This window comes from Streptomyces sp. 378 (genome assembly GCF_030124145.1).
In the GTDB taxonomy this organism is placed as follows: Bacteria; Actinomycetota; Actinomycetes; order Streptomycetales; family Streptomycetaceae; genus Streptomyces.
The window spans coordinates 111844-168024 of the sequence record NZ_JASKMS010000002.1 but is presented as its reverse complement, the minus strand read 5'-3'; the positions used below and the strand labels follow the sequence as shown (position 1 = coordinate 168024).

Annotated in this window: 54 protein-coding genes and 1 pseudogene (2 of these 55 cut by a window edge); 28 read left to right on the top strand and 27 right to left on the bottom strand. The window is 72.0% G+C overall.

Going from position 1 to position 56181, the window contains the following annotated elements; all coding sequences use genetic code 11:
* Positions 1-60 carry the beginning of a hypothetical protein gene (locus QNO09_RS03655; protein ID WP_283968555.1) on the bottom strand. It extends 1128 nt beyond the left edge of the window, so 60 of the gene's 1188 nt are visible here — the first part of the coding sequence; its start codon is at positions 58-60; its stop codon lies off the left edge, out of view.
* Positions 61-543: 483 nt separating this feature from the next.
* On the opposite strand from QNO09_RS03655, the gene QNO09_RS03650 reads away from it, so the two are divergent.
* Positions 544-972, top strand: a complete 429-nt coding sequence (locus tag QNO09_RS03650; protein WP_283968554.1) for a VOC family protein — start codon at positions 544-546, stop codon at positions 970-972.
* A gap of 16 nt (positions 973-988) precedes the next feature.
* On the opposite strand, the gene QNO09_RS03645 is transcribed toward QNO09_RS03650, so the two are convergent.
* Both QNO09_RS03645 and QNO09_RS03640 read right to left on the bottom strand, forming a co-directional pair.
* Entirely contained in the window at positions 989-2248 is a 1260-nt protein-coding gene (locus tag QNO09_RS03645) for an MFS transporter (RefSeq protein ID WP_283968553.1), read from the bottom strand.
* 140 nt (positions 2249-2388) lie between these two features.
* The gene (locus QNO09_RS03640; protein ID WP_283968552.1) at positions 2389-2841 is read right to left on the bottom strand and encodes a YbhB/YbcL family Raf kinase inhibitor-like protein; all 453 of its coding nucleotides are present in this window, start codon (positions 2839-2841) and stop codon (positions 2389-2391) included.
* A gap of 107 nt (positions 2842-2948) precedes the next feature.
* On the opposite strand from QNO09_RS03640, the gene QNO09_RS03635 reads away from it, so the two are divergent.
* Positions 2949-3968 (top strand): sigma-70 family RNA polymerase sigma factor, encoded by a 1020-nt coding sequence (locus tag QNO09_RS03635; RefSeq protein ID WP_283968551.1) that lies wholly within the window; start codon positions 2949-2951, stop codon positions 3966-3968.
* A gap of 182 nt (positions 3969-4150) precedes the next feature.
* Here the strand turns inward: QNO09_RS03635 and QNO09_RS03630 are convergent, their stop codons facing one another.
* Genes QNO09_RS03630 through QNO09_RS03620 form a run of 3 tightly spaced genes read right to left on the bottom strand, consistent with a single transcriptional unit; the run spans position 4151 to position 6251 of the window.
* The gene (locus QNO09_RS03630) at positions 4151-4606 is read right to left on the bottom strand and encodes an archease (RefSeq protein ID WP_283968550.1); all 456 of its coding nucleotides are present in this window, start codon (positions 4604-4606) and stop codon (positions 4151-4153) included.
* 56 nt (positions 4607-4662) lie between these two features.
* A complete protein-coding gene (locus tag QNO09_RS03625; protein ID WP_283968549.1) occupies positions 4663-5265 on the bottom strand; it encodes a DJ-1/PfpI family protein in 603 nt (200 codons plus the stop codon).
* Entirely contained in the window at positions 5262-6251 is a 990-nt protein-coding gene (locus QNO09_RS03620) for a GlxA family transcriptional regulator (RefSeq protein ID WP_283968548.1), read from the bottom strand. The genes QNO09_RS03625 and QNO09_RS03620 overlap by 4 nt, the downstream gene beginning before the upstream one ends.
* Positions 6252-6369: 118 nt before the next feature.
* On the opposite strand from QNO09_RS03620, the gene QNO09_RS03615 reads away from it, so the two are divergent.
* The 3 genes from QNO09_RS03615 to QNO09_RS03605 all read left to right on the top strand — a co-directional run bounded on the left by QNO09_RS03615 (position 6370) and on the right by QNO09_RS03605 (position 8826).
* Positions 6370-7029: a dienelactone hydrolase family protein gene (locus tag QNO09_RS03615; RefSeq protein WP_283968547.1), complete on the top strand. Its 660-nt coding sequence runs from the start codon at positions 6370-6372 to the stop codon at positions 7027-7029.
* 87 nt (positions 7030-7116) lie between these two features.
* Positions 7117-7761, top strand: coding sequence for a phosphoribosyltransferase (locus QNO09_RS03610; protein WP_283968546.1), 645 nt, complete (start codon positions 7117-7119; stop codon positions 7759-7761).
* A gap of 84 nt (positions 7762-7845) precedes the next feature.
* Positions 7846-8826, top strand: a complete 981-nt coding sequence (locus QNO09_RS03605) for a TerC family protein (protein ID WP_283968545.1) — start codon at positions 7846-7848, stop codon at positions 8824-8826.
* Between the two features lie 23 nt (positions 8827-8849).
* Here QNO09_RS03605 and QNO09_RS03600 read toward each other — a convergent pair whose 3' ends face one another.
* Entirely contained in the window at positions 8850-10040 is a 1191-nt protein-coding gene (locus QNO09_RS03600) for a CaiB/BaiF CoA transferase family protein (RefSeq protein WP_283968544.1), read from the bottom strand.
* 329 nt (positions 10041-10369) lie between these two features.
* On the bottom strand, positions 10370-11320 hold the full coding sequence (locus tag QNO09_RS03595; RefSeq protein ID WP_283968836.1) for a helix-turn-helix domain-containing protein: 951 nt from the start codon (positions 11318-11320) through the stop codon (positions 10370-10372).
* A gap of 18 nt (positions 11321-11338) precedes the next feature.
* Here QNO09_RS03595 and QNO09_RS03590 point away from each other — a divergent pair, with 18 nt between their 5' ends.
* Entirely contained in the window at positions 11339-11809 is a 471-nt protein-coding gene (locus QNO09_RS03590) for a hypothetical protein (protein ID WP_283968849.1), read from the top strand.
* 27 nt (positions 11810-11836) lie between these two features.
* On the opposite strand, the pseudogene QNO09_RS03585 reads toward QNO09_RS03590, so the two are convergent.
* The 3 genes and pseudogenes from QNO09_RS03585 to QNO09_RS03575 form a co-directional block, all read right to left on the bottom strand.
* Positions 11837-12133, bottom strand: a pseudogene (locus tag QNO09_RS03585) (helix-turn-helix domain-containing protein); the annotation flags it as partial.
* Between the two features lie 88 nt (positions 12134-12221).
* On the bottom strand, positions 12222-13196 hold the full coding sequence (locus tag QNO09_RS03580) for an alpha/beta hydrolase (RefSeq protein WP_283968543.1): 975 nt from the start codon (positions 13194-13196) through the stop codon (positions 12222-12224).
* Between the two features lie 343 nt (positions 13197-13539).
* Positions 13540-13779, bottom strand: coding sequence for a hypothetical protein (locus tag QNO09_RS03575; RefSeq protein ID WP_283968542.1), 240 nt, complete (start codon positions 13777-13779; stop codon positions 13540-13542).
* A gap of 114 nt (positions 13780-13893) precedes the next feature.
* On the opposite strand from QNO09_RS03575, the gene QNO09_RS03570 reads away from it, so the two are divergent.
* Positions 13894-14799 (top strand): LysR family transcriptional regulator, encoded by a 906-nt coding sequence (locus QNO09_RS03570; protein WP_283968541.1) that lies wholly within the window; start codon positions 13894-13896, stop codon positions 14797-14799.
* A 186-nt stretch (positions 14800-14985) separates the two neighbouring features.
* Here QNO09_RS03570 and QNO09_RS03565 read toward each other — a convergent pair whose 3' ends face one another.
* Positions 14986-15564, bottom strand: a complete 579-nt coding sequence (locus tag QNO09_RS03565; protein ID WP_283968540.1) for a TetR/AcrR family transcriptional regulator — start codon at positions 15562-15564, stop codon at positions 14986-14988.
* A 240-nt stretch (positions 15565-15804) separates the two neighbouring features.
* Here QNO09_RS03565 and QNO09_RS03560 point away from each other — a divergent pair, with 240 nt between their 5' ends.
* From QNO09_RS03560 to QNO09_RS03545, 4 genes are read left to right on the top strand one after another with little or no spacing between them, the layout of a single operon-like run.
* A complete protein-coding gene (locus QNO09_RS03560) occupies positions 15805-16350 on the top strand; it encodes a (2Fe-2S)-binding protein (RefSeq protein ID WP_283968539.1) in 546 nt (181 codons plus the stop codon).
* Positions 16347-17339: an FAD binding domain-containing protein gene (locus tag QNO09_RS03555; protein ID WP_283968538.1), complete on the top strand. Its 993-nt coding sequence runs from the start codon at positions 16347-16349 to the stop codon at positions 17337-17339. The genes QNO09_RS03560 and QNO09_RS03555 overlap by 4 nt, the downstream gene beginning before the upstream one ends.
* Entirely contained in the window at positions 17336-19450 is a 2115-nt protein-coding gene (locus QNO09_RS03550) for a xanthine dehydrogenase family protein molybdopterin-binding subunit (protein WP_283968537.1), read from the top strand. The genes QNO09_RS03555 and QNO09_RS03550 overlap by 4 nt, the downstream gene beginning before the upstream one ends.
* Positions 19443-20567 carry an XdhC family protein gene (locus tag QNO09_RS03545; RefSeq protein WP_283968536.1) on the top strand — a complete coding sequence of 375 codons (1125 nt, stop codon included), beginning with the start codon at positions 19443-19445 and terminating at the stop codon, positions 20565-20567. The genes QNO09_RS03550 and QNO09_RS03545 overlap by 8 nt, the downstream gene beginning before the upstream one ends.
* A 316-nt stretch (positions 20568-20883) precedes the next feature.
* Here QNO09_RS03545 and QNO09_RS03540 read toward each other — a convergent pair whose 3' ends face one another.
* Complete coding sequence (locus tag QNO09_RS03540) at positions 20884-21447, bottom strand: NAD(P)H-dependent oxidoreductase (RefSeq protein WP_283968535.1); 564 nt, start codon at positions 21445-21447, stop codon at positions 20884-20886.
* Positions 21448-21576: 129 nt separating this feature from the next.
* Between QNO09_RS03540 and QNO09_RS03535 the strand changes: the two genes are divergently transcribed.
* The 3 genes from QNO09_RS03535 (at position 21577) to QNO09_RS03525 (ending at position 25039) form a co-directional block, all read left to right on the top strand.
* Entirely contained in the window at positions 21577-22245 is a 669-nt protein-coding gene (locus tag QNO09_RS03535; RefSeq protein ID WP_283968534.1) for a TetR/AcrR family transcriptional regulator, read from the top strand.
* 81 nt (positions 22246-22326) lie between these two features.
* On the top strand, positions 22327-23376 hold the full coding sequence (locus tag QNO09_RS03530; protein WP_502962237.1) for a LacI family DNA-binding transcriptional regulator: 1050 nt from the start codon (positions 22327-22329) through the stop codon (positions 23374-23376).
* Between the two features lie 226 nt (positions 23377-23602).
* Entirely contained in the window at positions 23603-25039 is a 1437-nt protein-coding gene (locus tag QNO09_RS03525) for a benzaldehyde dehydrogenase (protein WP_283968532.1), read from the top strand.
* 9 nt (positions 25040-25048) lie between these two features.
* Here QNO09_RS03525 and trxA read toward each other — a convergent pair whose 3' ends face one another.
* Positions 25049-25435, bottom strand: a complete 387-nt coding sequence (gene trxA, locus QNO09_RS03520) for a thioredoxin (RefSeq protein ID WP_283968531.1) — start codon at positions 25433-25435, stop codon at positions 25049-25051.
* A gap of 120 nt (positions 25436-25555) precedes the next feature.
* Here trxA and QNO09_RS03515 point away from each other — a divergent pair, with 120 nt between their 5' ends.
* Positions 25556-26986, top strand: coding sequence for a dihydrolipoyl dehydrogenase family protein (locus QNO09_RS03515; RefSeq protein ID WP_283968530.1), 1431 nt, complete (start codon positions 25556-25558; stop codon positions 26984-26986).
* 157 nt (positions 26987-27143) lie between these two features.
* Here the strand turns inward: QNO09_RS03515 and QNO09_RS03510 are convergent, their stop codons facing one another.
* Entirely contained in the window at positions 27144-27788 is a 645-nt protein-coding gene (locus QNO09_RS03510) for a peptide deformylase (protein ID WP_283968529.1), read from the bottom strand.
* 154 nt (positions 27789-27942) lie between these two features.
* Between QNO09_RS03510 and QNO09_RS03505 the strand changes: the two genes are divergently transcribed.
* Positions 27943-29346 carry a PepSY-associated TM helix domain-containing protein gene (locus QNO09_RS03505; protein WP_283968528.1) on the top strand — a complete coding sequence of 468 codons (1404 nt, stop codon included), beginning with the start codon at positions 27943-27945 and terminating at the stop codon, positions 29344-29346.
* A gap of 67 nt (positions 29347-29413) precedes the next feature.
* Here QNO09_RS03505 and QNO09_RS03500 read toward each other — a convergent pair whose 3' ends face one another.
* The 7 genes from QNO09_RS03500 to QNO09_RS03470 all read right to left on the bottom strand — a co-directional run bounded on the left by QNO09_RS03500 (position 29414) and on the right by QNO09_RS03470 (position 36324).
* On the bottom strand, positions 29414-29773 hold the full coding sequence (locus QNO09_RS03500) for a tetratricopeptide repeat protein (RefSeq protein ID WP_283968527.1): 360 nt from the start codon (positions 29771-29773) through the stop codon (positions 29414-29416).
* Positions 29774-29839: 66 nt separating this feature from the next.
* Positions 29840-30286 carry a winged helix DNA-binding protein gene (locus tag QNO09_RS03495; RefSeq protein ID WP_283968526.1) on the bottom strand — a complete coding sequence of 149 codons (447 nt, stop codon included), beginning with the start codon at positions 30284-30286 and terminating at the stop codon, positions 29840-29842.
* The gene (locus QNO09_RS03490; RefSeq protein ID WP_283968525.1) at positions 30283-30765 is read right to left on the bottom strand and encodes a MarR family winged helix-turn-helix transcriptional regulator; all 483 of its coding nucleotides are present in this window, start codon (positions 30763-30765) and stop codon (positions 30283-30285) included. The genes QNO09_RS03495 and QNO09_RS03490 overlap by 4 nt, the downstream gene beginning before the upstream one ends.
* A gap of 101 nt (positions 30766-30866) precedes the next feature.
* Complete coding sequence (locus QNO09_RS03485; protein WP_283968524.1) at positions 30867-31832, bottom strand: pirin family protein; 966 nt, start codon at positions 31830-31832, stop codon at positions 30867-30869.
* A 178-nt stretch (positions 31833-32010) separates the two neighbouring features.
* On the bottom strand, positions 32011-32883 hold the full coding sequence (locus tag QNO09_RS03480; RefSeq protein WP_283968523.1) for a universal stress protein: 873 nt from the start codon (positions 32881-32883) through the stop codon (positions 32011-32013).
* A gap of 344 nt (positions 32884-33227) precedes the next feature.
* Complete coding sequence (locus tag QNO09_RS03475; RefSeq protein WP_283968522.1) at positions 33228-34298, bottom strand: TerC family protein; 1071 nt, start codon at positions 34296-34298, stop codon at positions 33228-33230.
* 184 nt (positions 34299-34482) lie between these two features.
* On the bottom strand, positions 34483-36324 hold the full coding sequence (locus QNO09_RS03470) for a glycoside hydrolase family 15 protein (protein ID WP_283968521.1): 1842 nt from the start codon (positions 36322-36324) through the stop codon (positions 34483-34485).
* Between the two features lie 173 nt (positions 36325-36497).
* On the opposite strand from QNO09_RS03470, the gene QNO09_RS03465 reads away from it, so the two are divergent.
* Both QNO09_RS03465 and QNO09_RS03460 read left to right on the top strand, forming a co-directional pair.
* Positions 36498-37745, top strand: a complete 1248-nt coding sequence (locus QNO09_RS03465) for a cation:proton antiporter (protein ID WP_283968520.1) — start codon at positions 36498-36500, stop codon at positions 37743-37745.
* 234 nt (positions 37746-37979) lie between these two features.
* Positions 37980-38399: a PRC-barrel domain-containing protein gene (locus QNO09_RS03460; protein ID WP_283968519.1), complete on the top strand. Its 420-nt coding sequence runs from the start codon at positions 37980-37982 to the stop codon at positions 38397-38399.
* Positions 38400-38484: 85 nt separating this feature from the next.
* Here the strand turns inward: QNO09_RS03460 and QNO09_RS03455 are convergent, their stop codons facing one another.
* Positions 38485-38988: a DUF421 domain-containing protein gene (locus QNO09_RS03455; protein WP_283968518.1), complete on the bottom strand. Its 504-nt coding sequence runs from the start codon at positions 38986-38988 to the stop codon at positions 38485-38487.
* Positions 38989-39204: 216 nt separating this feature from the next.
* Here QNO09_RS03455 and QNO09_RS03450 point away from each other — a divergent pair, with 216 nt between their 5' ends.
* The 3 genes from QNO09_RS03450 (at position 39205) to QNO09_RS03440 (ending at position 41041) form a co-directional block, all read left to right on the top strand.
* Entirely contained in the window at positions 39205-39546 is a 342-nt protein-coding gene (locus QNO09_RS03450) for a hypothetical protein (protein ID WP_283968517.1), read from the top strand.
* A 168-nt stretch (positions 39547-39714) separates the two neighbouring features.
* Positions 39715-39993 (top strand): hypothetical protein, encoded by a 279-nt coding sequence (locus QNO09_RS03445; protein WP_283968516.1) that lies wholly within the window; start codon positions 39715-39717, stop codon positions 39991-39993.
* Positions 39994-40021: 28 nt separating this feature from the next.
* Entirely contained in the window at positions 40022-41041 is a 1020-nt protein-coding gene (locus QNO09_RS03440) for a hypothetical protein (RefSeq protein ID WP_283968515.1), read from the top strand.
* 144 nt (positions 41042-41185) lie between these two features.
* On the opposite strand, the gene QNO09_RS03435 is transcribed toward QNO09_RS03440, so the two are convergent.
* Positions 41186-41719, bottom strand: coding sequence for a TerD family protein (locus tag QNO09_RS03435; RefSeq protein WP_283968514.1), 534 nt, complete (start codon positions 41717-41719; stop codon positions 41186-41188).
* 360 nt (positions 41720-42079) lie between these two features.
* Between QNO09_RS03435 and QNO09_RS03430 the strand changes: the two genes are divergently transcribed.
* Complete coding sequence (locus QNO09_RS03430; RefSeq protein WP_283968513.1) at positions 42080-42652, top strand: DM13 domain-containing protein; 573 nt, start codon at positions 42080-42082, stop codon at positions 42650-42652.
* Positions 42653-42714: 62 nt separating this feature from the next.
* Here the strand turns inward: QNO09_RS03430 and QNO09_RS03425 are convergent, their stop codons facing one another.
* On the bottom strand, positions 42715-43773 hold the full coding sequence (locus QNO09_RS03425) for a PucR family transcriptional regulator (RefSeq protein WP_283968512.1): 1059 nt from the start codon (positions 43771-43773) through the stop codon (positions 42715-42717).
* Between the two features lie 248 nt (positions 43774-44021).
* Here QNO09_RS03425 and QNO09_RS03420 point away from each other — a divergent pair, with 248 nt between their 5' ends.
* The 6 genes from QNO09_RS03420 to QNO09_RS03395 all read left to right on the top strand — a co-directional run bounded on the left by QNO09_RS03420 (position 44022) and on the right by QNO09_RS03395 (position 54421).
* Entirely contained in the window at positions 44022-44372 is a 351-nt protein-coding gene (locus tag QNO09_RS03420; protein ID WP_283968511.1) for a hypothetical protein, read from the top strand.
* A 75-nt stretch (positions 44373-44447) separates the two neighbouring features.
* Complete coding sequence (locus tag QNO09_RS03415) at positions 44448-46481, top strand: flotillin family protein (protein WP_283968510.1); 2034 nt, start codon at positions 44448-44450, stop codon at positions 46479-46481.
* 133 nt (positions 46482-46614) lie between these two features.
* On the top strand, positions 46615-51528 hold the full coding sequence (locus tag QNO09_RS03410; protein WP_283968509.1) for a DNA repair ATPase: 4914 nt from the start codon (positions 46615-46617) through the stop codon (positions 51526-51528).
* Between the two features lie 343 nt (positions 51529-51871).
* Positions 51872-52387, top strand: a complete 516-nt coding sequence (locus QNO09_RS03405; protein WP_283968508.1) for an NfeD C-terminal domain-containing protein — start codon at positions 51872-51874, stop codon at positions 52385-52387.
* A gap of 107 nt (positions 52388-52494) precedes the next feature.
* Positions 52495-53928, top strand: coding sequence for a flotillin family protein (locus tag QNO09_RS03400; RefSeq protein WP_283968507.1), 1434 nt, complete (start codon positions 52495-52497; stop codon positions 53926-53928).
* A gap of 148 nt (positions 53929-54076) precedes the next feature.
* On the top strand, positions 54077-54421 hold the full coding sequence (locus QNO09_RS03395; RefSeq protein ID WP_283968506.1) for a hypothetical protein: 345 nt from the start codon (positions 54077-54079) through the stop codon (positions 54419-54421).
* Positions 54422-54489: 68 nt separating this feature from the next.
* On the opposite strand, the gene QNO09_RS03390 is transcribed toward QNO09_RS03395, so the two are convergent.
* Together QNO09_RS03390 and QNO09_RS03385 are read right to left on the bottom strand one after the other, a co-directional pair.
* Positions 54490-54882, bottom strand: a complete 393-nt coding sequence (locus tag QNO09_RS03390; protein ID WP_283968505.1) for a hypothetical protein — start codon at positions 54880-54882, stop codon at positions 54490-54492.
* Positions 54883-55129: 247 nt separating this feature from the next.
* Positions 55130-56181, bottom strand: partial view of a cation:proton antiporter gene (locus tag QNO09_RS03385; RefSeq protein ID WP_283968504.1) — the 3' portion only. Its footprint extends 190 nt past the window's final position; the window shows 1052 of its 1242 coding nt (coding positions 191-1242); its start codon lies beyond the right edge, outside the window; the stop codon is at positions 55130-55132.

Sequence of the window (56181 nt, the reverse complement as noted above, 5' to 3'; positions counted from 1 at the left end):
GAGTGACGCGACCGTGACGACGGCCGCGAGCGCGGCCGCGCCGCGCAGGAGCATGCGCATGGTTGCCCTTCCTGGATCGCCCGGTGTCCTACGGGACCTTGGCCCGCGGCGCCACGATAGGAGTCCGGGCGGGCCCGGCGGCCCTGACGAATGTCAGGGCTGGGCGGATCGGGGCGACCTGCGGATTCGTCCCTGGGCGGTACGGCTGATCAGTCGCTTCATGGGTCTGTCCCCCGTAGGACGAAGGTGAGGATGGTGTGGCCGGAGGTGGTCCTTCCGGGTCCGCGGTGCCCGGAGCGGGCTGCCTGCCGACGGTCAGAACTGCAGGGAGACGCGGAACCGCACGGTCCTGACAATTGTCAGGATCAGCGGGGGGGCATCCCGGACGGGTGAGCCCGTGCCCGACGGACCCGCGACACGGCCGAAAACCGCTCGACGCCCCACGCCACCGCTGTCTACGATCCACCGCGCGGCATCGCGTGCCGGTCACCGGCCGGGTGAGGCATGGAGGCGCCGCGGAGATGCCCGTGGAGGCATTCAACCGTGTCAGTCGAGTTCAACCACACCATCGTCCTGTCCCGTGACCGGGAGAAGTCCGCTCACTTCCTCGCAGACATCCTGGGACTGGAGGTCGGCGCACCGACCGGGGTGTTCCTGCCGGTGACGACCGACAACGGCGTCACGCTGGACTTCCTCACCATCGACGCCGACATCCCCATGCAGCACTACGCGTTCCTCGTCTCCGAGGACGAGTTCGACGACGCCCTGGCCCGCCTCGTGAAGGCCCGCGTGCCCCTCCAGGCCGACCCGCACGGCAACCATCCCCGTCGCATCAACCGCAACGACGGTGGCCGGGGCGTCTACTTCCTGGACCCGGCGGGCCACGGCATGGAGATACTCACCCGCCCGTACGGCACGGATCCGGCCTCGAAGCTGAACGGGGTCACGGAGGACGTGCCCGGGGCGGTCTGAACCGGCCCCGGGCCGGTCAGCCGTCGTCCGAATGCACTGTCACGGGGGCCGGTTCGGAACCGGCCCCCGTGGTGTGCTCCCGGCGCGGGAGCAGCAGCGGCGTGGCGAGCAGCAGGGCACCGGCCAGTGCGATGGCCGTCCGGGGACCGGTCCGGGCGGCCAGCACTCCCCACAGGGCGGTCGTCACGGCGGTGGTGGCCTTGCCGGTGGCCGACCAGGCCGCCAGGGTGCGGGTGACCCGGTCCCCGGGGGTGCGGTCGAGGCGGTGGGTGGCGAGGACCGGGTTGAACACGCCGCAGCAGGTGATCAGGCCGAACTCGACCAGCACGATGAGCGCCAGGCCGGGCACCCCGGGACCGGTGAAGGCCAGGCCGATCGGCCAGCAGGCCCGGAGCACCCCCGCGGTGAGCAGGACGCGGTGGAGGCCGTGGCGTGCGACGAGGCGCGGAGCCAGGCGGGAGCCGAGCAGGCCGCCGGTGCAGGGCACCGCGAAGGCGAGGGCGTACTGCCACGGCGCGAAGTGCAGGTCGTCGACCATCAGGACCAGCAGCGGCGGAGAGGCCGCCATGATCAGGGAGTTCACCAGGAGCGAGTTGAGGAACAGCGGGCGCAGGGCCGGGTCGGCCAGGATGTGGCGCCAGCCGTCGAGCAGTTCACCGGCCCGGGGCACCGCGGGGCGCGGCCGTGCCGGGTGCTTCTCGGTGTCGCCGACGGCCCGGATGCCGATCGCCGAGAGCAGATAGCTCACGGCGTCGGCGACCACCGTCGTCACCGGTCCGAACAGGCCGATCGCGGCCCCTCCCAGCGGCGGGCCGACCATGCTGGCGGTCCAGGTCGTCGCCTCGAAGCGTCCGTTCGCGACGAGCAGGTCCCGCCGCGGCAGCAGATCCTTGAGGAACGCCCCGGCCGCCGCGTTGAAGGTGATGTCGGCCGCCGCCACGGCCACCGACACCAGCAGCAACTGGCCGAAGCCCAGCCGGCCGGCGGTGAACGCCACGGGGATGCTCAGCAGCATCACGCACCGGACCAGGTCCGCCGCGATCATCACCGGCCGTTTGCGGCGGATCTCCACCCACGGCCCGAGCGGCACCGACACCGCCGCGCCGACCGCCGGTCCCACCGCGGCCAGCAGCGACACCTGTGTCGGCCCGGCGCCCAGCGCCAGGACCGCGATCAGGGCGAACGCGTCGAAGGCGAGCCATGTGCCCGCCGTGCTGACCGCGTACGCGCCCCACAGCCACCCGAACCGTCGCCCCAGCGACCGTCTGCCCGCCATCCCCGGCGCACTCCCCGCTCTTCCGGACAACCCGATGTTGTCCGAGAGTCATCCAAGCGAGAAGCCGGCAGGCCGGGCAAACAACCGCGCCCCGCCCGCGCCACAACCAACCGTTGTGACACCGTGAGGGGCGTGGAACTTCAGCGCTGGTACAGCCCCACCAGGGTCCCGTCCGCCAGGCGGCGCCGCTCGACCTCCTCGTGCACCTGGTCCGCGCGCGGGGCGTCGGGCAGGACACACGGTTCGGACAGGGCGTAGAGCCGGAAGACGTAGTGGTGGGCGTCGTCACCCGGCGGCGGATGCGGGCCGCCCCAGCCGTGCTGCCCGTAGCCGTTGATGAGTTCCGTGCCGCCCGGCGGGCTCTGCCCGGCCCCGACGCCGTCGCTGTGCGGGTCGATGCCGACCACGACCCAGTGCGCGAAGGTCCCCGACGGGGCGTCGGGATCCTCGCACAGCAGGACCAGTTCGGCCGCGTCGTCCGGTACACCGCTCCAGGTCAGCGGCGGAGAGATGTTCGGTCCCTCGTAGGAGTGCCGGCGCGCGATGAAGGAGTGGTCGTTGAACGCGTCGCTGCTGAGTTCGATGCCGGTCATGTCGCCCGGGGTACCCCCGGGGGTCGCGGGGCACACGGTTCGCGACCGGATCCCCCGGGTACCCGGCAGGGCGAGCGAACGAGGCGGGGGAGTGAGGAAACCCGACGATGTCCCCCCTGGCAGAACACACCGCGGACGAGGTCCGGGAGGACCGCCGCGCCCCCGCCCGCACCGCGCGGCTGCGCAGCCGTATCCCCGAGCCCGACGAGGAACCGGACCTCCTCGGCCAGTACCTCGCACAGATCTCGGCGACCCCGCTGCTCACCGCCGAGGACGAGGTGCGGCTGGCCCGGCGCATGGAGACAGGCGTCCGGGCGCTGGAGGAGCTGGAGCTGGCCGACGCCGGTGAACGCGGCCTCACGGCGAAGCGGCGCCGGGAACTGGAGGACGCCGTGCGCGACGGGCAGGCGGCCAAGGACCACATGGTCCGCGCCAATCTCCGGCTCGTCGTGTCGATGGCCAAGCGGCACGCCCACCGCGGTCTGCCCCTGCTGGACGTCATCCAGGAGGGCAATCTGGGGCTGATCCGGGCCGTGGAGAAGTTCGACCACACCAAGGGCTTCAAGTTCTCCACGTACGCGACCTGGTGGATCCGCCAGGCGATCGAACGGGGCCTGGCCGCGCACGCCCGCTCCGTACGGCTGCCGATGCACGTCGTGGAGCAGCTGCAGAAGATCGCCAAGGTCGAGCGGCGGCTGCGACTCGACCTCGAACGGGAGCCGACCGTCGAGGAGGTGGCCCGCGAGAGCGGCCTCGCCGAGGACAGGATCGGCTGGCTGCGCCATGTCGGACGGGACGCCGTCAGCCTGGACACACCGGTGGACGACAAGGGCGAGACCGTCGTCGGCGACCTCATCGCCGACACCGAGGTGCTCCGGGCCCCGGAGGTGGCCGAGTTCCGGGCGCTCGCCGAGGAACTGCGCGAGGCCGTCGGCACGCTCGCGCCCCGCGAGTCGATGATCCTCAGCCTGCGCTACGGGTTGCACGACGGGCACCCCCGCACCCTGAACGAGGTCGCGCGGCGCGTCGGTCTGACCCGCGAGCGGGTACGCCAACTCGAGAAGGAGTCGCTCGCCCGGCTGCGGGAGCCGGGCAACCGCGAACGGCTGGTGGCCTGGGCGGGCTGACGCCCCGCCCGTCCCGCCTCGCGCTACGGCGTCCGGCGCCGCGACGACGTGCGGGATCGGGCACTGCTGCTCGCCGAACGGCGTGGACAGGGCGCCGATCCGCCCGTCGGTCCGCGACGCGTTGTGGCCCTCGCTTCCGCGGTCGACCGGCCGCCGCGACCGACCAGCCCTCGCCGCCGAGGTCAGGCGTCGACCGTCACCGCGCACGACCACCCGAAGGGATCCGGCCCGATCCGCAGCCGATTCCACACCACCGCCGTCGGAACCGCCCCCGTGATCTCCACGTCGGCGATGCCGGTGACCGCCAGGCGTACGTCCAGGCCGCCGTCGGCCTCGTCTGCCTCCACGTCCACGGGCACCTGGCCGTACACCTCCAGCCGGAAGATGATCTCGTCCAGCAGCGAGGCGAGCAGGTCGTCGTCGCTGGCCTCGGGCAGCCGCACCCGGTCCACAGCGGTGGCCCGCACCCCGGAGACGTTCGCGAAACACTCCACCATCGCCAGGACGGCCTCCGCCAGACAATGCTCCCGGCACGCCGCCCACGCCTCGATCCGGATGTCGCCCGGATGCGGCACCGCCCGGTGCCCGCACTCGCCCGGCTGCCGCCCTTGCCCGCCGTCGCCCGTGTCACCGCCCATGGACATCGCCTGCCCGGGGCTCGCCCACCCATGCGGCGCCGTCCCCGCCGTGCCGATCAAACGGGCTCGTCCGCGAGATACGGCGGTGCCGGATCGTACTGCACACTGCGCCGCACCTCCCGCGCGTGCTCCCGCCCGTGCAACCGCCCCACCAGCCACAACGCGCTGTCGATACCGGCGGAGACGCCCTGGCTGGTGACCAGGCCGCCGTCCACGACGTAGCGGGCGTCCCGGACGACGGTCACGTCCCCCCGCGCCTCCAAGGTGTCCTCGTAGCTCCGGTGTGTGGCCACCCGACGCCCCCGGGCGGGCCCGGCGGCATGCAGCAGAAACGTGCCGGTGCACACGCCGTGCACCCACGCGGTCCGCTCCGCCGTCTTCCCGATCCAGCCGGTGACCACCGGGTTGTGCGGCTGGACCTCACGCGCGCCGCGCCCGCCCGGTACATGCAGCACGTCCAGCGGCGGATGGTCGTCGAGGGTGTGGTCGGGCAGGACGCGCAGGCCCTTGTTGCAGCGCACCGGCCCGGGGTGCTCGGCGATGAGCACGGCCGAGTCACCGCCCGCCCGGAGCCGGGCCGAGACGGTGAACACCTCCCAGGGCCCCACGAAGTCGAGCTCCTCAGCGTCCTCGAAAACCAGCAGGCCGTAGGTCGTCACGCGCTTCTTCCTTCCTCTGCGGGATCTGCCAGGGGCCCCGCGGTGGAGCGGAACCTGGCGCGGTATTCCGACGGCGCGACACCGAGCCGGCGGTGGAACGTACGGCGCAGGGTCTCGGCCGTGGAGAAGCCGTAGCGGCGGGCGATGGTCTCGACCGGCTCGTCCCCGTCCGTGAGCGCGCGCTGCGCCGCCTCGACGCGCACCCGCTCGACATACGCCGTCGGCGGTGCGCCCAGTTCGGCGGTGAAACGGCGCTGCAGGTGACGGGGGCTCAGCCCCGCGTGTGCGGCGAGGCCGGCGATGTCGTGCCGGGCGCCCGGATCGGCGTGGATCGCGGTGACGGCGGCCCGCACCGGGTCCGTCGCCGGCTGCCGTGACCACAGCGCCACACTGAACTGCGACTGGCCCCCCGGGCGGCGCAGGAACAGCACCAGCCGACGGGCCACCTCGTGCGCGACGTCCCGGCCCAGATCGTCCTCCACCAGGGCGAGTGCCAGATCCATCCCGGCCGTCACCCCGGCCGACGTCCACACCCGCCCGTCCCGGACGAAGATCGGCTCGCAGTCCACGCGCACCTCGGGATGCTCCCGGGCCAACTGCTCCCCGCGGGCCCAGTGCGTGGTGACCCGCCGCCCCTCCAGCAGCCCCGCGGCGGCCAGCAGGAACGCCCCGCTGCACACCGAGGCCACCCGCCGGGCACCGGACGCGGCGGCGGCGACCCAGGCGACCAGTGCCTCGTCCTCCCGCGCCCGGTCGACGCCCCGGCCCCCGACCACCACGAGGGTGTCCGTCCCGGCGGGGTCGAGGTCCGCCACGCCGTGCCCGGCGTGCACGAGCAGCCCGCTCACCGCCCGGACCGGCCCCGCCCTTGTGGCCACGACCTCGCAGGCGTACTCGCCCGCACTGTGGAACACCTCGTGCGGCCCGGTGAGGTCGAGCGGCTGGAAGCCGTCGAAGACGACGAAGACAACACGGCGATCGGTCACGACCTCACGTTCCACCGGCCGCCGGCACGGCGTCAACGACACGCATCCCACAGATCGCGCCACGGGACGTCCCTCCCGGGGCGGGTACCCCGGGAGGCGAGGCGAGAGGAGGCTGATGATGATCTCCCGGACCGTCACCGTGTCCGCGGGCGGTGTCGGGCTGACCGGCGATCTGGCCGTGCCGGCGGACGCCCGTGCGGTCGTGCTGTTCGCGCACGGCAGCGGCAGCTCCCGGCACAGCCCCCGCAACCGCGAGGTCGCCGCCGGTCTGCGCGCCGCCGGACTCGGCACCCTGCTGATCGACCTGCTCACCGAGGAGGAGGAACGCCAGGACGCCGTCACCGCCGAACTCCGCTTCGACATCGCCCTGTTGGGCCGCCGGCTGACGGACGCCCTCGACTGGCTGGCGCGGGAGCCCGGCACCTCGGAGCTGCCCGTCGTCCTGTTCGGCGCCAGCACCGGCGCGGGTGCGGCCCTGGTCGCCGCGGCGCAGCGACCCCACCGGGTACGGGCGGTCGTCTCGCGCGGCGGACGGCCCGACCTCGCGGGCGACGCCCTGGATGCCGTACGGGCCCCGGTGCTGCTGATCGTGGGCGGTCGGGACACCCACGTGCTGCGGCTCAACCAGGAGGCCGCCCGGCGGCTGCCCGGACCGCACACCCTCCGCCTGGTGCCCGGCGCCACCCACCTGTTCGAGGAACCGGGGGCACTCGACCAGGTCACCGACGCGGCCCGGCAGTGGTGCGACGAGCAACTGCGAACCGCCGACGGCCGGTGACCGCCGGTCCCGCATCGCCCCGCCGGACCGGGGGTACGCGGGAGGCGGACCGGCCGAAGGCCGCTCCCGTGGGAAGAGGTGACCGTCATGCGGTTCCGTGATCGCCGGCACGCCGGTGAGGAACTGGCCGAAACACTGCGCGCCCGGCAGCGCGAGGGGGACCTGCCCGACCCCCTCGTCCTCGCCCTGCCCCGCGGTGGTGTCGCCGTGGCGCGCGAGGTCGCCGCCGCGCTGGACGCCCCGCTCGACGTGCTCGTCGTACGCAAGATCGGGGCGCCCCGCCATGAGGAGCTCGGTGTCGGCGCGATGGCCGGGGACGAGGTGCCGCTCCTGGACGAGCACGCCCTTCGCCACCTCGGCATCAGCGAGGCGGCCCTCGCCCCCGTCATCGAACGCGAACGAGCCGAACTGCGTCGCCGCGAACGGCTGTACCGGCAGGGACGGCCCGCTCCGGACCTGCGCGGACGGACCGTGATCGTCGTCGACGACGGTCTGGCGACCGGCTCCACGGCCCGCGCCGCGCTGCGCTTCGTACGCCGTCAGGCGCCCGCACGCGTGCTGCTGGCCGCGCCCGTGTGCTCCCCGGAGGGAGCCGGTCTGATGCGGGCGGAGGCCGACGAGGTGATCTGCCTGCACCGGCCGGCCGCGTTCACGGCCGTGGGCCTGTGGTACGAGAACTTCGACCAGATGACGGACCAGGACGTCCTGGAAGCTTTCCACGTGCAGCTTTGACCCGTTGTTCACCTGGCAGGAGTGGCGGAATCCAGCCATCGGGGACCAGGATGTCCTTCCCCCTCACCTGCACCAGGAGCAACAGTGAACGTCTCGCTGTCCGTGTGGCTGCTGACCGTGGCAGCCCTGTGCCTGCTCGTCGCCGTCGACTTCTTCGTCGGCCGCAAGCCGCACGACGTGTCCGTCAGAGAAGCCGGGACGTGGACGGTGGTGTGGATCGTCCTGGCCCTGCTGTTCGGCGTGGGGCTGTGGTACTTCGGTGGGAGCGGGCCCACGGGCGAGTTCTTCGCCGGATACATCACCGAGAAGTCGCTCAGCGTCGACAACCTCTTCGTCTTCGTCCTGATCATGGGGAAGTTCGCGGTGCCCACGCAGTACCAGCAGCGGGTACTGATGGTGGGCGTCCTGATGGCCCTGGTCCTGCGGGCCGTGTTCATCGCGGCCGGCGCGGCGATCATCTCCGCCTTCTCCTGGGTCTTCTACCTCTTCGGAGCGTTCCTGATCTGGACCGCCTGGAAGCTGGTCCAGGACGCGCGCACCCAGGACCACGAGGAGGAGTACCAGGAGAACAAGCTGCTGAAGATGGCGGAACAGCGCTTCGGCGTGGCCGACCGCTATCACGGCACGAAGCTGTTCATCACCGAGAACGGCAAGCGGATCATGACCCCGATGCTGGTCGTGATGCTCGCCATCGGCTCGACCGATGTGCTGTTCGCCCTCGACTCGATCCCGGCCATCTACGGCCTGACGCAGGACCCCTACATCGTGTTCACCGCGAACGCCTTCGCGCTCATGGGCCTGCGCCAGCTGTACTTCCTCATCGGCGGCCTGCTGAAGAAGCTGGTCCACCTCTCCTACGGTCTGTCGATCATCCTCGGTTTCATCGGCGTGAAGCTGGTGCTGCACGCCCTGCACGAGTCGGGCGTCCACGTCCCCGAGATCGGCATCCCGTTCTCACTGGGCTTCATCGTGCTGGTCCTGGCGGTGACGACGTTCACGAGTCTGCGGGCGTCGAAGAAGCAGGCGGCCGAGGCGGCGACACCGTCGGCCCCCAAGTCCTCCTAGCCCCCCCCGCAGGACCAGGCCCGTCAGACGACTCCGTCCGCGCGCAGGGCCGCCACCTCGTCCGCGGTGCGGCCCAGTTCGGAGAGGATCGCCTCGGTGTGCTCGCCCACCGCCGGAACCGGGTCCATGCGCGCGGGCACGTCGGCGAGGTCGGCGGGCGGGAGCAGCGCCTCCACGGTGCCGCCCGGCACCCCGACCTCGGTCCAGCGGCCACGGGCGGCCAGCACGGGGTGGTCCAGGAAGGCGGCGACGTCGTTGACCCCCGCGCAGGCGATGCCGATGCGCTCCAGGTCCTTGAGGATCTCGTCGGAGCCGGAACGGGCGAACCGCGCGGCGACCACGACGTCGAGCTCCTCCCGGTGGGCGACACGGTCGGACCCGGTGGCGAAGCGCGGATCGTCGACCAGCTCCGGCCGGCCGAGGAACTCGGCGCACAGGGCCGCCCACTCCCGCTCGTTCTGGATGGAGAACAGTACCTCCTTGCCGTCGGCGGCGGTGTACGTCCCGTACGGCGCGATGGTGGCGTGCCGGGTGCCGATGCGCGGGGGCTGGGTGCCGCCGTGCCGGGTGTAGTAGGCGGGCTGGCCCATCCACTCCGCGAGCGCCTCGAACAGGGACACCTCCACGGGGTGGGCCTCGCCGGTGGTGGCGCGCGTGTACAGGGCGGTGAGGACCCCGCTGTAGGCGTACATCCCGGCGGCGATGTCGGCCACGGAGATCCCCGTCCGGGCGGTCCCCTCGGGGGTTCCGGTCAGGGACACCAGCCCGGTCTGGCACTGCACGAGCAGGTCGTAGGCCTTGCGGTCGGCCCAGGGGCCGGTGGTGCCGTAGCCGGATATCGTGCACGGGATCAGGTTCGGGCGGCGGCCGGTGACCGTGGCGGCGTCCAGACCGAGCCTGGCGGCGGCGCCCGGGGCGAGGTTCTGCACGAAGACGTCGGCGCCGTCGAGGAGGTCGTGCAGGATCTCGTGGCCGCGGGGGTCCTTCAGGTCCAGGGTGAGCGACTCCTTGGAACGGTTGAGCCATACGAAGTAGCTGGAAAGGCCGTGCACGGTCGTGTCGTACCGACGGGCGAAGTCGCCGCCGCCCGGCCGCTCCACCTTGATCACCCGGGCGCCGAGGTCGGCGAGCTGCCGGGTGGCGTAGGGCGCGGCCACGGCCTGCTCCAGACTGACCACCGTGACCCCGGCCAGGGGATACCGCTGCACGCTCATGCCTCAAGCTCCCGAATCGTGTACGCAGGGTGCTCGGACAGTCTGCCGCAGGGGCAGGACACCGGCGCGGGCCGCCGACGCGATCCGGATCACGCCGCCGGGTGGTTTCGCGGGGCGGCGATGCCGGTGGCGTGCGGCTTTCATCGGCGCGACGGGGCTCGGGGCGACGGAGCTCACGGCGGGGCGTGGGCGGATACGGCCGGGCCGGGTGTGGGGTGGCTACGGCCGGGCGCGGGGCGATGACGGCCCGGCCGGGTGTGGGGTGGGTGCGGCCGGGCTTAGGGCGGATACGGCCGGGCGTACGGCAGACGCCGCGTGGCGTACGGCTGCTACGGCCGGGACAGGTGCCGCATCGTGAGGGCCAGTTGCAGCCGCAGTCGGCCCTGCGGGGTGCGGATCGGCCAGCCCAGGAGGTGCTCGGCATGGGCCAGGCGGTCCTGGAGCGTGGAGTGGTGGACGTTGATCTCGGCGGCCGCGGCCCGCAGGCTCGCCGTGGACACGACCGCGTGCACCGTGGCGAACAGCCAGGGCGTGGTCGCCGCGGCGGTCTCCAGGGCGCGGACGTCGGGTGGCGGTTCCGCCCCTGGTGCGACGACATCGGCGAGGAGCGCGATGCCGCCGAGTTCCTCGGCGTAGACGACCCGGGGCCCGGGGTCCTGCGGGGTGCCCTCGGCGCTGAACCGCAGGGCGGTACGGGCCTCGGCCCAGGACCGGGGCAGGTCGAGCACGGGGACGGCGGGGCCGATGCCGAGGCGCCCGTCGGGGAGGCCGGGCTCTGCGAGAGCGCTTCGCTGACCGGTGACGGTGACGGCAGCGGTTGCGGTGGAGGCGGGGCCGGTCCGGGCACGCGCAGTCGGCTGCGCGGCTTCCGGGGCCACGGGCTGGCCTGAGGCAGAGGCTGTCCCCGGACCTGTCCCGGGTATGGGGAGGGCAGGAGAGGTCCGAGGCCGGGCACGGGCTTCCGCCGTGGCGTGACTTCCGTGCGGAACGGCCGCCGGGCCGGCGGGTATCACCCGTGGGCGGCCGTTCAGCGGGGCGAGGGCCCGGGCCGGGGCTGTGAGATCCAGTCCGAGGCTGCGGGCCGCGTGCAGCCGGGCCGGTTCGGGGGCCGTGGCGTCGAGGAGCGTCTCGACCAGCGCGGGGTCATCGGCCGGGGCCCGGCCGCGGGTGCGGTCGAGCACCAGCCGTACGGCACCGGCGGCCCGTTCGAGGATCACGGCGTCGACCACGCTGAGAGTGTGCCGCGTTCGCACCTTCTCGGGTGTGGACGCATCGGGCACCCTCGCGGCCGATCCGCCGTGCTCGGCGTCGGCCGCACTTCGGCCGGATCCAGCTCGGCCGGATCCAGCTCGGGCGGCTCCGGCCTGGACGGCTTCATCTCGGCCGACTCCGGTCTGGACGACTTCATGTCGGCCGGATCCAGCCCGGACGGCTTCATGTCGAACGGTCCCAGCCCAGTCGGCTTCATCTCGGGCGGCTCCGGCCTGGACGACTTCATGTCGGCCGGATCCAGCCCGGACGGCTTCATGTCGAACGGTCCCAGCCCAGTCGGCTTCATCTCGGGCGGCTCCGGTCTGGACGACTTCATGTCGGCCGGATCCAGCCCGGACGGCTTCATGTCGAACGGTCCCAGCCCAGTCGGCTTCATCTCGGGCGGCTCCGGCCTGGACGACTTCACCTCGGTCGGCTCCGGCCTGAACGGCTCCATGTCGGGCGGATCCGGCCTGGACGGCTCCGTCTCGGGCGGCATCGTGTCCGGACACGCCTGACGCGACCCCGGCCGTCCCCGCACCGTCCCCGACCCGTTCCAGCCACAGCGTCGCCGTACCGTCCGGGCTCAGTCGCGCGGCGGGCCAGGCCGGGTCGGGCGGGGTTTCGCTGTCCCGCCGGGTGCCATCGGCCTCCACCCTCACGTGCACACGCCGACTGGGATCCACCAGCCGGGCCGGGCAGCCGGCCAGGACGGCGGCGCCGCGCACGAGTGCCTCCAGCCCGGCTCTGGACTCGGCCAGGCGGTCGAAGTAGGCGATGACCCGGACCGCCGCACCGGCGTCCGGGTCGAGGGCGGTCAACCGCCCGGCCAGCTCTTTCATAGGCCCCATGGTGCGGTATGCGGCGGCTTTCGGGGACGGTCGGCGTTCGACGGCTTCCCGGGCACCGCCCCCCACCGCCCCCCAGCCTTCAGGCCCCCAGCAGCCTGCGCAGCCAGTCCAGATGCGCCGTCCGCGCCGACTGCGACACCGCAGCATGAGGCGCGAACCCGTCGAAGCCGTGGAAACCGCCCGGCCACACATGCAGTTCGGCCACCCCGCCGGCCTGCCAGATGCGCGAGGCGTAGGCGACGACCTCGTCACGGAAGGTCTCCGCCGAACCGACGTCCAGGAAGGCCGGAGGCAATCCCGTCAGGTCCTCGGCCCGGGCCGGTGCCGCGTACGCCGGTACGTCGGGGCCGCCGCGGCGCGAGCCCAGCAGCGCGGTCCAGCCGGTCTCGTTGGCGGTGCGGTCCCACACCCCGAGACCCTCCATCTGGTACGTCGACGGCGTGTTGTTGCGGTCGTCGAGCATCGGGCACATCAGCACCTGCCCGAGAGGCTGCGGACCTTTGCGGTCCCGGGCGAGCAGGGCCAGGGCCGCGCACAGCCCGCCGCCCGCGCTCGCGCCCGCTATGACGATCCGCTCGGGGTCGGCGTCGAGTTCGGCGGCATGGTCCGCCGTCCACAGCAGCCCGGCGTACGCGTCCTCGACCGGCGCGGGGTGCGGATGTTCCGGTGCCAGCCGGTACTCCACCGACACCACGACCGCGTCCAGGGCCCGCGCCCAGGCCAGCGGGACGTCCACCCCGACCCGGTTGTTACCGATGATCATGCCGCCGCCGTGCACGTGGTAGATCACGGGACGTGGCCCGGCCGTCTCGGGCGCTGCCGGTCGGCAGATCAGCAGGGAGATGTCCGGCTCGCCCTCCGGCCCCGGCACCTGCCGGTCCTCCACCTCGAACGTCCCGTCCATCGTCAGGTCGAGCTCGGCCAGCATCTGGATGCCGGGGCCCTGGCGCACCTCGGCGATCTCGTCGAGCGTGAGCCCCGGACTGATCATGTCCTTGATCAGTTCCAGGGCGGCGGCGAGTTCGGGGTCGAACGGGGGCGGAACGTACGGCATGGACGTCTCCTCACGCGGGGCACGGTGGCTCGTGCGGCCATCGTCGGTCCGCGGGCCCGCCCGCGGGCGCCGCCGGGCGGCGGGAGCTGCCCGCCGTACGGCGGGTGGCGTTCACGGCGGGTGGCGTCACGGCGGCGTACCGGGCCACCGCGGCGAACGAGACATCGGCGCCCCCGCGCGGATCCGCCGCGAGCCGACAGGCGTCCGGGCCCCGCCGAGAGCCGACGGCGCCACCACGATACGCAGGTCATGGACCGTGCCGCTGGTGAGCCGACAGGCGTAGTGCACGCGGCCGGGGGCGCTCCGAGCCGCGGCTCGTCGGGGGCCGAGGTGCGTGCGCCGGTCAGAGGCCGCAGCGGCTCGCCGTGGTCGACCGTGCGAGGGCCGGTGCGGGTGCCGGCCCGCTGCGCGAGACGACACGGGTGCCGCGACCGCCGTCGGAGACCCGGACCTGGAGCGAGCCGCATCCGCAGCGTGTCCACTCCGTGCGGCCCGTCGCCGTGGTGTGCCGCGACAGCACCCGGAACGGCTCGCCGTCGGGCCGGCCGCAGTGCGGGCAGGCGGTGGCGTCGGTGCTGGTCATGTCTGACTCCTCGTCCCTCGTGGCTGGTGGATGTCGCGACACAGCCAGAGTGCGTCCGCGGGTCCGTACACGTCCAGGTTGACTTTCCGTACGTCACTGTGAAGCCTGACCTTTATGATCGACCTGCGCCGACTTCACGTCCTGAGGGCGGTCGCCCACTACGGCACGGTCACCGCGGCCGCCCGGGCCCTGCACTTCACGCCGTCCGCCGCCTCCCAGCAGATCCGCCAGCTCGCCCGGGACCTGGGCGTCGACCTGCTGGAGCCGCGAGGGCGCGGGGTGCGGCTCACCCCTGCCGCCGAGAGTCTGCTGGCGCACGCCGATGCCATCCAGGCCCGCTGGGACCAGGCCGAACTGGATCTGCGGGCCGATCACGGGGCGCCCTCCGGGGTGCTGCGGGTGACCGGTTTCCCGGTGGCCGTCTCGGTGCTGCTGGCGCCGATGGCGGCCCGGCTGGGGGAGCGGCATCCGCGGCTGGACGTCCGGATCACCGAGGTGGGTGTCCCGAAGAGCTTCGACCTGCTCTTCGAGGGCGAGACCGACCTGGCGGTCGTCGAGACGACTCCGCACAACCCGCCGCTGAGCGACGCGCGGTTCGATCAGCGGCCGCTGCTCGACGATCCGTTCGACCTGGTCGTACCGGAAGGGCACGGGCTGGCCGGGCGGGCCCGGGTCGATCTCGCGGAGGCGGCGCGGGAGGCGTGGATCGCGCCGGTGGAGGACAGTCCCTGCCGTCCGCGCGTCCTCTCCGCCTGCGGCGCGGCCGGGTTCACCCCCGACATCGTCCATCACGCCCTCGACTGGAACGTCTGCGCCCACCTCGTGGCCCACCGGCTCGGCGTCGCCCTCATCCCGCGCCTGGCCCATCTGCCCCCGCACCTGCCGATCACCCGGGTCCGCTGCACGGGCAACCCGCACCGCAAGCTCCTGACCTGTACCCGGGGCGGCGGGCACGCCCGGCCGGCGGTGACGGCGGCACTTGAGGAACTGCGAAAACTGGCACCCACAGCGATCGCCTGAAAGGCCCGGAAGCCCTCAGGGCCCGGCCTGTCGGCCGGGCGCGTCCCCTGCGTGATCCGGCCGGTGCCCGCACCCTGTGCGTCGCCGGCCGGGCCCGCCCTCTGGAGGTCGTCGGCCGGGCCCGCACCCTCTGTGAGGCCGGTGGCCCGCCCTCTGGAGGTCGTCGGCCGGGCCCGCCCCCGTGCGTCAGCGGCCGGGCGCCCCCACGCGCAGCGCGTCCATGACGAAGTCCAGCAGGCGGGTGGCGCGTGGCTGCCAGTCGCCGCGGGGGTCCATCGTCCAGAGTCCGCCGATGGCGAGGAAGAGGTCGTCCGCGGTGATCCCCGGCCGGATGGTGCCCGCCTTCTCGGCGGCTCGCAGCAGGAGTTCGGCCGCCTCGGTCACCGGGGCGTGTCCCGGCTTCGCCGGCTGCCCCGGTGCGCTGGTGGCCTGGCGGATGGCGTCGGCCAGGCCCGCCTTGGCCATGGCGAACCGCGCCAGCCGGTCCATCCACTCGCGCAGCGCCCGGTCGGGCTCCCGGCTCTCCAACAGCGGTGCCGCGGTGTCGGCCACCTGCTGCATCTCGTGCCGGTAGATCTCCAGGACGAGTGCCTCACGGGTGGGGAAGTGGCGGTAGAAGGTGCCCTGTCCGACGCCCGCCTTCCTGGCGATCGTGCTCAGCGGGGCGTCCGCCGAACGCGTCAGTTCGTCCAGCGCCACCGCCAGGATGCGCTCGCGGTTGCGCTGTGCGTCCGAGCGCAGCGGAGCGTCCCTGTTCTGCCGCACTCGCCCTCCTCGTGATCCATGGCCGAAACTCGGTTCTTGTTAAGCGGACAGTTGTCCGTTAGTTTTTCGGGTAACGGACAACTGTCCGCTTGCCTCATCGTATCGGCGTGCCGTCCGTACGGACAGTCCACGGCTCCCGCGCCCTGGACCGGCCCGCCCGCATCCCGCACGGCCGCGCGACGGCACTTCCAGCCGCAGCGCCGTGCTCCCCGACCTCGCGATGTGAGAGAGAAGGCTTCCATGCCCCCATCGACGTCCAGCGACCTCACCCTGTCCGTCAACGGCGAGAAGTACACGCTGACCGTCGACCACCGCACCACCCTGCTCGACGCCCTGCGTGAACGCCTCGACATGACCGGCACCAAAAAGGGCTGCGACCAGGGGCAGTGCGGCGCCTGCACCGTCCTGGTCGACGGCCGCCGGAGCGTGGCCTGCCTGCAGTTGGCGGTCGCCGCCGAAGGGCGCGAGATCACCACCATCGAAGGTGTGGCCGACGGAGATCGACTGCACCCGGTGCAGCAGGCGTTCCTCGACCTGGACGGCTTTCAGTGCGGCTACTGCACACCAGGGCAGATATGTTCGGCCATCGCCGTGATCGAGGAGCACGCGGCCGGCTGGCCGAGCGCGGTCACCGGCGACGTCCGGCCCGAGGCGGGACCACCACCGCTCACCCCGGAGGAGATCCGGGAGCGCATGAGCGGCAACCTGTGCCGCTGCGGCGCGTATGTGTCGATCGTCCAGGCCGTGGCCCGGGCCGCCGAGGAGACCAAGGGGGTCGCGGCATGAAGGAGTTCGGCTACCAACGGGCGTACGACGTCTCCGGCGCCGTGGCGCTGCTCGACGGCGACGGGCAGGCCCGCTTCCTGGGCGGTGGCACCAACCTCGTCGACCTGATGAAGACCGGCGTCGAACGGCCCGCCCGGCTCGTGGACATACGCGAACTGCCCCTGAACCGCGTCGAACCGGCCGAGGACGGCGGGCTGCGCATCGGGGCGACCGTCACCAACACGGACCTGGCCGTCCACCCGGAGGTCCGACGCCGCTACCCCGCACTCGCCCAAGCGGTGCTGGCCGGCGCTTCCGGGCAACTGCGCAACATGGCCACCGTCGGCGGCAATCTGCTCCAGCGCACCCGCTGTGGCTACTTCGCCGACATCAACTCGCCCTGCAACAAGCGCGATCCCGGCAGCGGCTGTCCCGCGATCGCGGGTGAGCACCACAACCACGCCATCCTGGGCGCCTCCGGCCACTGCGTGGCGACCCACCCGTCGGACATGGGCGTGGCCCTGACCGCCTTCGACGCGCGCGTGACCTACGAAACCGCCGACGGGCCGGGGGAGTTGCCGCTCGCCGACCTGTATCTGCCGGTGGGGGAGACCCCGCACCGCGAGACCGCCCTGCCGACGGGCGCACTGATCACCGGCGTGATTCTGCCGCCCACCGGCACAGCCGCCAACTCCCGCTACCGCAAAGTGCGCGAGCGGGCCTCGTACGCCTTCGCCATCGGCTCCGTCGCCGCCGCGCTCGACGTACGGGACGGTCGCGTGCACGACGTGCGCCTGGCGTTCGGCGCCGTCGCCTCCCGCCCCTGGCGCGCTCGCGCGGCCGAACGCCTCCTGACGGGCGAGCCGGCCGACGCGGCGCGTTTCGCGGCCGCCGCGGACGCCGAACTGGCCGCCGCCCGGCCCCTGCCCGACAACGGATACAAGGTGACCCTGATGCGCAACCTCGTCGTGGCCGTGCTGAGCGAACTCGCCGAGGAGGCCGCCCGATGACCACCGCCACCAAGGGAGCCGTCGGCACCGCGCACACGCGCGTGGACGGCCGCGACAAGGTCACCGGTGCGGCCCGTTACGCCGGTGAGATCCCGTTCGCCGCACTCGCCCACGGCTGGCTGGTGCTGTCCACCGTCGCCCGCGGCCGCATCCGTGCCCTGGACACGGAGGCCGTGCTCGGCATGCCCGGTGTCCTCACCGTGCTCCACCACCACAACGCCCCGCGTGTCGACACCGGTTACATCGGTGTCCTGGGCGTCCCGCCGGACCCGGGCGTCGGCCTCTTCCAGCACGACCGGGTGCCCCACGCCGGCTGGCCGGTGGCCCTGATCGTCGCGGAGACCTCCGAACAGGCCAGGGAGGCCGCCGAGGCCCTGGTGGTGCACTACGACCAGGAGCCGCACGACGTGGCGTTCTCCGCCGGGCGAGACGCCGAGGCGTACCCGCTCGACGGGCACCTGCCGGCCGTGGTGGAGAAGGGCGACCTGGAGGCCGAACTCACGGCGTCCGCGGTCGTGGTGGACGAGCGGTACACCACCCCCGAGGAACACCACAACCCGATGGAGCCGCACGCGGCGGCGGCCCGGTGGGAGGGCGGCCGGCTCGAGGTCGTCGACTCCAACCAGGGCACCGGCTGGGTCGCCGACGAGCTCGCCAAGCTGTTCTCCCTCGACCCCGGCTCGGTGCGCGTCCGGTCCGAGCACGTCGGCGGCGGCTTCGGCAGCAAGGGCGCCCGCGCCCATCAGGTGGCCGCGGTGATGGCCGCGACCGTCCTGCAGCGCCCGGTCAGGGTCGTCATGACCCGCCGGCAGATGTTCTCGCTCGCCGGCTACCGCAGCCCCACCGCCCAGCGGGTCCGGCTCGGCGCCGACGCGGACGGGCGGCTGCGCGCCCTGGAGCACCGGTCGCTGAACCAGACCTCGACCGTGCACGAGTTCGTCGAGCCGGGCGCCGCGGCGAGCCGTTCGATGTACGCCGCCGACGCTCATCACACGCACAACCGGCTCGTCAGGCTCGACGTCCCGACCCCGACCTGGATGCGCGCCCCGGGGGAGGCACCGGGCTCGTTCGCGCTGGAGTCGGCGCTCGACGAGCTCGCCGAGCGGTGCGGCATCGACCCCATCGAGCTGCGGGTCCGCAACGAACCCGCGGTGGGCCCCGTCTCCGGGCTCCCGTTCAGCGGCCGCAACCTGATCGCCTGCTTCCGTGAGGGCGCCCGCAGGTTCGGCTGGGACGGGCGGGATCCGCGGCCCGGTGTGCGCAGGGAGGGCCGCTGGCTGCTCGGCACGGGCACCGCGGCGGCCTCCTTCCCCGTGATGGCCATGCCGTCCACGGCGGCCGTCACCGCGCAGGCGGACGGCACCTTCACGGTGCGGATCAACGCCGCGGACATCGGCACCGGCGCCAGGACCGCGCTCACCCTGGTCGCCGCGGACGCCCTGGAGGTGCCCGCGGACCGGGTCCAGGTGCGGATCGGGGACAGCGACCTCGGCCCCGCGATGATCGCCGGCGGCTCGGCCGGCACCCGCTCCTGGGGCTGGGCCGTCACGGCCGCAGCCGGGGAACTGCGCCGGAACCTCGCGCCCGGCGCCGACATCCCGCCGGAGGGCGTGACCGTACGGTCGAACACCGCCGAAGCCGTCGGCGCGCTCGCCCCGAAGGAGCGGCACTCCTTCGGGGCACAGTTCGCCGAGGTCGCCGTCGACCCGGCCACCGGCGAGGTCCGCGTGCGCCGCATGCTGGGCATCTTCGCGGCCGGCCGCATCGTCAACCCGCTCACCGCCCGCAGCCAGTTCGTCGGCGGCATGACCTGGGGCATCTCCATGGCCCTGCACGAGGAGGCGGTCCGGGACCGGGCGAGCGGCGGCGTCTACGGAGCCGACCTGGCCGGCTACCACGTCGCCGCGCACGCCGACGTACCGCACATCGAGGCCGACTGGGTGGACGACCCCGACCCGGACGACCCGGTCGGCATCAAGGGCATCGGCGAGGTCGGCATCGTCGGCGCGGCCGCCGCGGTCGCCAACGCGGTGTGGCACGCCACCGGCGTACGCCACCGCGACCTGCCGATCCGGCCCGACCGCGTCCTGCTGGCGGGCGGCGATGCTTGATCTCGCGGGACCCCTGCACGCGTGGATCGAGGAGGGCCGGGACTTCGCCGTCGCCACGGTCGTCGGCGTCGGAGGCAGCGCCCCTCGCCCTCCCGGCGCCGCGCTCGCCGTCTCCGCCGACGGCACGGCGGTCGGCTCGGTCTCCGGGGGCTGCGTGGAAGGAGCGGTGTACGACCTGTGTCTTCAGGCCCTCGGGGACGGCGAGGTGCTCGTCGAGCGGTTCGGCTACAGCGACGAGGACGCCTTCGCGGTGGGGTTGACCTGCGGCGGGACCATCGACGTCATGATCACCCCGTTCGTGGGCGGCCGTGCGGTCGAGTCGGCCGCACTGGCGGCCGCCGCCCGGAGCGAGCCCGTGGCCCTCGCCCGGGTGGTCCGGGGCCCGGCCGCCCTCCTCGGCCGGGCTCTGCTGGTCCGCCCCGACGGCTCCGGCGACGGCGGGCTCGGCGCCGACCCGGACCTGGAGCGCACGGCGGCCGGCCGAGCTCGGGCCCTGCTCGTCACGGGCCGCACCGGCACGGTGGAGGTCTCCGAGGACGGGTCGCACTGCCCCGGCGGTCTCACCCTGCTCGTCGAGTCGGCCGTCCCGCCGCCTCGCATGATCGTGTTCGGGGCGATCGACTTCGCGGCGGCCCTGGTCCGGGCGGGCAGGTTCCTCGGCTACCACGTCACCGTGTGCGACGCCCGCCCCGTCTTCGCGACCCGGGCCCGTTTCCCGGAGGCCCACGAGATCGTCGTCGACTGGCCCGACCGCTACCTCCGGCGCACCGGGACCGACGGGCGGACGGTGCTGTGCGTGCTCACGCACGACGCGAAGTTCGACATCCCGCTGCTCACGGAGGCACTGCGGCTGCCCGTCGCGTACGTCGGCGCCATGGGCTCCCGCCGCACCCACGAGGACCGCAGCCGGCGGCTGCGCGAGGCGGGGGTGAGCGAACGCGAGCTGACCCGGCTGAGGTCGCCGATCGGCCTCGACCTGGGGGCCCGCACACCCGAGGAGACCGCCGTGTCCATCGCGGCGGAGATCATCGCGGCGCGACAGGGCGGCACGGGGACACCGCTCACCGGCTCGGACACGCCGATCCACAGGCCCGGACGCGAGCCGCAGCCGGCCTGAGCCGCCGGTCCGGGCACCGGCCGCTCTGGGCACCGGCCGCACCGGCCGGTCCGGGCATCGACCGGTACGGGCGCGGGCCGGTCTGACGGTGAGCGGGTCCGGGCATCGGCCGATCCGAGGATGGGCCGGTCCGGGCACGAGCTGGTGCGGACACCGGCCTGTCTGGGCACCGGCCGGTCCGGGCCTCAGCCGGCGGAGACCCCGGGGGCAAGGTGAACAGCGAGGTCGCCGTCGGCGCAGACCCTGCCGACGGCATGGCGGAGGGGCCGGGGCCGTTGCCGGCCGCGGCCCCTCCGTGGGCGCGAGGTGAGGACGGTCAGGCCGCGGCGGGCGCGGAGACGTGGCCGTGCAGGCGGGCGATGACCTCGGTCAGCTGCTCGGCGACCTCGGCGTCGTCGGCCGGGTGCGTCTCGGCGAAGCGGGTCATCGAGCCGGGGATGGACAGCTTGACGTCCTCCAGGACCTTGCCGCCGGCCACGCCCACGGACTTGCGGGTCTCGTCGTGCGCCCAGACGCCGCCGTACTGGCCGAAGGCGGTGCCGACCACGACGACCGGCTTGCCGCTGAGGGCACCGGCGCCGTACGGGCGGGACAGCCAGTCGATGGCGTTCTTCAGGACGGCCGGGATGGTGCCGTTGTACTCGGGGGTGAAGAGGAGCAGGCCGTCGGCGGCGTTCGCGGCCTCGCGCAGCTTCGCGGCGGCGGCCGGAACGCTCCCCTCCACGTCGATGTCCTCGTTGTAGAACGGGATCTCGGCCAGGCCCTCGAAGAGGTCCACCTCGGCGCCCTCGGGAGCGAGCTTGACGGCCGCCTCGGCGAGCTGGCGGTTGTGCGAGCCGGCGCGCAGGCTGCCGACGAGAGCGAGGATACGAACAGACATGCTGACTCCCACGTAGTGAAAACAGTGCTCTGGAACGGTCGCAAAGATCCGGACCGAGGTCCGTTTATTGTTCTAGCATCCTAACCGGACCCCGGTCCAGTTTTGTTCCCGATGCTTTAGGCTGGTTTCATGCCCGCCGTCCCGCAGCCCGTCCCGACACCCCAGGAGCCCGTCGACCACCCCGAGCTGCTGCAGCTCGGCACCGCCCTGGAGGCGGACGAGCCGTGCCTGCGGGCCGACGCCGCGCGCAACCGGGCCCGGCTGCTGGAGGCCGCCGCGCGGCTGGTGGCGGAGCGCGGCGCGGACGGTGTCACGATGGAGGCGGTGGCCGCCGAGGCCTGTGTCGGCAAGGGCACGGTCTTCCGCCGGTTCGGCGACCGCACCGGCCTGCTGACCGCGCTGCTCGACCACTCCGAGAAGAAGTTCCAGGCCGCCTTCCTCAGTGGCCCGCCGCCGCTCGGACCCGGAGCACCCCCCGTGGAGCGGCTGCGGGCGTTCGGCCGCGCGATGCTGCGCAGGTCGAGCGACGAACTGGAGCTGCAACTGGCCGCCGAGCCGGGCGCCGGCCGCCGCTTCACCGCCCCGCCCCGCCGGGTGCACCACCACCACGTGGCCGTCCTGCTGCGGCAGGTCGTCCCGGAGGCGGACTGCGAACTGCTCTCCCACACCCTGATGGGTCAGCTCGACCCGGCCCTGGTCCACCACCTGACCAGGCAGTCCGGGATGCCCCTGGCCCGCCTGGAGGACGCCTGGGCCGATCTCGTCGACCGGGTGACGGGTACGGCCGCGGGCGGCTGAGCGCGCGAACGGACCCCCGTGACCGCTCACGACTCCCTCACAACTCCCCCGCCTGAAGGGCGCATTGGGGCTTCTGCCAAGATGCCGTACGTCATGGTGCAGATACCGAAAACGCCCGCGCCCCCGTCCCCCGCACCGTCGCGCTCCGTGCCCACGAGCGCCGATGTGGCCCGCCTGGCCGGCGTCTCGCGCGCGACCGTCTCCTACGTCCTGAACAACACCAGCGCCGTACGGATCAGCGAGCCCACCCGCCGCCGTGTGCACGAGGCCGCCAGGGAACTCGGGTACGTACCGCACGCGGCGGCCCGCAGCCTGCGTGCCGGGCACAGCCGGATGGTCCTGATCCCCGCGCCGACCTTCCCCGTCGGCCCGCTCTACAGCCGGTTCCTCGCCGACCTCCAAGGCTCGCTCGCCGGTCTGGACTACACGGTGGTGCAGTACGGCACCGGCGGCCCGCACGGCGACGAAGCCGCCCGCGCCTGGGCCGAGTTACGGCCCGTTGCCGTCCTGGTGCCCGGCTCCGGACTCGGCCCGCGCGGGGTGGCGGTGCTCAAGCGCTCGGGGGCACGGGCCGTGGTCACCCTCGGCCCCGAGACCATCGAGGGCGCGCACGCCCTGCTGATGGACCACGACGTCGTCGGCCACAGCGCGGGCGCCCACCTCTACGACCGCGGCCGGCGCCGGATCGGCGTCGTCGTACCGCAGGACCGCGGTCTCGAGGCGTTCTCCGCACCCCGCCTCGACGGCGTGCGCCAGTCGCTGCGCGGCACGGGCGCCACGGTGACCGAACTGCCCCTGGTCTACGACGAGCAGGCCGCGGCGCACCTGGCCGCCCGCTGGCGAAGCCTCGGTCTGGACGCCGTGTTCACCTACAACGACGAGTACGCGATGCTGCTCATGCGGGCCCTGCTCGACGAGGGCATCCGCATCCCCGAGGAGACGGCCGTGATCGGCGCCGACGACCTGGTGCTCGGACGGCTGCTGCGGCCCCGGCTGAGTACGGTCCGTCTGGAGCTGCCCTCCGGCCGTGAACTCGCCGAGCTGGTCGACCGCACGGTGCGCAGGCCCACGACCGAGCCCGAGACGCACAAGGTGCTCGGCGCGACGGTGCTGCATCGCGAATCCAGCTGAGCCGGCGGACACGACCGGCCGGTGGGCGGCCGGTGGACCGGCTTTCGGCCCGCGGCACGGCTAGGATGTTGCATGCTCAACAAAATGGGGGCGCGTTCCCACCCGGGCCGCGGCGCACTCCGCCGCGCCCGCGCGGCGCGTCCCGCCATGTGACCGCCGAACCGGCCGCGCACACACGGGAATCGACCCTCCCGTCCGCCGGTGACCGATCGATCGGAGAGCCGTCATGCCGTTGCTCGACACCAAGAGCTGGCAGCCCCGCAGCCTCACGGGGCCCGGGTACACCGTCACCGAGCCCGCCACCGGCCAAGCCCTCGGCTCCCTCACCCTCGCCGGGCCCGAGGACGTCGGGGCCGCCGCCGAACGGGCGGCCACCGCCCAGCAGGCATGGGCACACACCCCGCACTTCGCCCGCGCCGCCGTGCTCCGCAAGGCGGGCGACCTGTTCACCGAGCACGCCGACGAACTGCGCGCATGGCTCGTCCGCGAATCGGGCTCCGTACCCGGCAAGGCCGACTTCGAGCTGCACGTCGCCGCCCAGGAGTGCTACGAGGCCGCCGCCCTCGCCTCCCGCCCGGCCGGCCAGGTCCTGCCCAGCGAGGCGCCGCGCCTGTCGTACACGCGGCGTGTCCCGGCCGGTGTGGTGGGCGTGATCTCGCCGTTCAACGCCCCGCTGATCCTCTCCATCCGCTCCGTCGCACCGGCCCTGGCGCTGGGCAACGCGGTCCTGCTCAAGCCGGACCCGCGCACGGCCGTGTGCGGGGGGCTGTCCCTCGCCGCGGTCTTCGCCGCCGCGGGCCTGCCGGAGAACCTGCTGCACGTGCTGCCCGGCGGCCCGGACGCCGGACAGGCCCTGGTCGCCGACCCGCGCGTGCCGATCATCTCCTTCACCGGCTCCACCGCCGCCGGACGGGCCGTGGGCGAGGCCGCCGGCCGTCACCTCAAGCGGGCCCACCTCGAACTGGGCGGCAACTCGGCCATGATCGTGCTGGAGGACGCCGACCTCGACGCGGTGATCTCCACGGCCGCCTGGGGGTCGTTCTTCCACCAGGGCCAGATCTGCATGACCACCGGACGCCACCTGGTGCACGCGTCCCTGTACGACGAGTACGTCGAGCGGCTGGCCGCCAAGGCCGACTCACTCGCCGTCGGCGACCCCTACCGGGACCAGGTCCACCTGGGCCCCATCATCGACTCGGCCCAGCTCACCAAGATCAGCGGCCTGGTCGAGGCCAGCACCAGCGCGGGCGCCAAGCTCGCCGCCGGCGGCACCCACGACAGGCTCTTCTACCGGCCCACGGTCCTGGCCCACGTCGACGACCACTCTCCCGCGTACACGGAGGAGGTCTTCGGCCCGGTGGCACCCGTCCGCTCCTTCACCACCGCCGACGAGGCGGCGGCGCTGGCCGCGCAGAGCCCGTACGGTCTCTCCCTGGGCATCGTCACCAGGGACCCGGCCCGCGGTCTCGACCTCGCCGAGCGCATTCCGACCGGCATCGTCCACATCAACGACCAGACCGTGAACGACGAGGCCGTGGCGCCCTTCGGCGGAGTCGCCGCCTCCGGCACCGGCGCCCGCTTCGGCGGGGAGGCCAACCTGGAGGCCTTCAGCGAACTGCGCTGGACGACGGTACGCGGCGACGTGGCTCCGTATCCCTTCTAGGAGCGTCCGCTAGCCCGCCTGCCGGCCTTCCTGGGCCTGCTGCTCGGCGACCGCCTTGCGCACCTCGTCCATGTCGAGGTTCCGGGCCTGCCCGATGACGTCCGTCAGGGCGGCCTCGGGCAGGGCGCCCGGCTGGGCGAACACGGCGACCTGGTCCCGGACGATCATCAGCGTGGGGATGGACTGGATACCGAAGGCCGCGGCCAGCTCGGGCTGCGCCTCGGTGTCCACTTTGCCGAACACCAGGTCCGGGTTCTCCCCCGCCGCCTTCTCGTAGACCGGGGCGAACTGCTTGCACGGCCCGCACCAGTCGGCCCAGAAGTCGATCAGGACGAACTCGTTGTCCGTGACCGTCTGGTCGAAGTTCTCCTTGGTGAGCTCCACGGTGCTGCTCATGGCGTCATTCCCTACTTCCTGGTGTGGGGTCAAGCCGTCGGCACAACACGGCCGACCGGACACGTATTCCGCGCCCCTACCCATGTGGCCAGGGCGCACACCACCCACCAGACTGACCCCATGACGGAAACGGAAACCAACGCGTACGACGTCGTGGTGCTCGGGGCCGGGCCCGTGGGGGAGAACGTCGCCGACCGCACCCGCGCGGCCGGACTGACCACCGCGGTCGTGGAGAGCGAGCTGGTCGGCGGCGAGTGCTCCTACTGGGCGTGCATGCCCAGCAAGGCCCTGCTGCGGCCGGTCATCGCCCGCGCGGACGCCCGCCGCGTACCGGGGCTGCGCCAGTCGGTGCAGGGCCCCCTCGACGCCTCCGCGGTCCTCGCCCACCGCGACTACTACACCTCGAACTGGAAGGACGACGGCCAGGTCGGGTGGCTCGACTCCATCGGCGCCGACCTGTACCGAGGTCACGGGCGCCTCACCGGCCCCCGCGCGGTGACGGTCACCGGCCCGGACGGCGGCGAGCGCGTCCTGACCGCCCGGCACGCCGTCGCCGTCTGCACCGGCAGCCGCGCCGCGCTGCCCGGACTGCCCGGGCTCGACGCGGTCAAGCCGTGGACCAGCCGGGAGGCCACCAGCTCCAAGACCGTGCCCGACCGGCTGATCGTGATCGGCGGCGGAGTGGTCGCCACCGAGATGGCCACGGTCTGGCAGGCCCTCGGCTCGAAGGTCACCCTGCTGGTCCGCGGCAAGGGTCTGCTGCCGCGCATGGAGCCCTTCGCGGGGGAACTGATCGCCGAGGCGCTCACGGAGGCCGGCACGGACGTCCGAACGGGCACGTCCGTGGAGTCGGTGACCCGGGAGAACGGGACGGTCGTGGCCGTCACCTCCACGGGCGACCGCATCGAGGCCGACGAGATCCTCTTCGCCACCGGCCGCGCCCCGCGCACCGACGACATAGGCCTGGAGACGATCGGCCTCGCCCCCGGCTCCTGGCTGCCCGTCGACGACAGCCTCCGCGTGACCGGCCACGACTGGCTGTACGCGGTCGGCGACGTCAACCACCGCGCCCTCCTCACCCACCAGGGCAAGTACCAGGCCCGCATCGCCGGTGCCGCCATCGCCGCACGGGCGAGCGGGGAGGCGCTCCTGGTCGAGTCCTGGGGGGCGCACGCCGCGACCGCCGACCACACCGCCGTCCCCCAGGTCGTCTTCACCGATCCGGAGGCCGCGGCCGTGGGCCTGTCCCTGGCCGAGGCGGAACAGGCGGGCCACCGGGTGAAGGCCGTCGACGTGGACCTGTCCACCGTCGCCGGGGCCGGTCTGTACGCCGACGGCTACCAGGGCCGCGCCCGCATGGTCGTCGACCTGGAGGACGAGATCCTGCGCGGCGTGACCCTCGTCGGCCCCGGCGTCGGCGAACTCATCCACTCCGCCACCATCGCGGTCGCCGGGCAGGTCCCGGTCAGCCGTCTGTGGCACGCCGTCCCGTCCTACCCCACGATCAGCGAGGTGTGGCTGCGGTTGCTGGAGGCCTACCGCGACGCCTGACCCCGGTCCGTCCGGGCCGGGCGGGGACGACGGTCCCGCTGCGCGTGCGCGGGCACCACCGGTTCCCGGTGGCCGTCGTCCCACAGGTCCGCCTCGGCTCCCGGCAGCAGGAGAACCCGATCCAAAGCCTTCGATGGCCCGCCGGGCGGTCAGCGCGTCACGGCAGCTCGAAGCCGAGCGCCCGCGCCGCCTCCTGCGGTGTCGGCTGAGCCCAGCGCTCCGCCATCGCCTGGTTGGACGACAGCGAACGCGTGGCGGCGCGGTCCAGGTACAGGACGCCGTCGAGGTGGTCCGTCTCGTGCTGCACGATCCGGGCCGGCCAGCCCGTGAACACCTCGTCCAGTGCCCGCCCGTGCTCGTCCTGACCGGTCAGCCGCACCTCGGCGGGCCGCGCCACCACCGCCTGCCAGCCCGGCACGCTCAGGCAGCCCTCGAAGAACGCGGCCCGCTCGTCCCCGACGGGCTCATAGGCGGGATTGACCAGCACGCGGAACGGCTGCGGCACTCGCCCGCGCACCAGACGCACGTCCTCCGGCACCGGCGCGGGGTCCTCGATCACCGCGATCCTGAGCGGCACCCCGACCTGCGGAGCCGCCAGACCGACCCCGGGCGCCGCCCGCATGGTGACCCGCAGGGCCTCGACGAACCGGGCCAGCAGGGCGGGCCCCAGCTGCCCGTCGTACGGCTCGGCGGCATGCCGCAGTACCGGGTCGCCGGCCGCGACGATGGTCAAGGGGAGGCCCTCGTCGAGGAGTTGCCCGACCCGCTCGGCCAGGGGTGCGCGATCGCTCGGTGTTCCCATCGCGTCAGGATGGCACGGCACCCCCCACTCTCATGTGATGCACGTCACAGGAGTTCTCCGGGAACCGAACGCCCCGCCGTCCCGACTACTGCACCGCCACGGCCGCCGCCCACACCGCGACGGCCCAGACGACGTCCCCCGGAGAAGCCCGCCGATGACCACCGCTCCCTCGACCACCACGGACGAGGCCCCGCAGCCAGCCGCCCCGGCACCGTCGAAGAGCCGCTGGGCCCCCTTGCGCCCGCTGATCCTGCGCCTGCACTTCTACGCCGGGGTGCTGGTGGCGCCGTTCCTCCTCGTCGCCGCCGTCACCGGCCTGCTGTACGCCGGCTCGTTCCAGGTCGAGAAGCTCGTCTACGACCGCGAACTGACCGTGCCCGCAGGCGAGAAGAAGCTGCCGATCAGTGAGCAGGTGTCCGCCGCCCGCAAGGCGCACCCCGAGGGCACGGTCTCGGCCGTACGCCCCTCACCCGAGGCCGACGCGACGACCAGGGTCATGCTGTCCGGCGTCCCGGGCGTGGACGAGGGCCACACACTCGCGGTGTTCGTCGACCCCTACACCGCGAAGGTGCGCGGCTCCCTCGAACAGTACGGCTCGACCGGCGCGCTGCCGCTGCGCACCTGGATCGACGAGTTCCACCGGGACCTGCATCTGGGCGAGCCGGGGCGGCTGTACAGCGAGCTGGCGGCCAGCTGGCTGTGGGTCATCTCGGCGGGCGGACTGGTGCTCTGGTTCTCCCGCCGCCGGGCCCTGCGCAAGGTGCGGGGTGCGAAGGGGCGGCGGCGCACGCTCGGCCTGCACGGCAGTGTCGGCGTGTGGGCGGCGGCCGGATTCTTCTTCCTCTCGGCGACCGGTCTGACCTGGTCGGCCTACGCGGGAGCCACCATCGACGAGCTGCGCACCTCCCTGGGCCAGGCCACCCCGTCGGTGTCCGCGGCGGCCGGCGGTGAACACGCCGGGCACGGCTCCGCCGCCGGGCAGGCGGGTGACGCCGCGCACGGCGTGGGACTGGACAAGGTCCTCGCCGCGGCGCGCTCCGAGGGACTCGGCGACCCGGTGGAGATCGTGCCGCCCGCCGACGCCGACTCGGCGTACGTCGTGAAGCAGGTGCAGCGCGGCTGGCCCTCGAAGCAGGACGCCGTCGCGATCGACCCGGCCGACGGCGAGGTCATGGACGTCGTGCGGTTCGCCGACCACCCGGTGCTCGCCAAGCTCACCCGGTGGGGCATCGACCTGCACACCGGCATCCTGTTCGGTCTGGCCAACCAGATCGCACTGATGCTGCTCGCGCTCTCCCTGATCCTGCTGATCGTCTGGGGCTACCGCATGTGGTGGCAGCGCGGCCGCGGCACCGCCTTCGGCCGTCCGATCCCACGCGGAGCATGGCAGCAGGTCCCGCCGCGGATCCTCGTACCGCTCCTGGCGGGCATCGCCGTACTCGGGTACTTCCTGCCGTTGTTCGGCATCCCGCTGGCGGCCTTCCTCGCCGCGGACATCCTGCTGGGGGAGATCGCCTACAGGCGGGGACGGCGGTCGTACGGGACACCGGTCGCGTAGCGGACCACCGCCGGCACGCGGATGCCCGGCTCCGCGGGGAGCCGGGCACCCTCATGTACGGCGCGGGTCAGCGCTGCCCGAAGTCACCGCCGAGCGCCGAGGCGATCCGCAAGTGCGACTCCGCCTCCTCGTGCCGGTTCTGCCGCTGCAGGGTGCGGCCGAGCATCAGCCGGGCGTAATACTCCACGGGGTCCCGCTCGACGATCGTCCGCAGCTCGCCCTCGGCCCGCCGCAGTTGGGCCGAGTGGTAGTAGGAGCGCGCCAGGAGCAGCCGGGGCCCGGTCTGCTCGGGCACCTCCTCGACCAGCCCGACCAGGACGCGCGCGGCGGCGGCGTAGTCCTTGGCGTCGAAGAACAGCTGCGCGCGCTCCCAGCGCTCGGCCGGGGTTCCGTGGGCGTAGTACGTGGTGTCCTGGGTCGTGTTCACTCGGTGCCTCCTTCGAGGCCGACAACCGCACCCGGCGGCTCGGTATTCCACTGGTCGGACGCGGCCCTAACGGCTCAGGGCCGCCAGTTCCGCGTCGGCCCGCCCGGTGATCAGGCTCAGCACCCGGCCCGTGACGGCCAGGTCCTCCGCCGGTATGCCGTCGTAGATCCGGGCCGTGATGGGCGCCGTCTCGCCGGAGGTCGTGGCGTACAGCTCGCGGCCGGCGTCCGTGATCCGTACCTCCGACGCCCCGTCGGGGGTCAGCAGCTGCGCGGCGACCAGCTCGTCGAGCACCTCTTGCGCCTCCGCCGCGTCGATCTTCAGGGCGCCGGTGACACCGTCGGTGAGCTGCTCACGCCGGACCGGGCCGTCGGCGTCGGCGGCCAGCCGCAGGGTGACGGACTGCTGGAAGGTGATGCCGTGCCGGGCCAGCACGTTCTCGAGGAGAGCGCGGCCCGCGTAGTGGGCCAGGGCGATGACGCGGGGATCGACGCGGGGTGGGGTGGTGGTCATGACTGCTCCGTCTCGTTCTCGCTGAAGGGATCAAGCGGTGCGTCGAGCAGGGCCGTGAGCTCGTGCGTGAACTCCCGGGTGCGCGCGCTGTCGAGGCCGCCGAGTGGGTCGAGGAGCTGCTGGAGGAGCCCGTGGACGACCTCGATCGCCCGCCGGGTGACCTCGTGGCCCTGCTCGGTGAGCGCGAGCTGCACCGCGCGCGGGTCGCGGGGGTCCCGGGTCCGTTCCAGGAGGCCGGCGGTCTCCAGTGCCCGGGCGAGCTTGGACACGTAGAGCGGCTCCAGCCCGGTGTGGTCGGCCAGTCGGCGCTGGCTGGGCCGCTCACCGGAGCGCTGCATGCCGTGCAGCGAGGCCACCAGCGAGTACTGCGCGTGGGTGAGTCCCAGCGGGGCCACCGCACGGTCGACCGCGACCCGCCACTTCATCGACAGCCGCCACACCAGGAACCCGGGCGTTGCACCTTCGGAACCGTTGCTCATGTCGAATACCGTACATGGCTACTATGTACATGGCTACTATTTTGGACTGCCTGCGTTGAACGCCCCCACCCGCGGCGATGCGGGCGGAGGCGTTCAAGGTCCTACCGGACGCGACCGCGAGGCTTGAGCGGCGTCGACGGCAGCTCGGGCGCGGCGAGGGGTGCGCCGTCGTACCCCTTCACCTCGCCGAACCGGCTGCCCGTCGCCCAATCGGCGCGAGCCTGCTCGATCTCGGCCTGTGTCCGGCCCACGAAGTTCCACCACATGATCAGTTCCTCTTCGAAGGGCTCGCCGCCCAGCAGCATCACGCCGGCGTCGGACTCGGCGCGCAGCGGCAGTTCGCTTCGGCCGCAGCCCAGATAGAGCATCGAGCCCGGCAGCACGCGCACCTCGTCGACGTACACCTCGCCGGACATCGACAGCACCCCGTACTCGAAGTCGGGCACCAGGGGCAGCCGGACGTCGGCGCCGCGGGCGAGGGTCAAGTCGGCGCCCACGAGCGGGCTGTACGTGGTGCCGGGTGAGGTCGCGCCGTCGAGGTCGCCGAGGATCACGGTTGCCGTCAGACCGGGTGCAGTGACGGTGGGGAGCTCGGGGTGATGCTCGAACTTCGGCTCGGTGTGGCGGTGAGCGTCCGGCAGCGCGACCCACAGCTGCGCGCCGTGCAGGAAGCGGGCGTGCGAGCGCGGACTTTCCTCCGAGTGACTGATCGCCCGGCCGGAGGTCATCAGGCCGAGCTCGCGCGGCCGGATCGTCTGCAGACTGCCGGTCGAGTCGCGGTGCAGTACCTCGCCGTCGTGCAGCCAACTGACCGTCTGCAGACCCATGTGCGGGTGTGGCGGCACCTGCATGCCGGGCTCGTCGGCGATGTCATCGGGCCCGTAGTGGTCGACAAAGGCCCATGCGGCGATCATGCGTCGGCCGAGGTTCGGCAGCAGCCGGCGCACTTCGGTCGACTCCCCGAGCTGTACGCGTCGAGGACTCAGCAGCTCACGGACGGGTTCGGCGACGACGAATCCGCGGCCGCCGCACACGCTCGGTACCGGGGCGCGGTCAAGGTTGCTCATGCGGCACAACCTAGCCGGGCGCGGACGTGCGTGCAGACAGACCGGCGCCCCGACCCTTGTCCTGCGGGGGCGAGCGGGCCGGGCGCGGGCGTCACCTCTCCGGTGCGGGACACCGGATCGACGACGGCGTACCGCTCCGGTGTCGAGGTGGGAGCGGAGACCTTCCTGAGGTCCCGGCTCAGCGTTGGGGTACCACCGCGACCGGGCAGTCGGCGTGATGGAGCGCTGCGTGTGCCACGCTCCCGAGGGGCAGCCCGAGGGGCCCGTGCCGTCGAGGTGCGCCGAGGACGAGGAGGTCGGCCGTGGCCGAGTGGGTGAGCAGCACGTGGTGGGCGGGGCCCTCGGTGATGACACGGCGCACCGGCACGTCGGGATGCTCGCGCTCCGCATCGCGCAGAGAGCGGTCGAGCAAGTCCGCCGCCTCGTCCTCGTGTTCGTGCGCGGGGTTCCCGACGAGCAGTGGATGCGCCTGGGCCCTGTGGGCGGGGCGACGCCAGGCGCGCACGGCGTCCAGGACGGAGCGCCGCGCCTGGGCCTCGCGGAAGGCGAAGCGGATTGCCTCGGTGCTGCTTGCGGGGTCGTCCACGCCGACCACGATGGACCCGTTGACTGCTTGTCGGTTCTTGTGGAGGGCGCGCACGACGACGACCGTACAGGGGGCGCGCGTCGCCAGGGAACGGCTGACCGAGCCCAGCAGCGCACCCGTGATCGGCCCTCTTCCCCGGCAGCCTGTCACCACGGCGGTGGCACGTCGGGCCTCCCGCAACAAGGTGGCCTCGGCGTCCTCGGGAGCGATGTCGACATCGATCCGCACGTCCGGGTGACCTTGCCGGGCCCGTTCGCTGGCGCGGCCGACGACGGCCCGCGCGAGCAAGCGTTCGGAAGGAACCCCTGCGGACTCCGGGAAGAGGGGCCCTTCATAGCGCTCCCACAGGCAGGCGTGCACGAGGCGCAGCGGCAAGCCGTGCAGGGACGCTTCGTCCGCGGCCCAGTCGATTGCGCGCAAGCTGCTTTCCGATCCGTCGACTCCCACCACGATGGGCAGCGGCATCGGTCTCACCGCCTCGGGTGCGAACGGCGGCCTCTACAGCGCGGCGTCTGTCCCGGGATCAGTCGTCCCTCCTGCCCCTCGGCCGAAACCCGGTGCCCCTGCCTGCTGAGTTGCTCGGCTCCTGCTCGGGCACGTACCCGCGACACAGTGGGTTGCGGCACGGCTCCGGGGTCCAGACGGGGACGAAGACGCCCATGGTCTTGTGTCGTTTCACAACGGCGCCTACGGGCTCTTTGCACAAGCGGCAGACATACCCGGCCGACGCGGTTGCCTTTCTCTGCTCACTTATACGCATAGGTCCATTTTACGGCATATTTACCGATTCTTGGTATGTGCTTTGACTCTCAGGTGTCGGGTGGCTCGGCAGGACGGTGGTGCTGGCCCGGTGGATCCCGGTCGGCTGTCTGAGAGGCATCCTCGACCGGAGCGGAGGCGGGCATGGCGTCGGCGTCGGTCCGCAGTCGGTCAACAACGGGGTTGGACGGCAAGGGCCGGGCCATGCTCAGCCCGACGGAGACGGCCAGAACCGTGACGATGACGGCGAGGCTGACCAGTGAGGGGATCTCCGGAATCGCGGTACTGATCGTTTTGTGGGACGCCTGCAGGATGAGCTTGACCCCGATGAAGGCGAGGATGAGCGCCAGGCCCTTGCTGAGGTAGTGGAAGCGGTCGAGGAGCCCGGCGAGCATGAAGTACAGGGCGCGCAGTCCCAGGATGGCGAAGGCGTTGCTGGTGTAGACGATGAAGGCGTCACTGCTGACGGCCAGGACGGCGGGCACGCTGTCGACGGCGAAGACGATGTCGGCCGCCTCGATGGCGGCGACGACGGCGAGCAGCGGCGTGGCGACGCGTTTCCCGGCCTCCTTGACGAAGAAGTGGGTCCCCGCGTACTCGTCCCGTACCGGGATGACCTTGCGTAGCAGCTTCACGGCGATGCTCTTGCCGGGGTCGAAGCTGTCGTCCTCCTCATTGAGGATCTTGTACGTGCTGTAGAAGAGGATCGCGGCGAAGACGAACAGGACGGCGGTGAAGCGGCTGACCACCGCTACACCGGCGGCGAGGAAGATGCCGCGGAAGACCAGGGCGCCGAGGACACCGAGAAACAGCACGCGGTGCTGGTAGGCGCGCGGCACCTTGAAGTAGCCGAAGATCAAGGCGAAGACGAAGAGGTTGTCGACCGACAGGCTCTTCTCCAGAAGCCACGCGGTCGTGTACTCGACTCCGGCGCTGGTGCCGACGACCACGAACACCACGCCACCGAAGACCATCGCCAAGCCCACCCAGACACCGCTCCAAGCGGCGGCCTCGCGGAAACCGATGACGTGTTCCTGCCGGTGCGCGAGAAGATCGACCGCCAATGACACCAACACAGTGACGGCGAACGCCACCCACATCCACAGCGGCACGTCATGCACGGTTCCGACCTCTCCGGCATCGTCGATCGGCAGTCTTCCTACGAGTCTGGGCCATGGAACGGGGGCTGTCTCCCTGGTGCCGGCGCACGCACACCCGGCCGGCGCGCGGACACCGCGTGGAACGGCTCCGCGCTCACCAGCGCGGGCTGCTCAGGACTCTCCGGGGGTGCCGCTCGGTGCCGCGTCACCGAAACCATGCGTGCGTGGAGAGTTCCGGGCGTATGCCGTGTTCCGTGCGGGCGAGGACGGCGGCGCTCGACAGCAGCCCGACGTGGCTGAGTGCCTGGGGAAAGTTGCCGAGGAAGGAGTGGTCGCGGGGGTCGATCTCCTCGGCGAGCAGGCCGAGAGGGCTGGCGCAGGAGCACAGCTTCTCGAACAGCTCCGCGGCTTCGTCCGTGCGGCCCTGGCCCGCGAGATTGTCCACGAGCCAGAAGGAGCACAGCAGGAAGGCTCCTTCCGGCTGGTCCAGTCCGTCGGGGGACTCCTGCGGCAGGTAGCGGTAGAGCAGGCCGTCACCCGCGCCGAGGCGTTCGGTGATCGCCTGGGTTGTGGCGATCATGCGGGGATGGTCGGCGGGAAGGACGCGTCGGAGCGGGAGGGCGAGGAGTGAGGCGTCCAGTCCACCTGTCGCACCGAGGTGCTCGGTGAAGGAGCGTGTGCGCTCGTCCCAGGCGTCGTGGATGATCCGCCCGGCGAGGCGACGGGCCTCCACAGCCCATGTGGCGGCGTTGCCCGGCAGGTTCAGGCGGGTGGCGAGGCGTGCGGCCCGGTCCAGGGCGACCTGGCACATCGCTGCGGAATACGTGAAGGGGCGCGCCTGGGTACGTACTTCCCAGATGCCGTGATCCGGTGTCCGCCAGGCGCTGCGGGCCTGCTCGGCCAGGGCGGACAGGCGGTGCCACAAGCCGGCGCCCAAAGGCCGGCCGGTGGCCGCCCACTGGAAGGCGCAGTCGAGGAGCTCTCCGTAGACGTCGTGCTGGACCTGTTCCGCGGCGGCGTTTCCCCACCGTACGGGTGCGGAGCGGTCGTAGCCTTCCAGCTCCGCGTCGATCACCTCCGGCGGCGGAGGCCGGCCGTCCACGTCGTAGAGCACGCGCAGTCGCCCGTCCCGCCCGGCGGCGGTCAACGCCCAGTGCAGAAAGCCTCCGGCTTCGTCGGGAAGGCCGATCCGGCGCAGGGCGAACACGGTGTAGGCGGCGTCGCGGATCCACGCGTAGCGGTAGTCCCAGTTCCGGTCGCCTCCGATGCGCTCGGGCAGTGAGGAGGTCGGCGCGGCGACGATGGCGCCGTTCCCGGCGTAGTCCAGAAGCTTGAGGGTGATGGCCGAGCGGCGCACCAGGTCCGGGCGGGGAGTGTCGGTCACCACGAAGGCCGACCACCGGCGCCACGCCCGTACGGTGTCGTCGAGGCACTGGGAGACGGATCGTCCGGAGCCGGCAGCCCGTGGTCCGCTCCAGCGCAGGCGGATCCAGAGGTCTTCCCCCTGGCTCAGGCGCACCGTGCACGCGGGACCGGGCAAGGGCCGGGACGTGGTCAGGTGGAGCTTCGCGGACTGCTGGAGGCAGGTCAGTCGCCAACCGTCGCTCTGACGCTCGACCTGGGTCTGGCCGCGTGGTCTCAGCTCCACCCTCAGCTCGACGGAGCCCTGGGTGACCCGCGCGTGCCGGAGCAGTTCCCCTGTGTCGACGGGAGCGTCCACCTCGAGCCGCGCACCTGGCTGGAGGAGGAAGGCGTCAGTGACCTCGACGAGGCCGGTGTCCGCCCTCAGCTCTGTCACGAGGACGCCGGTGTCCTCCACGTAGTGCTGACGGCTGAGCCGTAGCCCGTCCGGCGCCAGCAGGAAGGACCCGCCGCGGTGGCGGTCCAGCAGTGAGCAGAACAGGGGCGGAGCGTCGAAGCGGGGCACGCACATGAAGCTGACGGTGCCGTCGCGGCCCACCAAGGCGCACGCCCGGCCGTCGCCGATCAGGCCGTGGTCCTTGATCGGCAGGTAGTCCGCCTGCGGTACCGGCGACCACTCGTTCATGCGTGACCAGTACCCATCGAAGGCCGGCCGGATCACTCAGAGGGTGCAGCGGGCGGGACGGCCGGCCCAGGAGCTCGTTGTCGTTCATGACCTGTGGGATGTGGGGTATGAGGCCGGGACGCCCGGCGGGACACACCCGATGATCGACGGCGGCGAGAAGGGCGGGTCGTACCGTGACGAGCGCGGACGCGGTTTTCGCGTGGCTGGGCGTCGGAGCGTTGCTCGCGGCCGTGCTGCCCCGGGTCCTGTCCGGACGGCCGCTGTCGGTGCCGCTGGTCTTCCTGCTGTGCGGCATCGGCGTGTACCTGCTGCCCCTGCCTCTGCCCGTGATCGATCCGGTGCATGACCGGGTGGTGGCCGAGCATGTCACCGAAGTCGTGGTGATCATCTCGTTGATGGGTGCGGGACTGGCGCTCAACCGGCCCGTAGGGTGGCACCGCTGGGGCGCGACCTGGCGATTGCTGGGTGTCACCATGCCGCTGACGTTCCTGATCACGGCGCTGGTGGCCTGGTGGTTGCTGGACTGGCCGCCGGCCGCCGCGCTGCTGTTGGGGGCCGTCCTGGCGCCGACCGATCCGGTGCTCGCCGCGGAAGTGCGGGTGGGCGAGCCCACGGATGACGAACACGATGAGGACGAGGTGCGGTTCGCTCTCACCAGTGAGGCGGGCCTGAACGACGGACTCGCGTTTCCGCTGACATACGCGGCCGTGGGGCTGGCCACCGTCGCGGGCAGCGGCTGGTCGGCCGAGTGGATCGGTCCGTGGGCCGCGCAGGACCTCGCGTACAAGTGCGCTGTCGGTGTGCTGGGCGGGCTGCTGACGGGGCGGTTGCTCGGCTGGCTGTTCTTCCGGACGCGATCGAGGGCGCTGCGGCTGTCCCAGCACCGGGAGGGCTTCGTCGCGCTGGGCGCCACCTTCCTGGCCTACGGAGTGACGGAACGTGCGGGGGGTTACGGCTTCCTGGCGGTGTTCGTCACCGCGTGCGCCATCCGGTCCGCTGAGCGATCCCACGGCTACCACAACGTCCTGCACGACTTCATGGAGCAGGTGGAGCGCCTGCTGACCGCGACCGTGCTGTTCCTGCTGGGCGGCTTCATCGCGCTGGGCGGCCTGTCCGCTCTGACGTGGTGGGGCGCGATCACCGCATGCGCGGTGTTGCTGGTGATCCGGCCGCTGTCGGGGTGGGCCGGCCTGCTGGGGAGCTCCCTGGGGAGCCGGGAACGCTGGGTCGTCGCGGCGTACGGTGTCCGGGGGATCGGCTCGTTGTACTACCTTGCCTACGCCTTGGGCCACCATGGGTTCGCGCTCCCGGAGCGGGAGCTGTGGGCAGTGGTGACCTTCACCGTGCTGGCCTCAGTGGTGCTGCACGGGATCACCGCGGGCCCGGTCATCGCCCGCCTCGACCGCCTCCGAGACACCTGACCCACGGAGCAGTCGCGATCTGTGCCGCGACCGCGACCGTGTCCTTGCGAAGAGGGACGCCACCTCCGCTGAATGACGCGTACGGCGTGCGAGGGACGTCAGCCACTCTCTTCCTCGCTGCAGACCCTGGGATACAGGCATGGGGCGCCTGTGGGAGGGAACTGGGGCGAAGTGGCTTTCCCGGGCATGACCGCCCGGCCACACCGGCATGACGTGACATCCAAGGGAGGCTTTATGGACTCCGGTGACATTCCTGTGCTGACCAGGCTCTCCGATGCGCAGCAGACGATCGCTTCCGCCGACGAGGACGTGCGAGGCCGGAAGGTGACCGACCGCTCCGGCAACGAACTCGGCAAGGTGAGCGACCTGATCATCGACGAGGAGGAGCGCAAGGTCCGCTTCCTGCTCATGGAATACGGCGGCTTCCTCGGTATCGGCGAGAAGAAGAGCTACATCCCGGTCGACGCCGTGGCCGACGTGACGGGGGACGAGGTCCGCATCGACCGTACGCGGGACGACGTCGTCGACGCGCCCGAGTACAGTCCGGAGCTCCTCGACCAGCGCGAATACTCCGACCGGGTCTACGGTCACTACGGCTACGCCCCCTTCTGGGGGACCGGTTACATTCCTCCGCGATTCCCGTACCGCCCGTGAGCACCGTGGGGCGCCCTGCCCGCCCCTCGGCCTTCGGGTCCTGCGCGTCGGCTGAACTCCCGTCATGGACCCGAGGAGACGGTCGCTACACGACGTTGTCCATGGCGTTCTCGGAACCCGCTTGCGAGCTCGGGATCACGCTGAAGCTGCCGTCCGTCTCCAGCACCACCGCGTGCACCAGCTCCAGTGCACCGATTCCCTGGGCCCGGACGGCCTGGCATACCTCGTCCGGCGCGACCCGTTGCTGCCGCATCGCCTCATGAAGCATGCGGCCGTCGTGCAAGAGGAGGGTCGGCCGGGCTTTCACCAGCCGCCGAACGTTTCGGGAACGGACCGATGTCCATGCGGTGATGAACTGCAGGGCCACAAGGGAGACGAGGGCCAGAACCCCTTCCCCGAGGGCCACCTGCCGGTTGAGCAGGATGGTGGCCAGGGTCGATCCCAGCGCGACGGTGACCACCAGGTCGAAGGCGTTCATTTTCGCGAGCGTGCGTTTGCCTGACGCGCGTACCGTGATGATGAGGATCAGGTAGGCAAGCCCGGCCATGACGAGAACTCGGGCGAGGTCGTTCCAGGAGTCGAAGAACACGAACCGACTGGTACCCCGCGCGAGCGTCCTGCCACCAAGAGACTGGTGGATCAGTCCTGCGGGTCCATCGCCCCCGTCACCGCTCCTGCCTCAGGGCGGCCGTGGTGCGCTTGAGGAGTGCTCCTGGTTTGCCCGGGCATCTCGGTGGAGACCCAGGGCGTGTGGACATCTGCCGTGTGCGCGTGCGCGGCATCCGGATGGAGGGGACGCGGTGTGATGGATGAGCTGATGGTGATCTCCGGTGACGGGCAGCAAGTCGAGCAGGGCCAGGAGTTCTCTTCTCTCTCGGTGATGGCCCGGTCCGACGGTGCAGCCGCGGGGGGCCGGGTGGTGAGCTTCTTCGTGGATGACCAGGAAGGAACCGGGACCGACTTCCATGGCGGTTCACCCGTCCGAGTCACCACGGCGTCAGACGGTGTGGGCACCACGGACGTACCGCTCATCGCCGGCGGCAGCCCGGGCGCGGTACAGATCAAGGTCCTGGCTGACGGTGCGAGCACCACGCTCTCGGTACAGGTGACGCCGGGCGCCGAGGGGGCGCACGTCCAACGGCCGTGAGTCACCGGTACCGGCGCAAGCGAGTCGACTGCTCATCGGGTTGAGGACGTCGGCAGGCGAGAGCAGCACGGCGCGCAACCGGATCGGGTGACATTGAGTTACCGCGAACGGCGGAACAACGTTCTTGTCATGCAAGCTGATGAGGTCACACGACAAGGACATCTCCCTGTGAATCTTTCGTCCCGCGCCGCCCTTCTCGCCCTTGCCGCGGCCGCCGCCGTCGGCAGTTCCGCCGCTCCCGCCGCCGCGGGTGGCATCGGCGCGATCGGACTGCCGGCCTACGACAACTACTGCGCGAACGTCGGGCAGCAGGCGCAGGCCGACCGCACCCAGGAGGGCGCGGCCCCGCTGGGCGCCAACCTGGTGCAGGCCCCGCTGCTCATCCAGCGCAACAGGTGCGCCAACACCGACTACGGCACCGGGCTGGGCGGGCCGATCGGCGCGTGACGGAGCACGGGGGACAGCGGTGACAGAGATGGCTGCGGCAGCGGACTCGCACGTTGTGGTGGTGTCGCTGCGCAAGAGCGGCACCCACCTCATCGGTGAGGTGATGAAGGCACTGGGCTATGCGCCGTTCGGTGCGGTACGGGCATCCGGCGACGTGGAGTTCGCCGACCCGGTACAGGTACGGCGGCTTCTGGAGGTCGCCTACGGGCCCGAGGAGGCCGCACGGCTGCTCCGCGGCCACGACCGAACGGCGCTGGCGGCAGCGTTCGAGGCCGTCGTCGCGGCCCTGCACAAGGTGTGGGCGATCCGGCTCGGGGCACCCACGCCGCTGTCCCTGCCCGGCGTTCCCGGGGTGGACGCCGGCCTGGTGGGGCGACTGCTGTGCGCGCCTGAGGCCGCCGACTTCCATCTGCTGCCCGGCCGGTGCTGCTGGTTCGTCCACCAGCTCGACCTCACCGCCGCCGACCCCGCCTTCCTCAACACCTGGCTCGACACCGGCAGGCCGAGGATCATCTTCAACTACCGGAGCCTGCCGGACATCCTCGTTTCCACCATCAACTTCCTGGTCCGCGACGCGCCACCGGACCGGCCCGACCCGGTGGGCACCTTCCCCGACCACCGCGTGTACCGCGACATCCTGCGCTCCCTGCCCGACATGGACGCCCGACTCCACCTCGCCCTGACCGACCCCGGCTTCCCCGGCATGGAGACGGCCCGCCGTTCCCTGTGGTTGCTGCGTCACCCGGCCGTGTGCAAGGTGTCGTTCGAGGAACTCATCGGGCCCCACGGCGGCGGCACGAGCATCGCCCAGCAGGCAGCCGTCGCCCGCATCGCCGACTTCCTCGGCAACCACACCGCCCATACCGCAACCATCGCCGGGCAGATCTTCAACCCGAACTCCTTCACCTTCCACCAGGGCAGGACAGGAACCTGGCGCGAGAACTTCGGCCCGCGACATGAGGAACTCCTCCAGCGCAACCACGGTGACGTCGCCTCCGCGTACGGAGCCCCAGCGGTCACGAATTCCCCCGCCTGCTACGGGCCTTGACAAGCGCTGCGCGGAAGACCGCGCGTGCCGCGTCAGGCAACGTTCGCCCTGTCCCCGTCCTGCGGTCAGTACCAGCGCGAAGCCCTTGCGCAGGACGGGCCCGCGGCACACCCCCGGTCATCGTGCAGCGAGGCCGCTGCCTGGTCAGGGGTGTGGGGTGCCGCCCATCTCGGCGCTGAAGACCACGGGATCGCTGTCGAACCCGCGGAGATTCTCGTGGAACTCCCACGTTCCGGAGGCGTCCCTGGTGAACTCCGCGACCGTCGCCGCGGTGGATCCGGAGAGCTGTGCGAAGTCGTCCTTCAGCAGCTCCTTGTAACCCTCGACAACCAGAACTCCGGCGTTCGCCATGTCACCGAAGGTTTTGGGGCCGCTGTTCTGGTGGATCGCCACACCCACCACCACCCGCGCGAAGGACGAGGCGAGGCGATCGAGTTCCAGGGTCATCGCTTCGACGTAGCCGAAGCCCTGCCCGGTCTGGCTGTGCCGGCTCATGTTGATGGTGCCGTCCGGTGCGCGGCTGTCGAAGTGGACGACGTACACCGGCCGCCCGAAGGGGGCGTCCGCCGAGTAGGTGGCGGCGATGATGTCGAGATGATGGGGCGGCTGATCCCAGGGACTCGGGTCCCATTTGATCCGGACCTCGGCCTTCCCGACTCCATGGCTGTCGCTGCTCACCGCATTGCTGCCTCTCTCATGTCGCGCCACCCCGCAATGGCGCTCCCACGAGCAAGTATGGCCTTCGAACACCGCGTTGAAGCCTCGCCCGGCAGGTCGCGATCGTGCTCGCCTCGCTGTGGACGGTGGCAGGCGTTCGAGGCGCACAGCGGCGTGCCCGGCACTCCTGTGACGGCCGGTGCCCACCGCTTGGAGATCTCTCGCTCCGGTGAGCCCTTCCGTATATCACCGGCCCCCGGCAGGAGCGCACCGTGGCCGGTGGTGCGACGTAAGGATTCCGTCATCGGCTGCGGGGTGGGAACGGCCACCCGATCCAGTTGAATGGGAGCTCGACACGAAATTCTCAGGAGGCGAGCGGGGATGGGGCGCGTGCGGAAGGCAATGACCGGGCCGTGGGTCATCGTGATGGTAGTGGTGGCGGTCGGCGCAGTCGGCTTCGGGCTGTACTGGTTTCAGCCCTGGAAGCTGTGGCAGGACGAGACCGTCCAAGAGGCCCTGCCCGAGGTCGCGGAAGTGTCCACTCCTCCTCCCGCGGCGCCCTCGGAGGAGACCTCCGCGCCACCTTCCCCGGCCGCCGGCCCGCGGGTGCTGGCCCATGGTGAGCTGATCAGCCACGAGCACACGACATCGGGCACGGTGAAGCTCGTACGGCTGGCTGACGGCTCCCATGTCGTCCGGCTGGAGAACCTCGACACCAGCAACGGACCGGACCTGCGTGTCTGGCTGACCGACGCGCAGGTGCTGCAGGGCAAGGCAGGGTGGCATGTCTTCGACGACGGGAAGTACGTCAGCCTCGGCAAGCTGAAGGGCAACAAGGGAAGCCAGAACTACGCCCTGCCCGCTGACGTGGATCCGTCGGGTTTCCGCAGCGTGAGCATCTGGTGCGACCGGTTCGACGTCTCATTCGGCGCCGCCGACCTCGCCCGCGCCTGACAGCGGTGCGGCCCCTTCTCGCCTCGCCGGCCATCAGCCCAGGGCGGTGACGGCGGGCGGTGTCAGAGATCGCCGGCCGGCCAGTCCAGCAGTCGTGCGCCGATCACCGCGGTCTGGAGCATGTAGCGGTGGGCCGGGTCGGCGGGGTGGGCGCCGGTGAGTTGGTGGATGCGTTCCAGGCGGTACGTCAGGGCGCGCACGCTGAGGGAGAGGCGGCGGGCGGCCTCGGCGGCGACGCAGCCGGAGTCGAAGTAGGCGGTGAGAGTGGCCAGGAGGGGCTGTGCGCCGCCGCGGGCCGTGGTGAGCGGGCCCAGAGTGCCGGCGACGAGGTCGGCCATGGCTTGACGGTCACGGGTGAGGACGGGATAGACCAGCAGGTCCGCGGAGCGCAGGACGGGGTCGTCCAGGCCGAGGCGCTCGGCGAGTTCGAGGACGCCCAGCGCTTCCTCGTAGGACTGGACGACGCCGCCGGGGCCGGGTTGGGGTCGGCCGATGGCGACCCGGCCACCGTCGGTGGCGGCGTGCGCCTGTTTGGCGAAGTAGGCGAGTACCTCGTCCTGGTGGCCGGGGGCGATACACAGCAGCCGGCCGTCCTTGGTGGTGAGCAGGACACTGCGATCGCCGAAACGGGAGATGAGCGCCCGTTCCACCTGCCGGGGCACCGGGGCGCCCTCGTCGTAGGCGGCGGCGCCCTGCGCGACGGCGACGGCGTGCGCGTGGGACAGGCGCAGCCCGAAGCGTTCGGCGCGCTCGGCGAGGCGGCCCAGGTCGCTGCGGCCGTAGAGGAGGTCGTCGATGAACTCCCGGCGGGCGGCCTCCTCTTGACGCACGGCGACCAACTGGGCGCGTTCGTAGCCCTCGGCGAAGGCGTCGATGACCTGCTGCACGGCGGCAAGCGCGCCGTCGGCGGAGCCGGACGGTCCCGGCCAGGCCGTGCGGGCAGTGGTCAGATGCGCGCTGACGAGGGCGCGCAGCCCGTGGCCGGCCTCGGCGGCCTGCTCGCCCAGGGCGCGGCGGGACGCGATCTCGTCCCGGGTGAGGCGTCGCCCCGTGGCCGACACCTCGGTCAGGATCTCGGCGTAACCGTCCAGATACTGCTCGGGATGTTCCCGTTCTGTCATGTCGTCCCCCGGATTTTTCGACGCGCCGGTGACGGATCCGCTAGCGGACACCGGCATGCAGACCTTAGTGAACACTGCCGGGAACCGGCAATGCGCGGCCGGGGTCGCGTCGTGCAGCATGGCTCGCGGGGGGCACGGCGGATGGTTGCGGTGCCGGACACCGGCAGGTGTCCGGCACCGCGCCCGGAACGACCGTGCGCCGTCGGGGACGACTGATGCGCGTCGCGTGCGGAGAGGGGGATCAAGAGATGCGGACTTGTCTGGTGGCGGCCACGGGCCTGCCCACGCTCCCGCTGACCGCTGCGCTCGTCGTGGCCGTCCGCTTCTGGCTCCCGGCCGCCGTGGGCGCCGTTCTCGCGTCCCCGGGGCCTTTCACCGGGTTGCCGCGCGTGGTCGTGCCCGCTCTGCTGGTCGCTTGGGCCACGGCCTGTCTGATCGTGCGGCCGTTGCACCGCCTCTTCCCGGACGAACCCGCGCTGTCCGTGCTGAGCGAGGCTCGCACGGACGGCGGCATCGGGCTACGAGGTACCGGGAGCCGCGATCCCCATGGGCTTGCCCACCGTGCCGCCGTGGACCGGCCGCGGGACAGCGCCGCCTGAGCCCCTACGCCGCCGGATCTCACCTCCGGCCTTCTTCCTCACGCTCAACTCCCTTACGCCTCAAGGACGTATGCCATGGTTGCCATGCTCGTGGGCATCGGCGTGCTCGTCGCCGTCTGCCTCGTTGTCGTCGCTGTCGTCTCCCAGCTGTTCCGCAAGGTGGAGCAGGGCAAGGCGCTGATCGTCTCCAAGCTGCGCAAGGTCGACGTGACCTTCACCGGGCAGGTCGTGCTGCCGGTGCTGCACAGGGCCGAGGTGATGGACATCTCGGTGAAGACCATCGAGATCACCCGGGCCGGCAAGGACGGGCTGATCTGCCGGGACAACATCCGTGCGGACATCCGCATCTCGTTCTTCGTGAAGGTCAACAAGACCGTCGAGGACGTCATCAAGGTCGCCCAGGCCGTCGGCACCGCGCGGGCCAGCGACCGGGACACGCTGCAGGAACTGTTCCACGCGAAGTTCTCCGAGGCGCTGAAGACGGTCGGCAAACAGCTGGACTTCACCGACCTGTACACCAAGCGCGAGGAACTCCGCTACAAGATCATCGAGTTGATCGGCATCGACCTCAACGGCTACCACCTGGAGGACGCGGCGATCGACTACCTGGAGCAGACGCCGCTCTCCCAGCTCGACTCGGCCAACGTCCTCGACGCCCAGGGCATCCGGAAGATCACCGAACTGACGGCCGTGGAGCACGTGCGCACCAACGAGGCCCGGCGCACCGAGGAGAAGGAGATCACCCGGCAGAACGTCGACGCCCGCGAGGCCATCCTGGAGCTGGAGCGCCGCCAGGCCGACGCCGAGATCAAGCAGCGCCGGGAGATCGACACCGTACGGGCCCGTGAGGAAGCCGAGACGGCTCGGGTGACGGAGGAGGAGCGGCTGCGTTCCCAGGGCGCCTTCCTCAAGACGGAGGAGCAGCTCGGCATCCAGCGCGAGAACCAGGCCCGCGAGGTCGCCGTCGCCGCGAAGAACCGCGAGCGGGTCATCGCCATCGAGAACGAGCGCATCGAGAAGGACCGGCAGCTCGAGGTCATCGCGCGGGAGCGGGAGACCCAGCTGACGCAGATCGCCGCCGCCAAGGAGGTCGAGGCGGAGAAGCGGGAGATCGCCGAGGTCATCCGTGAGCGGGTCGCCGTGGACCGTACGGTCGCCGAGCAGGAGGAGGCCATCAAGAAGCTGCGGGCCGTGGAGGAGGCGGAGCGCGGTCGGCAGGCCGTGATCATCGCCGCCGAGGCCGAGGCGCAGGAGAAGCTGGTCAAGGACATCAAGGCAGCCGAGGCCGCCGAGCAGGCCGCTGTCCACCGTGCCGCCGAGGAAGTCACTCTGGCCGAGGCCCGGTTGAAGAGCGCCGACCTCGACGCGCAGGCCAAGCTCCGGCTCGCCGAGGGCGTCCAGGCCGAGGTCGCCGCCGAGGGCCTCGCGGCCGTGCGGGTGCGCGACAAGGAGGCCGAGGTCATCGAGAAGGCCGGGCGCGCGGAGGCGGAGGCGACTCAGGCCCGGCTGCGTGCCGAAGCGGACGGGGCGCGGGCCAAGGCGCTGGCCGAGGCGGAGGGCATCAGCGGGAAGCTGAAGGCCGAGGCCGCCGGTCTCACCGAGAAGGCGGCCGCGATGGCCGCCCTGGACGACGCGTCCCGTGGTCACGAGGAGTACCGGCTGCGCCTGGAGGCCGAGAAGGACATCCGCCTCGCGGGGCTGGACGTGCAGCGCCAGGTCGCCGAGGCACAGGCCACGGTGCTGGCCACCGGGCTGGAGAACGCCGACATCGACATCGTCGGCGGGGACTCGGTCTTCTTCGACCGGCTCGTGTCCTCGATCGCACTCGGCAAGAGCGTCGACGGGTTCGTCCAGCACTCCGAAACAGCCCAGGCGCTCGCGAAGCCCTGGCTGGACGGCACCTCCGGCTTCACCGACGACCTCAGCCGCGTCCTCGGCTCGGTCTCCACGGCCGACGTGCAGAACCTGACCGTCTCCGCCCTGCTGATGCAGCTCATGAAGAACGGCGGTGCGAACGCCGGACAGTTCCGGCAGCTCCTGGACAAGGCCGGCGAGCTGGGTCTCGCCGACACCTCGCTGAGCGCTGTCAACGGCAGCGTCAGGGCCTGACCGTCGCCGGGTCCTGACGGGCATGCCAGGACCCGGCCCGCCGCCACGGCCCGACCCCGGCCCGTGGTCCGGAGCCGCCGCACAGGGGACGGCAGCTCCGGACCACGTTTCCCCGACCTCCGAGAGGGACCCCATGACCACCGGTCTGGACACCGGCACGTACGAGGTGCTGCGCGACCGGCTCACCGCGCAGGCCGCCGAGCTCGCCCGCCGCGCCACGGCGCTCAACGCCCGGCGGATCGAGGAGTTCGGCTCCACCCGGCTGGAGCTGACGAGCACCGAGCGGCTGCGCACCGAGCACACCTGCGTGCCCCGCGACATCGTCTGCGTCGGCGACACGCTGCTCTTCGGCCGCAACGTCTTCCTCGCACTCAAGCCGGAGACGACGGTGGGCGACGTCTTCGCCCTGTACGACCGCGACCTGAACCGGCTGCCCGAGGACGCCGTGCCGGGCCTGCTCGACGACCCGGCCCTGGTCCGGGAGTTCGCCGCCCTCCACCGCTACTACCGGCAGGCTCACCTCCTGCGACTCCGCCGCGTCGACGAGAAGTTGCTGGCCGTCTTCCGGACGGGGGAGAAGGCCGGCGACATCCGCGTGCTGCGCTGGGCGCTGTCCGACGACGGCCGTGCGTCCTTCCTGGACGCGCGTGGCGAGCGCGATCACGTCTTCCCGCCCTCCCACGACTTCGCATGGACGCCGGCGACCCGCGAGCACCACGTCCTCGGGCGCCACCCCCACGTCTCCATCGAGGGCGAGGTCTTCGTCGGGACCGTCGGCGGCACCCTGACCGTCAAGATCGAGAACAACACCGAGACGGACGAGGGGATCTACGCCGAGCCGGTATCCGAGCCGCTGCAGTCCCTCGCTGACGCGGACATCGCGTACGCGCGCGTGGGCGCCCTCATCCTGGTGGACGTCCTCCCCTACAAGGAGGACGTCCACCGCTATCTGGTCTTCAACACGCTCACCAAGAGCGTCGTCCGCCTCGACGGTATAGGGCAGGCGTGCCGTCGGCTGCCCGAGGACCAGGGCATCGTCTTCCCCGGCGGATACTGCCTGGCCACCGGCGGTCACAAGACGTTCGACGGGCTCGACACCGAGGGACTGGAATTCGAGAGCATGGTCCGCTCGCCCAACGGCGAGGACGTCCTCTTCACCTTCCACGCGCGCGTGGACGGCCGCAGTCTGCTGTTGCCGTACAACATGATCCGCAAGGAGGTCGCCAGCCCGCTGTCCTGCCACGGCTGGGCCCACTTCGCCGACGGCACGCTGGTGCTCCTGCGCGTCGACACCGACGAACCGCGGCGCGTTCACCCCGTCCAGCTGTGGAACTCCCCGTACGTCTCCGACACCCACGCCGCTGCCCAGCCGCCAGGCACCGGCCCTTCCCCGAACTCTCAACGTGGTGCGAGCAGGGGAGACCCCATGGCCCGTGTGGGGAACGCCGACCTCGTCCGTGGCATCTCCGACTGCCTGTCCATCACCCGCGCCGTCACCGACACCACCCCGACGAGCGAGGTGTACCAGGCGCTGGCCGCCGCCTGCGTCCGGGCCACCGATGCCCACCACTGGCTGAGCGAGCCCGAACTCGGCGATCTGCACGAGCCGCTCACCCGGGTGCGGACGACCGCCGAACAGGTGCTGGCCGAGTTCGAGACCGTGCAGGCTCTCACCCGCCGGGCCGCCGACGCGCTGGCCGAAGCCGCCGCACGGGTAGCGGCGGTCGTTCGGCGCCTGCGCGGCGAGACCCCGCGCAGCGCCGCCGCCTGGGTGACCGGCCTGACCGAACTGCGCCACGCCCAGGGACACCTGCTCACCCTCAAGGACATGCGGTACGCCGACACCGCCCGCCTCGACGAACTCGCCGCCGACGCCGAGGCCGACCTCGCCGCCTTCGGGCGGCGGGCCGTCACCCACCTCGCCCGCGAGGACGCCTTCGCCGACCAGCGGGCCGCCATCGAGCAGATCGCCGCCGACGCCGAGGCGATCGCCACCGTCGCCGAAGCCGCGCCCGTCGCCGCCCGCCTCGACGAACTGGCCGACGGGCTGCGCACGGTGACCGAGGTCGTCGCCGGCCTCGACATCGGCGACGCCACCGTCCGTACGGCCGTCCTGGAACGGATCGCCGAGGTCCTCGGCGGAGTCAACCGCGCCCGCGCCACGCTCGACGGCAGCCGCCGCGTACTCCTGGACCGAGAGGGGCGGGCCGAGTTCGGCGCCGAGTTCGCCCTGCTCGGTCAGGCCGTCATCGGCGCACTCGCCGCTGCCGACAGCCCAGAGGAGTGCGACGAGCAACTCGCCCGCATGCTGGTGCGGGTGGAGAACCTGGAGTCGAGGTTCGCCGAGTTCGACGACTTCCTCGGCGAGCTGGCCGACAAGCGCGACGAGGTCCACGAGACGTTCTCCGCACACAAGCAGACCCTCGCCGACGCCCGCGCCCGCCGCACCGAGCGCCTGGCCGACTCGGCGAGGCGCGTCCTGCGGACGATCGCCCGCCGCACCGGCACACTCGCCGACGCGGACGCGATCGCCGTGTACTTCACCTCCGACCCGATGCCCGCCAAGGTCCGGCGCATCGCCGACGAACTGCGCGCACTCGGCGACCAGGTCAGGGCGGAGGAAGTGCACGGCCGCCTCAAGGCCGCCCGGCAGGAGGCCCTGCGCGCCCTGCGCGACCGCACCGACCTGTACACCGACGACGGCCGCACCCTCCGCCTGGGCACCCACCACTTCGCCGTCAACACCCAGCCCCTCGACCTCACCCTCGTCCCGCACGGCGACACCCTCGCCTTCACACTCACCGGCACCGACTACCGTTCGCCGGTCACGGACCCCGACTTCGCCGCAACCCGGCCGTACTGGGAGCGTCCGCTGCCGTCCGAATCGCCGGAGGTCTACCGCGCCGAGCACCTCGCCGCCCGTCTCCTGGACGAACACGGCCCGGCCGCGCTCGCGGAGGCCGACCTGCCCGCCGTCGTCCGGCAGGCGGCGGAGGCGGCGTACGACGAGGGCTACCAGCGCGGCGTGCACGACCACGACGCGACCGCGATCCTCGCCGCACTTCTGCCGCTGCACGAGGGCGCCGGCCTGCTCCGCCACGAGCCCGCCGCACGCGCCACCGCCCATCTCTTCTGGGCGCACGCCACCACGGCCGAGGAGCGCGAGAGCTGGACCCGGCGGGCGGTCTCGCTGGCACGCGCCCGGGACACGTTCGGGCTCCCGCCCGCCATCGACGACCTCGTGACCGAACTGGCGGAGGCGACCGGCACACGAGCGGCGGCCGCCTACCTCTTCGAGGAACTGACGAGCGGCCCCGACGGCTTCGTCATCAGCGCCGGCACCCGCACCCTGCTCGACACGTTCCGCCGCGCGGTGGGCACGTCGGCCTACGACGACGACCTCACCGCCCTCACCGACCCGGCCGCACGCAGGCAGCTGGTGGAGGCGTGGCTGACGTCGTACACCACCACGACCGGCACGGAGATCACCCCTGGCGACCTGGCCGAGGCGGTGGCCGCCGAGCTCTGCGCGGGCCTGCCCCGCTACGAGTCCGGCGCCGCACTGACCCGCCGCGTCGAAGGGCTGCTGGGCACCCACCCGCGCATCAGGGGCCGAAGTCTCACGATCCGCGTCGACGAATTCCTCGCCCGAACCGAGGAGTTCCGCACCCGGGAAGTCCCCGCCCACCACGCCTACCAGCGGCGCCGTGCGGCGCTGGTGACCGCCGAACGCACCCGCCTCCGCCTGGACGAGTACCGGCCGACCGTGATGTCCGCGTTCGTGCGCGGCAAGCTGATCGACGAGGTGTACCTGCCGCTGGTCGGCGACAGCCTCGCCAAGCAACTGGGCACCACGGGCGAGACCAAGCGCACCGACACCGGCGGCCTCCTGCTGCTCATCTCCCCGCCCGGCTACGGCAAGACGACGCTCATGGAGTACGTCGCCGACCGCCTCGGCCTGATCCTGGTCAAGGTCAACGGACCCGCGCTCGGCCATGCGGTGACCTCCCTCGACCCGGCACAGGCCCCGAACGCGACCGCCCGCCAGGAGGTCGAGAAGATCAACTTCGCGCTGGAGACGGGCAACAACACGCTGCTGTACCTGGACGACATCCAGCACACCTCGCCCGCACTGCTGCAGAAGTTCATCCCGCTGTGCGACGCCACCCGCCGCATCGAGGGCGTACGGGACGGCGAGCCGCGCACCTACGACCTGCGCGGCAAGCGCTTCGCCGTGTGCATGGCCGGCAACCCCTACACCGAGTCCGGCAGCCGCTTCCGCGTCCCCGACATGCTCGCCAACCGCGCCGACGTGTGGAACCTGGGCGACGTCCTGACCGGCAAGGAGAACGCCTTCGCACACAGCTTCATCGAGAACGCGCTCACCGCCAACCCGGTACTCGCCCCGCTCGCCGGCCGCGACCGCGCAGACCTCGACCTGCTGATCCGCCTGGCCGAGGGCGACCCGACGTCCCACACCGACCGGCTGACCCACCCCTACGCCCCGGCCGAGCTGGAGCGGATCCTGGCAGTCCTGCGCCACCTGCTCGCGGCCCGCGAGACGGTGCTGGCCGTGAACGCCGCCTACATCGCCTCCGCCGGCCGGTCGGACGCCACCCGCACCGAACCGCCCTTCCAGCTCCAGGGCTCGTACCGCAACATGAACAAGATCGCCCAGCGGGTCCAGCCCGTCATGAACGACAGAGAGCTGGCCGCGCTGATCGACGACCACTACACGGCCGAGGCCCAGACCCTCACCACCGGAACCGAGGCGAACCTGCTGAAACTGGCGGAACTGCGCGGCACGTTGACGGACGAACAAGCGCAGCGCTGGGCCGAACTGAAGGCGGTGTACGTCCGCACCCGGACTCTGGGCGGACCGGACGACGACCCCGTCACCCGCGCGGTCGCCACCCTCGGGCTGCTCGCCGACCGGATCGCGGCCGTGGAGACGGCGATCAACCGCGCCGCCGATCCACGCCATCTGAAGGCCAACCCCATTGCCCGCCACGCGGCTCGCCCGGCCTCGAAGCCGCAGGAGGAGTGAGGTGGTACCCGCTCCCGTCGCGCGTCACCGCTCCCGCAGCGGCCCGACGCGGCCACGGCCCGTCACCGGGCGCGTGCGGGTGAGGGCTGCCGGCGGCACTGCTCCTGCGTCCCTTCGCCGTCGGCGGCCCCGCGGAGGCCCGCCCGGTGGGCACCGTACTCGGGCCGGTCGCCGGTTCTGCGCCACCCCACCGGTCGTCCGCGCCACACCGTCGACAACGAAGCTGTGCAGAGAACGGCATCAAGTGAGCGTGAAGATTGCCGGACCCTGGCAGTGTTTTGTCGGCGCCCGCATGTGAACATGCGGTTACCGGAAGGACAGTGAGGAGAGGCGGTGAGTGCGGGTGGCCTGGTTTCTGGCTCTCGGCATCGCAGGAGTCGTACTCCTCGGCCTGTCCCTCGTCTTCGACGGTGTCCTTGAGGGTCTCTTCGACGGCGTCGACGCGCTGGACGGCCTCTTCGAGGGGTGGCTGTCGCTTCCGGTCATCGCCGGGTTCCTGTCCATGCTCGGCTTCTCCGGCGCGATCGCCATGGGCGCCACCGGGCTCGGCGCGGTCGGCGCCACCGCGATCGGAGTGCCTGCCGGGGCCGCCACGGGCTGGCTCGCGTACCGCCTGAGCCGCGCGCTGCTGAACGACCGCTCCGGTGCCGCCCCGCGCGGCGACGATCTGATCGGGGCCGCGGGTTCCGTGGTGACGTCCATTCCGGCCGGCGGCTACGGCGAAGTGCTGGTGTACCGGGCCGGACAGCCGGTGAAGCTCGCGGCGAAGAGCCCGATGCCGGTGTCGCGAGGCGCGGAGGTCTGGGTGGAGGAGGCGCTGTCGCAGACAGCGGTCTCCGTACGCCCGGTCGAACGCTGACCCCGCCTCACAGCAACTCACAGCAGGCGCCGACACACCGGCGCGCTTTCCTCCACATGAACCCACATCGATCTGCCGTCCCCTGGGAGGGCTGAGGGGAAGACATCATGAGTTCAGTCGTCATCGCCGTGTCAGGAGTCGTGGTACTCCTTGTCCTGCTCGGGCTCGTCGTGATCACCCGCTACAAGGTGGCCGGCCCGAGCGAGGCGTTCATCATCACCGGCCGGCGCGGCAAGCAGGCCACCGACCCGGAGACCGGCCGGGTGTTCACCGACAACAGCGGTCAGAAGGTCGTGGTCGGTGGCGGAGTCTTCGTCGTGCCGTTCGTGCAGCAGAAGTTCACCCTCGACCTGTCCAGCCGGCACATCCCGATCGCGGTGCGCGGCGCGGTCACGCTGCGCGGCGTCAAGGCCAACCTCGAAGGCGTCGCCATCGTCAAGGTCGGCGGTACCGAGGACTCGATCCGCGCGGCCGCCCAGCGGTTCCTGATGCAGCAGGACGGCATCGTCGGCTTCACCCAGGAGGTGCTCTCCGGCGCGCTGCGCTCCATCGTGGGCCGGATGTCGGTGGAGGACATCATCCGGGACCGTGCCGCATTCGCCGGGCAGGTCGCGGAGGAGGCCGAGGCGAGTCTGTCCGGGCAGGGCCTGGTCCTCGACGCCTTCCAGATCCAGGACATCACCACCGAGGGTTCCTACCTGGAGGACCTGGGCCGGCCCGAGGCCGCCCGCGCCAAGCAGGAGGCCGACATCGCCGAGGCGGTGGCCCGGCGCGCAGCCGAGCAGGCCCGGCTCAAGGCCGAGGAGGAGATCGCGATCGCCCAGCGGACCCTCGCCCTGAAGACGGCGGAGATCAAGGCCGAGACGGACGAGGCGGCGGCGCGTGCCGCGGCGGCGGGCCCGCTGGCCGAGGCCGCCCGGTCGCAGGAGGTGCTGGCCGAGCAGGAGAAGGTCGCCCAGCGGCAGGCCGCGCTGACCGACCGCGAGCTGGACACCAAGGTCCGCAAGCCCGCCGACGCCGCCCGTTACCAGGCCGAGCAGGAGGCCGAGGCCCGCCGGGTCGCGCAGGTCAAGGAAGCCGAGGCGGACGCGCAGCGGTCCCGGCTGACCGGTGAGGGCGAGAAGGCACACCGCGCCGCGCTCGCCGACGCCGTACGCATCGAGGGTGAGGCGGAGGCGGCCGCGATCGGTGCGAAGGGTTCCGCCGAGGCCGAGGCGATGCGGAAGAAGGCCGACGCGTTCGCCCAGTACGGGGACGCGGCCGTGCTCCAGATGCTCGTCGAGGTGCTGCCGCAGGTCGTTGCCAAGGCATCCGAGCCGCTCAGCGCGATCGACAAGATGACGGTGATCTCGACGGACGGGGCGAGCCAGCTCTCGCGTACGGTCGCCGACAACGTCGCCCAGGGGGTCGAGCTGCTCAGCTCCACCACCGGGGTCGACCTTGCCGAGTTGCTGAAGGGCATCACCCAGCGGACCGGCGCGTCCCAGCCCACGACCACGGTGCCCACCGAGGCCAACGGGAAGGTCGACATCACCGGCTGACGTCGCCCCTGTGCTGACGTACGAGCCCGGGCGGTCCTGACACCGCCCGGGCTTGTGTGCGACTGCGCCCTGCTGGAGTCGCCGCACCGGGGGTGACCGTGCACGTTCTTCCGCCGCCGGGCGGGCTTTCCGTACGGGAGTGTGAGCTGTGTTCCTTTGGATCTGGCTGATCGGCTGGTCGGCATGCGCACTGCCGCTGGCCATCGCCTCGCTGCGGGGCTGGGCGCCGGAGCGAGTCCGACGTCGTACAGGCCCGTGGGGCATCCGCGTCCGGGGAGTCGCCGTGCTGGTGTTCTGGCTCGGCGGGTTGTCAGGCCCGCTGCTGCGGTGGAGCGACCTGGACACCGCGGGCGCCGGTCTCCTCACCTCCGTCGTGCAGGTCGGGCTCTTGATGTTCGTGGCAGGGCTCATGGCCGGCTCGCGGCTGGGCGAGTGGTTCCACCGACAGGTGGTGCGGGACCGGGCGGTCGGCAACGGTAGCGGGCCGTGCTGATCCGCGCCCGCCTGCTGTGGCGAAACCCTCGACGCAGATCGCAGCGGGACGCCGGAGACCTCGGAATGTCACTCCGGCACCGCGTCCTTGCAGCTCTCCGTAACTCTCATCACGTCGAAGACCACCGGGTAATCGATGATCTGCTGGTTCGGTCCCGGCTGCGAGTCGCAGATCTTCCACGCCGACGGGTCGTCCACCGAACGGCTCTGTCCGCTCGCGTCCTTGAAGGCCATGTCGAGTGTGGAGCCCAACTGCTCGTACGCACGCCCGGCGTTGCCGCCGATGACGTCCGGCATGGTGGCCGTGACCGGCTCGGGGTTCGCCGAGCGAGGGGTCTCGGCGGGCCCCGAGCCGGTCGGGGTGCCCGCCGGGGCGTCCGGTACGGCCGCCGCGCCGCAGGAGGTGACCGAGGCCAGAAGCATGGCGGCGAGGGTGGTTCTCACGAGCTTGGTGACGGTCATGGTTCTCCTTGTGTGGCGGCGCACTCTACGACAGGACGTGGCGCTGAGGACGGCGACGTGGGGGGCACGGAGTCGCAGCGCCGCGCCGCTGGAGCGGGCAAGAGGGGCATGCCGAGCGTCGTCTGCGCGTTCGGGCCGTACTCGTCCCGGTTGAGGACCCGTCAAGGGCGGCAGGTTCACGCACCACGAGGGACCGTCTCCGGTGCGGCGGCCTGGACGGGCACGCGTCGGTCATGGCTCGGCGAGGTCATCGGCGGGCGTCTGCGGGGGGCTCCTTGGAGTGCTCGTCGGTGTCCTCGCGTCCTGCGGGGATTCCGGCGAGGTCCTCGACGCGGAACATGCGGGCGATCGGCACGTCGGTCGAGCTGTGCGCGATGATCGAGAAGGCGATGCACACGGCGATGAGTGTGAACGCCGTCCCGCCATGTGGGATCCCGGCCTGCAGCACGAGCAGCCCGTACACCACCGACGCGAAGCCCTTCGGCCCGAACCAGGCCGCGACCAGCTTCTCCCGACGGGTGAAGCGGGTGCCAAGCAGCGACAACAGCAGGGAGGCCGGCCGGATCAGCAGGATGGCCAGGACCACCGCGACGTAGCCGCCGAAGGACAGGTCGCCGAAGAGCTGCGGTGTCAGCAGTGCGCCGAAGACCAGCAGCGCCGCGAACTTGGCCAGCTCCGCCAGCGCCTCCCCGAGCGGCTCGAACGCCTTCTTCGCCTCCGGTGAGCGGGCGGTGAGCACCGCACCCGCGGAAAACGCGGCGAGGTAGGGGTTGGCGTGTGTGAGGTGGCAGGTCGCGTACAGAATCACGCCGATCGCCAGGGGCAGCAACGGCTGCAGCTTGGGCTCGGCGCCCAACAGGCGGAACCGGACGAGTTCGATCACCACGAAGGGGAGTACGAGGCCGAAGACGAGTCCGAGGACCAGCTCCAGCGCGATCTTCCCCGGGGACGCCTCGGCGTGCCCGGAGGTCGGACCGGCCGCGGCGATGAGAATGAGGACCAGCGGCAGAGCGAGCCCGTCGTTGATACCGCTCTCCACGTTCAGCAACTGCCGCAGCTTTGACGGGACTTCCTTGCGCCCGACGATCGCCGAGGCGAACACCGGGTCGGTCGGCGCGAGGACGGCGCCGACCAGGAAGGACGTCGTCCAGTCCAGGCCCACCAGGTAGTGCGTGATCAGCGCCATGCCGACGAACGCCAGCGGCATGCCCAGCGCGAGCGCGCGGGCCGGGTTGCGCCAGTTCTCCCGCAGCTTGGGGAAGGAGACGTGCATGCCGTCGGTGAACAGCACCGCGAACA

Excerpts from the sequence above, each read along its gene's own strand:
- QNO09_RS03645 (WP_283968553.1), bottom strand. The coding sequence starts at position 2,248 with ATGGCGGGCAGACGGTCGCTGGGGCGACGGTTCGGGTGGCTGTGGGGC.
- QNO09_RS03640 (WP_283968552.1), bottom strand. The coding sequence starts at position 2,841 with ATGACCGGCATCGAACTCAGCAGCGACGCGTTCAACGACCACTCCTTC.
- QNO09_RS03635 (WP_283968551.1), top strand. The coding sequence starts at position 2,949 with ATGTCCCCCCTGGCAGAACACACCGCGGACGAGGTCCGGGAGGACCGC.
- QNO09_RS03630 (WP_283968550.1), bottom strand. The coding sequence starts at position 4,606 with ATGGGCGGTGACACGGGCGACGGCGGGCAAGGGCGGCAGCCGGGCGAG.
- QNO09_RS03615 (WP_283968547.1), top strand. The coding sequence starts at position 6,370 with ATGATCTCCCGGACCGTCACCGTGTCCGCGGGCGGTGTCGGGCTGACC.
- QNO09_RS03610 (WP_283968546.1), top strand. The coding sequence starts at position 7,117 with ATGCGGTTCCGTGATCGCCGGCACGCCGGTGAGGAACTGGCCGAAACA.
- QNO09_RS03600 (WP_283968544.1), bottom strand. The coding sequence starts at position 10,040 with ATGAGCGTGCAGCGGTATCCCCTGGCCGGGGTCACGGTGGTCAGTCTG.
- QNO09_RS03580 (WP_283968543.1), bottom strand. The coding sequence starts at position 13,196 with ATGCCGTACGTTCCGCCCCCGTTCGACCCCGAACTCGCCGCCGCCCTG.
- QNO09_RS03575 (WP_283968542.1), bottom strand. The coding sequence starts at position 13,779 with ATGACCAGCACCGACGCCACCGCCTGCCCGCACTGCGGCCGGCCCGAC.
- QNO09_RS03570 (WP_283968541.1), top strand. The coding sequence starts at position 13,894 with ATGATCGACCTGCGCCGACTTCACGTCCTGAGGGCGGTCGCCCACTAC.
- QNO09_RS03560 (WP_283968539.1), top strand. The coding sequence starts at position 15,805 with ATGCCCCCATCGACGTCCAGCGACCTCACCCTGTCCGTCAACGGCGAG.
- QNO09_RS03555 (WP_283968538.1), top strand. The coding sequence starts at position 16,347 with ATGAAGGAGTTCGGCTACCAACGGGCGTACGACGTCTCCGGCGCCGTG.
- QNO09_RS03550 (WP_283968537.1), top strand. The coding sequence starts at position 17,336 with ATGACCACCGCCACCAAGGGAGCCGTCGGCACCGCGCACACGCGCGTG.
- QNO09_RS03545 (WP_283968536.1), top strand. The coding sequence starts at position 19,443 with ATGCTTGATCTCGCGGGACCCCTGCACGCGTGGATCGAGGAGGGCCGG.
- QNO09_RS03540 (WP_283968535.1), bottom strand. The coding sequence starts at position 21,447 with ATGTCTGTTCGTATCCTCGCTCTCGTCGGCAGCCTGCGCGCCGGCTCG.
- QNO09_RS03535 (WP_283968534.1), top strand. The coding sequence starts at position 21,577 with ATGCCCGCCGTCCCGCAGCCCGTCCCGACACCCCAGGAGCCCGTCGAC.
- QNO09_RS03530 (WP_502962237.1), top strand. The coding sequence starts at position 22,327 with ATGCCGTACGTCATGGTGCAGATACCGAAAACGCCCGCGCCCCCGTCC.
- QNO09_RS03525 (WP_283968532.1), top strand. The coding sequence starts at position 23,603 with ATGCCGTTGCTCGACACCAAGAGCTGGCAGCCCCGCAGCCTCACGGGG.
- trxA (WP_283968531.1), bottom strand. The coding sequence starts at position 25,435 with ATGAGCAGCACCGTGGAGCTCACCAAGGAGAACTTCGACCAGACGGTC.
- QNO09_RS03515 (WP_283968530.1), top strand. The coding sequence starts at position 25,556 with ATGACGGAAACGGAAACCAACGCGTACGACGTCGTGGTGCTCGGGGCC.
- QNO09_RS03510 (WP_283968529.1), bottom strand. The coding sequence starts at position 27,788 with ATGGGAACACCGAGCGATCGCGCACCCCTGGCCGAGCGGGTCGGGCAA.
- QNO09_RS03505 (WP_283968528.1), top strand. The coding sequence starts at position 27,943 with ATGACCACCGCTCCCTCGACCACCACGGACGAGGCCCCGCAGCCAGCC.
- QNO09_RS03495 (WP_283968526.1), bottom strand. The coding sequence starts at position 30,286 with ATGACCACCACCCCACCCCGCGTCGATCCCCGCGTCATCGCCCTGGCC.
- QNO09_RS03490 (WP_283968525.1), bottom strand. The coding sequence starts at position 30,765 with ATGAGCAACGGTTCCGAAGGTGCAACGCCCGGGTTCCTGGTGTGGCGG.
- QNO09_RS03485 (WP_283968524.1), bottom strand. The coding sequence starts at position 31,832 with ATGAGCAACCTTGACCGCGCCCCGGTACCGAGCGTGTGCGGCGGCCGC.
- QNO09_RS03480 (WP_283968523.1), bottom strand. The coding sequence starts at position 32,883 with ATGCCGCTGCCCATCGTGGTGGGAGTCGACGGATCGGAAAGCAGCTTG.
- QNO09_RS03470 (WP_283968521.1), bottom strand. The coding sequence starts at position 36,324 with ATGAACGAGTGGTCGCCGGTACCGCAGGCGGACTACCTGCCGATCAAG.
- QNO09_RS03460 (WP_283968519.1), top strand. The coding sequence starts at position 37,980 with ATGGACTCCGGTGACATTCCTGTGCTGACCAGGCTCTCCGATGCGCAG.
- QNO09_RS03450 (WP_283968517.1), top strand. The coding sequence starts at position 39,205 with ATGGATGAGCTGATGGTGATCTCCGGTGACGGGCAGCAAGTCGAGCAG.
- QNO09_RS03440 (WP_283968515.1), top strand. The coding sequence starts at position 40,022 with ATGGCTGCGGCAGCGGACTCGCACGTTGTGGTGGTGTCGCTGCGCAAG.
- QNO09_RS03430 (WP_283968513.1), top strand. The coding sequence starts at position 42,080 with ATGGGGCGCGTGCGGAAGGCAATGACCGGGCCGTGGGTCATCGTGATG.
- QNO09_RS03425 (WP_283968512.1), bottom strand. The coding sequence starts at position 43,773 with ATGACAGAACGGGAACATCCCGAGCAGTATCTGGACGGTTACGCCGAG.
- QNO09_RS03420 (WP_283968511.1), top strand. The coding sequence starts at position 44,022 with ATGCGGACTTGTCTGGTGGCGGCCACGGGCCTGCCCACGCTCCCGCTG.
- QNO09_RS03415 (WP_283968510.1), top strand. The coding sequence starts at position 44,448 with ATGGTTGCCATGCTCGTGGGCATCGGCGTGCTCGTCGCCGTCTGCCTC.
- QNO09_RS03410 (WP_283968509.1), top strand. The coding sequence starts at position 46,615 with ATGACCACCGGTCTGGACACCGGCACGTACGAGGTGCTGCGCGACCGG.
- QNO09_RS03400 (WP_283968507.1), top strand. The coding sequence starts at position 52,495 with ATGAGTTCAGTCGTCATCGCCGTGTCAGGAGTCGTGGTACTCCTTGTC.
- QNO09_RS03390 (WP_283968505.1), bottom strand. The coding sequence starts at position 54,882 with ATGACCGTCACCAAGCTCGTGAGAACCACCCTCGCCGCCATGCTTCTG.